Origin of the sequence: Geotalea sp. SG265, assembly GCF_022808985.1 — a bacterium.
Classification (GTDB): domain Bacteria; phylum Desulfobacterota; class Desulfuromonadia; order Geobacterales; family Geobacteraceae; genus Geotalea.
On record NZ_JAKZFT010000008.1, the window covers coordinates 1 to 56,609 of the forward strand.

Sequence of the window (56,609 nt, forward strand, 5' to 3'; positions counted from 1 at the left end):
AGTAAAATGGCTGTAGGACATGGTGGGTTCCTTTCCGTAGTGAGTGTTGGTCGCGCTTCACACACTACCAGAAAACCATCATGTCCTGCTTTTTTATCACGTGGTGCACTTACGAATAGAATCTACCTAGTACCGCAAAAAACAACCCAAAAATGAAATTATTGGTCTATGATCAGAAATGATTTTGACATCAACAATAGCACATCCTGGCGAACTTACTTTTATCAATCTAGAATTCCACATACCCCATATGGCTGGTACCATAAATGTGTGTAAATTCCGTAAGAAGTAGCCAAAGAATCCTGCGTCCGAAGTAAACGTATGCCCTAAAACCTTCGTCAAAGTTGTAAGCAAGAACAGTTCGAATAATACAACGATGCTGAGGATTAAGGAGCCATCTAATATAAATGCAGCAGAACGCCTAAGTACCAGTTGTAGCTTTTCTACAAACATATCTATCTTTGTCTTTCATAACTGTATACTATTAATATTAACAACAAAGAGAATACTACCAATAACTCTTTCCATGTTGTTGCAACAAACTTTTCAGTGCCAATAACGTATTGTGCTTCTTCTATTGTTGTTGTACCAGATCTTGATATTATCTTTGCAGCTAAGTTTGAATAAAAATTTCCATTCAGAATAATTTTTAAATAGCTATTTTGTTTTAACACAGGCAATTCATCTATTGTCAATATATCGTTATTGATCGCATATTTGAGGTTTGGTATCTTATAGACAGTATCCGTATCTTTTTCTAAATATCTAGCAAAGATTTTGCTATTTTTATCAACCCCGTTTATAACAATCCTTTCTGGTCTGATATTGTTATTTGAAGTGTTTTCTATTTTTAATTTTATGATAGCCGGAGTCCACATATCATCTGAAAACTTTGACTCTTCAGCATATGGTTTAAGCATTATATAATAAGAGGTGAATTCGCTAGTGAAATATCTGTTATAGAAATATGAGCATAAAATCAGGACCAACGAAGCAATAATGCTCAGTATCACAGCTTTAGTATCTAAATATTTACTCATCGCAGTTCCTTCCACAAAATTACCAACTTGTTCTCTTCTGAAATGGCTTCAAAGGCGTTAACCCTTTAGTGGTTAATTTTGTCTGTAATATCATTAGGTATTTAGCAATTCGAGTTGAGGTTGTCAATTTCTAAATCTCTTTAACTTTACTGCAATATTACATAAAACAGCCTCTTGTTCTGGAAAACAGGTCATTGCAAAAAATAAAAAAATTCATACGTATATCAATAATTTCGCATTCTTACCCTCAAAATCCCGTACGTATTGTAACAAGGAAATATAGGATCTGTAGAACATGCTGTGGGTGTATCATCTACAAGGGAAAAATATAGGCCGGTTGTATCGTAGGAGTTGCCGGCCTGTGTTTTTTTTTACGTGTTAGTTACCCGTGCTAAAGTTGTAGGATCACCGGTCCTCCTGTACTTGAGGTACCGTCGGCCCTGTTTATACATGTGGTATGGTATATTATTGATGATGTTGTATTGATAAGCACCGATACCCTTCTTATCAATCGGAATTACAATATCACCTGTATCGTTATTGTTAACGTCACATCCGGTGTAAAGGAACTCTGGTACTTCTGAAACATACTTTAGTTCAACATAATGCTTGATTACTCTGGTAAACGCCTTCTTCATAATATCTAGTAGCGGAGCATGGTCTATGTACGAGCAAATAAAGCTGTCGTGAACAGTTAATATCGGGATATTGCGCTGGGTGAAATAATCAACCACCTGCTCTGCGATCTGGGAGTCAATGTATTGAAGATTAACACCGTAACCTGACGCAATTCGATCCGCTATTAAGGGATGTTTAGCCTTTAAGGCTTCAAGGATTTCATATAAAGGCTCATGACTTCTCAAACCATATGTACGTAGTAGACGTTTACGCCGTAACTGCTGCCAAGTACCCTTAACGGCATCTAAAGCACCTTCCGCATTGATTGCAGTAAGCAACACTAGCTTGTTTAGCTTCCGATGTGGAAAACCCTCAAGCGTGTATGCGTCTTCACCGGTTTCAGCATAATTGATACCTATGAGTGCATACAAAAGCTGAATGTGGATACCAGAATAGTCCAACTCGGCTGTGGGGTCACCATTGATAACGATATATTTACGAAGCCTCTTTGGACACTCCATCCACCATGCCCGATAAAACCTTCCACCCTCAGTCCACTTGTTATTATTAAAGATCCGGTAAACTCTTTTCCTGGTTAGGTCAAGATCATAAGGCCGTATGTTCCGTCTTTCAATGGGTAATAGGTGCTCATTATCCACATCAATGTAGGTGCGACCTAAAAGATCGTTGTATTCTTCAAGTCTTTTTCGTGACGTCACGATGCGTTGTGGCTCTTTTTTAGGCTTTGGTGGGTGCCTTATTTTTATAGTTTTCTTACCTACTTTTACTTTTTCAACTTCGCCTCTCATGACAATTACATCATCGACTACGGATCTGCCAAACATGCTTGTCTTCACACGGTTTCTAACCAGTACCTTTAGTAATCGCTTAGTTAGCCTTATTCGTGACCTGTAGCCATAGACTTCATCTGTTTCCGTATCAATAGCGATGGCACTGCCGATAACATTTTCGATGTAGTCACGCTGCCATAACGCATCAACCGTGTTTATCATCACATCATAGCTAAATTTGTTGATATGGAACCGCCCAGCCTTTCCATACTCCTCCTCATCCCGCGAGTAGGAAACATATCTTGCAGGATCAGTTCTCCAGGCAAGGTAAAGTTCAGCAAGTAAAACCATAATACAGGCTTTGTATCTTTTATTTTTGAGGCCCAACTCCTTCTGTAAATCAGTAACTGCCCGTTCGCCGTTTTGGTTGTCACTCCACCGATGAACATCGAGGAGTCTTGAATTCATCAGTTCTCTTCTGGAAGGTCGTCTCGTCATATGCTGCTCCAATGAAAAAGAGGAGGATCGCTCCTCCCCCTTTGTCCTTAAACTAATTTTTACTACTAATGGCGTTTTGAATCGCTCCTACCCAATTAGTCGCCGCCTTAAGATTGTGTAGTAGTATGGGACTCTGCCCAATAAGGGTTATGGAATTACCATTCCGTTCAACTATTTTGACGGAATCCGCAACGATAGTATTGAAACCTGTTTTATCTTCAACCCCGGTGATAATTGCAAATGGACCTTTTATCTCCATTTTCAGACTCCTTTTTTCATGTAATGTAAATTTTGAGGGAAAGCATGCTAAGAAGCTTGTTTTAAGCCACTACCCACTCCAAAGCGGTTAGCAGCCTTCAGCTTTTCGTAATGCCGCCACTATTTCATCAACACGTTGGTTAATCTCTTCTTCTGTAACAGCTACAGGGTCAGTGCCGGTCTTAGCAGCTTCGGTATTACGTTGAGTGACCAACGCCTTCTTGACCTCCGCCACTTTCTTATTGGTATATCGCCTCCATACCTCGTCTTTAATCTGATCTTCAGTTGGCATAACCACCGGTTGATTTGTCCTCTGCGATTCTTTAGCAGCATCATTTACAAGATAATCATATGCATGGTCGTAAAACTTCTGTAACGACCTGTCGTCGAAAACAGGTATTGAGCAGCCACCAAGAAAATCATCAGGCCTCATCGGTTTAGCCCAAAACCGTGGGTTGAGGAGCATTGCACTTACCGTCTCAGTGATCTTTTGGGCTTTGGCCGGATCGTAATTAGCAGGTAGGTGTATTTCTGCAATGGGTTGTTCAGGGGTTTGCACTTCTGCTGTACTGCCAGATGAAATAAGCTCTCCATCATCCAGTGTGGCGATATCTGGTAATGGTGATGCTGTTAGTTGGGAGTTCTCCAACTCTGCAAGCTGCTGCCTAAGGTGGGTAATCTGGTCGGCGTGGGATTGGATGGATTGTGTTTCTACAGCGTGTAAATCTTTCATCTCAGTCTCCTTAATTTAAGTAGGTGGCTACGCATCGACAGCTGCCTAGGATGCTGTCTTTTGTTTCGCTCTGCCTCTACTAAATTAAGGCTACTTTTTTATGCTACCAAGAACTGTAGCAATTGAACTCAAAATTTCCAATCTGGCGAATTTTCTTTAGGTACGGTGTATGAGCAGGATACACCAGTTCTTAGGAAACGCCTAAGGTGAGATGATATCGGATGGTCATTATAATTATAGATGCCCTCCAACTCCTGGATTCTGGCAATAGTACGTTTTACCGCATTTAGGACCCTTTTTCTGTTTTTTTCAGTTTCGGGGTCTTTGGGTCCGTAGTTACTGCTTTGTAGCTCCTTGCTGATACAGGTGGCTTCGTACATCAAGGCGTCTATAGTCTGTTGATCCCCTCTTCTACGAGCCTCCTTTATTTCAGATTCAATCCTCTTCAGACGGTTCAGATATTGTCTTCGGGCCTCTGGGTCTAATAATTCCCATGCATTTCCACCTTCCCCATGTTTTATATCCTCATTATCTTCAAAAGGCTCATCATAAGGCTCTGCTTCTTGGTTGGTCTCATCGCCAGCTACAGCTCCTGCCTTCTCCAAATCTATCACGCTTATCAGCGTTTCAGGATTCTGAAGCAGCATCTTTATGTATGTCATCCCTACCGAGTGCTTAACTCCTGGTATGGCAGCATTTTCAAACTGGACATACCAGCCTTTGCCTTGCTTTTGGAAATAATAGTCTTGGGAATAAGTCTTGCCGTTTAAGCTAGTTGTACATGATTCACCTGTAGCTCCGATGTCAGTTCCCGGTTTCTTTAAACATCCTTCTTCACTTGGAGCATGTTTTTCTCCAGGTATCGTTTTAGAAAAAGTATCAGGCTTTTCTTCTCCAGATAACAATCGTTCTAATCGTTCAACATCTACTTTCGAACGTAAATCTTGTCTAAGGTGGCTAAAAAAATCATCTTTTTTGAACTTAGCCCTTTCCCAATTTATTGATCCATCAGGAACATTGTCGTCTGGCAATAGGCCCGGTGTGTACGTGATCTTACCTTTGAACAAGGCATTACGGAGAATAACCTCAAATTTCGAATATATAAAATCATAGGCTTTTTCTGCATCTTCCCGACTGAAATAGCCGCTCTTTTCCATTTCAAAGCTGGTTAGCAACAGTACAGCATTACGAGGTGACCAGAATTCCTCCCATCCCATCTTTTGGTAATCAAATTCGTCAAAGCGTGTCCCATAACTTATACTACTCAGACCTATTAAACGTTTCAGATCCATACCCCACCTATTATTGATGTAATAAGTTTTACCCCAACCCGGCAGCTAAACCGGGCGCACCATTAATATACCAGGCACGCTACATGACACTAATCACATACTCAACATACTGATATTCTGCGGTTTCAATGTCATTTGCACTAGGCAAGGGATTAGGCATCCCTTTTACTATGTTGTGTAATCAACAACTTATACCACGTTGACGGGAATATAAACGGGAAACAGCCTCAAGATTGGCTACTTTACTTCCGGTTTAAGGGTCTAATTGACCCGGACTTTGAATGATCATTTTAGGCTTCTTCAAAATGATCATGAGAAGCCGGACAAGGCGAAGCCTTGAGGAACAACTAACTCTGTTGAAGACAAAGACCATCATGCACATCAACAGCTTTTGCGATGCCGGACCTAAAGACAATCTGAACAATACAACGACAGGAAAGTGAAATCAAGGGCAGCGGGGTATTGAAAGCAGGCCCTCGAACCATTATAGTTGCGCCACGAATAGCCTTTGTACTTTGAACTGAGAGAGGAGATTACATGGCAAACATCCCAGAGACAGGATTTATGCGTTTATCAACAATTCTGGAGATCATTCCAGTATCAAAATCAACATGGTGGACCGGTGTAAAAACTGGACAGTTCCCAAAGGCCTATAAGCTAAGTGAGCGCATTACGGTATGGCATGCGGAAGATATAAGGGCATTGATTGAAAACGTGACGGAGGTTGAGAATAATGAGATGGGAAAGGGGTAGTAAATAGTTGTGATATCAACAGTACTGGCTCTGGTCGGTATGTCTGAACATCAAAGATAGCGAGTTGCATTTCTGTGCAGGTAAACCATCATACGATGAAATGATGCTGACCAGTGGTATATAAGAAAGGAGAAGAATACTTCCTTATTTTATGGACAGAAGCTGTGCCGTATATGCCCACATTTCATTAATGGCGGAATTGGGTAACGTAACCTTCAGGTTAGGTTGCGAGGCCTTTAGGTCTTGCTAGAACAAGGGACGTATGCCTAACCTTCCCGTCATATTCACGTTGTCCCGTCAATTTTCACGTTTACTATAGAAAGAGGAGCTACATCATTTGACATAGCTCCTCAATTCTATAACAGTTTCAACTAGTTAGTGGTGCCCGGAGCCGGAATCGAACCGGCACGGCCTTGCGACCGAGGGATTTTAAGTCCCTTGCGTCTACCAATTCCGCCATCCGGGCAGGCTGTGCCGGCAGAAGGTCAGGCGCAGTTTACCCTTTCCCGCAGCTCCTTACCGGTTTTGAAGAAGGGGGTTTTCTTGGAAGGGATCTTGACCAGTTCGCCGCTTTTCGGATTCCGTGCTTCACGGGCGTCGCGGGCCCGGATGGTGAAGCTGCCGAACCCTCTGATTTCGACCTTTTCACCGCTTTTCAGGGCGTCACTCATGGAATCGAAGACGATCGAGATGATTGCCTCCGACTCCTTGCGCGACAGTAATCCGTTTGCTTCTACCAGCTTATCGATCAATTCACTCTTTGTCATCTATACACCTCTTGCAGCAATTAAATTAACCATTGAATGTAAAGCCGGTTTATTCATCACCGTTTTTCTTCAGTCCTTCCTTGAGCAATTCGCCCAGATTGGAAGTAGCCTCACCCTGTGAGCCCATGTAGGAAGCCATTTCGTCCTTGTCGATTGCAGACTGCAGTGCCTTGATGGAAAGGGCGATTTTCTTTTCCACTTCATCGACACCAAGTACGACCGCTTCCAGCTCATCCCCCACCGAGGCAAAGTCTTTGGTGGAGGCGAGTTTTTCCTGGGAAAGCTCGGAGATGTGAACAAGGCCTTCGATCCCTTCCTCAATCTCCAGGAATATGCCGAAATCGGTGATGGAGGTCACTTTGCCTTTGATGCGGGTGCCGGCCTTATATTTGCTGGGTATCTCGCTCCAGGGATCAGGGGTCAGCTGCTTGATGCCCAGGGAAAGCCTTTCATTTTCGGCATCGATGTTGAGCACGACAGCCTGAACCGTCTGTCCCTTGCTGAAGATTTCACCGGGGTGCTTGACCCGTTTCGTCCAGGAAATGTCGGAAACATGGACGAGGCCATCGATACCATCTTCGATGCCGATGAAGACGCCAAAGTCGGTGATGTTCTTGATCTGCCCTTCGATCTTGGTCCCGACCGGGTAGCGGTCGCCGATTACGGTCCAGGGATTGACCTCGGTCTGCTTCAGGCCGAGGGAAATACGGCGGCTGGTCACGTCCACGCCGAGAACGACTGCCTCCACGTCCTGGCCTACGGTCAGAATTTCGGAAGGATGACGGACCCTTTTAGTCCAGGACATCTCGGAGATGTGGACCAGCCCTTCCACCCCTTCACCCAATGCAATGAAGGCACCGTATTCGGTGAGGCTGACAACCTTGCCTTGCACCCGGTCCCCCACGTTGAATTTGGATTCCACGTTGAGCCACGGATCGGGCATGGTCTGTTTAAGTCCCAGGGATATTTTGCCCTTTTCCCTGTCGTATTTAAGGACCTTCACCTTGACGGTATCGCCGACCTTTACCGCTTCGGAAGGATGGTTCAGCCTTCCCCAGGACATGTCGGTCACGTGCAGCAGCCCGTCAACGCCTCCCAGGTCCACGAATGCACCGTAATCAGCCAGATTCTTGACGACTCCTTCCAGCACATCCCCTTCGGCCAGGGTAGCCAGGGTGGTTGCCCGGGCCTTTTCCCGCTCCTCTTCCAGGAGCGCCCTGCGGGAAAGAACGATGTTGCCCCGTTTGCGGTTCATCTTCAGAATCCTGAACTTGCTGGTCTCGCCGATAAACCGGTCAAGGTTGCCACCCGGTCTGATATCCACTTGGGAAGCGGGCAGAAATGCCTCGACACCAACGTCGACGATCAGCCCCCCCTTGACCTTGCCCGTTATCTTTCCTTCGATGATGCCACCTTCTCCGCCAGCGGCGGCGATGGCTTCCCAGGCAACCTGGGAATCGGCTTTCTTCTTGGAAAGAACCATATGTCCGCGGATGTTTTCGCCCCGCTCGAAGAAGACATTTACCTCATCACCGATTTTAACGGTCAGCTCGCCGTTTTCATCGATGAACTCGTTGATGCGGATGCACCCTTCAGACTTGTAGCCCACATCCACCAGAACGCAGTCTGCCTCGATGCGGACCACTACGCCTTTGACGATCTCGCCGGCCTGTGGCTGGCGGAGGCTGTCCTGGTAAAGTTCGGCAAATTCGTCAAGTCCCTCGTGTCCCTGCTCCACATCCTCATCCGTATCATGCAACCGCCTGATCGGCATGTCTTTTTTCTTGAATGTTTTCTTTTCGTCTCCCATGTAAGAACTACCCCCTGAAATGATCTTCCTTTGTCAAAATCATGCTAACTTATCACATCCGCTACAAAATTCAATGGTTTTTATCCCTGGCGATGGTCTCAATCTGCTCTAGCACCTCGTCGATAATCCACTTGGGTGTGGAAGCCCCGGCGGTGATACCGACGCTGTCAACCCCCTGAAACCAAGCGGGATCCAGCTGTTGGGCCATCTCGATATGATAGGTCCGCGGCTGGATTTCGGCGCTCACCTCGGCGAGGCGCTTGGTATTGGCGCTGTTGTAGCCGCCGATGACCACCATGCAATCCACCTGGCTGGCCAGCTTCTTCGCTTCCTCCTGCCTGACGGCGGTAGCGTCGCAGATGGTGTGAAAGACCCGGATCTCCCCCCCCTTGACCAGGCAGGCATCCACCACGTGCCGCAGGTTCTCGAAGGATTGGGTCGTCTGGGCAACGACACCGATCTTGCCCATCTTCGGCAGCCTCATGGCCTCCTCGCCGGAGGCGACCACATAGACTTTGCCTGATGCATAGGAAACGATTCCCTGCACCTCCGGATGATCCGCATCCCCCACCACAACCACGTCATAACCCGAGTTGGAAAGATTCTTCACGTGCTCCTGGGCCTTTTTCACGAACGGGCAGGTTGCATCCAGAATATCCAGCTCCTTGCGGACCGCTTCTTCCAGTTCGTCGGAGGCGGCACCATGGGAGCGGATGATGATGGTCCCTCCATCGATTCCCGCCAGGTTCTCCAGCGCCTTTACCCCCATCTCTTCCAATTTCTGGACTACCTGGGGAGAGTGGATGATTGGCCCCAGGGTAAAGGTTTTTCCCGCCTTGCCGGCTGCTTCAAACGCTATCTGTGTCGCCCTTTTTACGCCGAAGCAGAACCCTGCCTGCTTCGCCAGAATGATCCTCATCTGCTGCGTATCTCCTTCCATGGGTCAGGCGGTCTTCCGCTCCAAAACCCGTTCCCGTACTACTTTTTCCATGGTTTCAAGCACTTCTTCGATGCTGAGCCTGGTGGAGTCGATGACGATGGCATCGTCGGCACAGCGTAGCGGTGCATGCTCCCGCTTTTCGTCATTTTCGTCCCGGGCGACCACTGCAGCAATGGTTTCCTCAAGGGTAATCGACTCCCCTTTTGCCGCCAGCTCCAGGTACCGGCGCCGTCCCCGCTCCTCGGCGGAAGCGGAGAGGAAAAACTTGACCTCGGCATCGGGAAAGACCACCGTCCCGATATCGCGCCCTTCCAGGATCACCCCTCCACTGGCACCCATGCGTCGCTGGAGTATGAGCAGGTTCTCGCGCACCGGCTTTCGAGCCGATATTTTCGAGGTCAGGGCACTGATTTCCGGCGTGCGAATCGCCTGGGAGACGTCTTCACCATTGAGCAGTACCGTGCAACAGCAATTACTTCGCTGCAGCACCACGTCCGTACGACTGCAAAGCTCGGTCAGCGCCGCATCATCATCGGGCCGGACTCCCGAACGGCTGGCACTCAGGGCGATGGCGCGAAACATGGCACCGGTATCGATATGAATATAGCCTAGCCGCTCGGCCAGAAGCTTGGTAATAGTGCTCTTGCCGGCACCTGACGGACCGTCTATGGCAATGACCAGACCGTTTTCACGGTTACCGGGACTGCTGCTGTTCATTGGACCGCCACCTCGTGCAGAAGAGTGGTGAAGTTGGGAAAGGAGGTGGCGATGCATTCGGTGTCATTGACGGAGATCTCTCCAGTGGCGGCCAGTCCGGCAATGAGCATGGACATGGCTATGCGGTGATCGCCGAAGCTGTCAATCGTACAGCCCTGCAGCTTTTCAGTGCCGGTAACCTCCATGCCGTTCTCTGTCTCCACCACATTGACTCCGGCCTTCTGCAGGCTGACCGCCATGGCCTTGATCCGGTCCGTCTCTTTTACCCGCAGTTCCTTCGCATCGCGGACCACTGTCTTCCCTTCGGCGACGGCAGCGGCAACACAGATGACCGGAAACTCATCGATGGCCCTCGGCACCAGGTCCCCACCGATTTCTATCCCTTTCAGCCGTGAAGATCTGACCAGGATGTCGGCCACCGGCTCGCCGGAATTTTCACGGCAGTTCTGCAGGGTGATGTCCCCCCCCATGGCCTTGAGGATATCGATGATGCCGGTTCTGGTGGGGTTCACCCCCACACCCCTGATAAGCAGTTCGGAACCGGGGACGATCAGGGCGGCAACCATGAAAAATGCAGCGGAAGAAATATCGCCGGGAACGATGATCTCCCGGCCATCCAATTCCCGCCCGCCGCGAATCTTCGTGCCGCCGGAAAAGGTTTCGATGTCGGCGCCGAAGTAGCGAAGAATCCGTTCCGAATGGTCCCTGGAAAGATGGGGCTCCGTCACTACCGTTTCGCCGTTTGCATAGAGGCCGGCCAGCAGTATGGCCGACTTCACTTGTGCGCTGGAAACGGGGGATTGGTAGGCAATGCCCGTGAGACCTGTCCCGACAATGGCCAGGGGAGCCTTATCGCCGCCGGCACGGCCGTAGATGGCCGCCCCCATCCGGCTGAGTGGCTCCAGAACGCGCTTCATGGGCCGCTTGCGCAGGTACTGGTCCCCGGTCAAGACGGAAAAAAACTGCTGGCCCGCAAGGAGACCGGTCATGAGGCGCATGGAGGTCCCAGAATTGCCGCAATCGATGACGTCGGAAGGCTCCGTGAGGCCACGGAGGCCTTTACCCTGAATTTTCAGGATTTCGCCGTCATCCTCAACGACGATGCCCATTGAACGGAAAGCGTTGAGGGTCGCCAGATTGTCTTCTCCCCGCAGAAAGCCCTTTACTGTGGTAACACCCCGGGCGATGGAGCCGAACATGATGGAGCGGTGGGAAATGGACTTGTCGCCGGGGACGACAATTTCGCCCCTGACCGCCTTTGCCGGTTTGCTGATGTGGGTTTGCAAGCTGCACTCCTGTCAATAATCACGGTTGCATGATCGACATGAAATTGAAAAGTGAAGGGAATCGCCGACAGCACCCCTTCACTCCATGAAATTCTACCATTTTTACCGCTAAAGGATAGCGTCCCGGTTCTGTTTGGAATTGTAAAAAAAATCATGGAGCCGCTCTCCATCACCGGCCTCCACCAATGCGCGAAGCCTGCCGAAGTATTCCTGGAAGATATCCATCATCTCCAGAACGGCTCCCCTATTCATCAAGGCTATATCGCGCCACATAGCGGGATCGGAGGAAGCAATGCGGGTGAAGTCCCTGAATCCTCCCGCCGAATATTTGAGAATACTCTCCGAAAAGCGGTCGTAGCTGCTCACGGCATTGACCAGGGAATAGGCCACCATATGGGGCAGATGGGAAATGGCGGCAACCACGTGGTCGTGTTTCTCCACATCCATTTCCACCACTTCGCTGCCGGCGATTTCCCACATGCGTGCCACCTTGGCCAGGGCCTCACTGTCGGTCCGGGATGTAGGGGTAAGAATGCAGCGCTTGCCCTGGTACAGGGTGGAGAAGGATGCCTCGACACCTGAATTTTCCGTGCCGGCAATGGGATGACCACCGACGAAATGGGTTCCGACAGGCATGATCCCCTCGCAGGAAGCGACGATCTCCCCTTTGACGCTGCCGCCATCGGTAACGATGGCACCGGGGGCAAGAGCAGGTGCGATCAGGGCCGCTATCCGGGCGATGGAGCAGACCGGTGTGGCGAGAAAGACCATATCCGCGCCGGCAACGCCGGCAAGGGGATCGAGGGAATAGGAATCCAGGACTCCCAGTTCCACCCCTTTGCGGAGATTGGCCTCTCCCCGACCGATGCCTATCACCTCTCCCACCTCCCCCTTTTCACGAAGGACGCGGGCCAGGGATCCGCCGATCAGACCGACACCGATTATGGCTAACCGCTGAATGAGCGGCATGGATGCTCCTGTTGCAGAGGGTATTGGTAACGCCGTTACTTTGCTTTTGGATATGAACCGAGGACTTTTACGAACTGGCAGCAGCCTTTGAGCTCCTGTACCGCATCGGCAATGTCCGGATCGGAAATGTGCCCCATGAGATCAAGGAAGAAGATGTATTCCCAGGCCTTCTTTTTCAGCGGACGGGATTCGATCTTGGAAAGGTTGATCCCCCGTTTGGCGAAGGGCTCCAGCATGTGATAAAGGATGCCCACCTCGTCCTTGACGGAAAACATAAGGGAGGTCTTGTCGTCGCCGCTTTTTTCGGCCATTTTTTTGCCGATGACGAGAAAGCGGGTGTAGTTGTTGACCTGGTCCTCGATCCGTTCCCGGACGATCTTCAGATCGTACATAGAGGCGGCAAGTTCGCTGGCGATGGCCGCGGCCGTATAATCCTCGCTGACGATCTGGGCGGCGACGGCCGTAGATGCCACGTCCACCACCGGCACGTTGGGCAGGTTTTCCGCCAGCCAGTTCCGGCACTGGGCAATTGGCTGCTGGTGGGAGCAGACCTTCTTGATGTCCTCAATGCGGCCGGTGCGGGACAGCAGGTAATGGTTTATTTCCAGCATGATCTCGGCATTTATTTTGAGATCACTGTCCATGAACATGTCCAGGGTGTGGGAAACCATCCCCTCGGTGGAATTCTCCACGGGTACCACACCGTACAGTGCCCTTCCCTTTTCCACTTCCTCGAAGACAGCAGGTATGGATTTCTGGGGCACAAGCTGCGCCGAAAGACCAAAATGCTGCATAGTGGCCATGTGGGTAAAGGTGGCCTTGGGGCCGAAAAACGCCACCTTCATGGGGGCTTCCAGGGCAAGGGATGCGGAGATTATCTCCCGGAAAACGCTTTTTATCGCTTCGTTGGGGAAGGGTCCACTGTTTTGGGCCTGAAGACGCTCGTAAATTTCCCGCTCGCGGCTCGGCACGTGAAAATCGCTCTTGGTGCCGGCCTTGAGTCGGCCCACTTCGATGACACGGGAAGCGCGCTCGTTGAGGAGTTCAAGCAGCCGGTCGTCAAAGGCATCGATTTCTTTTCTCAGTTCTGCCAGCGTTTTTTTCTTCAAGGCGAGTCACCCGGGGGAGGGAATAAAGGCGTTTTGGAGGGGCCAATGTATAGTAAAGCCTCTAAAAATGCAAATGATTTCTGGTCTAAGGAGGGGAATAAACAGCTGTTACAATATTTCCACCCGTGCCTCCGGGTCCAGGGGATTGGTCCTGACGGCAAGGGAAAACAGGTAAGGATAGTCCCGCTGCAGATGCTCCATATAGACCACCCACTCCCTGAGGAGGTGGTTGTAGGCCCGCTTGATATCGCCGGAGAGGTGCTCCAAATCGGTCTTGGGGAGACCGGTCAGTGAGCTGCGTGCCTCCAGCTCCTCAATGAGGTGAAAGACGGCCCAGAGCAGATCGGTGAACTCGTCGTGCTCCAGCAGGTTGGGATTCTCCAGGAGTCCGAGCATGAAGCCCTTTTTCTCCAGGAGAAACGACTTTAGGGAGATGAGATCGCCTTTGAAGCTATCCAGCTGGATTTCATGGCGAAGTAGAAAATCCCGCACCTGGGCAAAGTCCTTCCTGGTCCACTTGGTGGTAAAACGCACTCTCCGGGAGAGTTCATCCGGTTCCCTGATAAACGAAAAACAGTCGCTGATAAGTGCGGTGCCCACCTCGCTGAAAAAGACGCCGATGACCATATTCAGCTTCTGCCTGAGCGCTTCCCGTTCCCGCTCCCGGAGAACCCGTTCGATCATCAGAGTGACGAACAGCACGTAAATGGGCAGAAAGGCGAAGTTGCCAAGAAAGCCGAGATAGACATCCCGGAGATTGCCGGCAATGAAATAGTCGGCCCCATAGATGACTATGGATGCCGTCAGCATGAAAAGGGCAATGGTGCGGGAACGGATCTGGGACAGTTTCATGATCTACCTCTTTGTTTAGCTCGATCGCAAGGCATCGACGATGTTCATCCTTGCCGCGCGGAAAGCGGGAAGAACGCCGCCGACAAAGCCCATGACCAGGGAAAAAACCAGGGATTTCCAGGCAATGGCAAAGGTCATGGAAAAGGAGAAGGCCAGCTCGGCGAAGGATTGCCAGTTCATGGTGGAGATGGTGATCAGTTGCATAAAGGAGGCAAGGAACAGCCCGATCACCCCACCTAAAAGGCCAAGGAAGAGCGATTCGAGAATAAAGGCCCCCAGGATGCTACGCTTGTTGAAGCCCAAGGCGCGCAAGGTGCCGATTTCCACGATGCGATTGGCCACCGCCGCATACATGGTGATCATTGCGCCGATGATGGCCCCCAGGGAAAAAGTGACTGTCAGGGCAATCCCGAGAATGCTGAGGAATTTAGCCATGGCCTCCGACTGGTCCAGATAATATCTGGTTTCACGCTTGGCCTCAAGGGTCAGTCGTGGATCGCTCTCGATGCGCTGTTTCACGACGGTGAAGCTCCCAGGGTCCCGGAGCTTGAAAAGCACCGATGAATAGACGGGCCGGCGGAACGCCTGCATTAGCTGATCCGCATCCCCCCATATTTCCGATGAAAAGCCGGTGCTGCCGGCATCGAAGACGCCAACCACCGTCCAATTACGCATGCCGAAGTGCAAGGTCTCGCCGAGCCCCCCCCCTTTAAAGCGCTTGGCAATACTGGCGCCGGCAATGACCTCCGCAGAACCGGAGCGCGGCATCCGCCCCTCCTTCAGGCTCACCTGGGGCCTGAGTGCAAGGGAACTCGGGCCGATGCCGCGGATGATGACATTGGCAGGTTTGTCGCTCCCCCGCTTGGGGAGGTTGATGAGCACCATCATCTCCTTTGCCAGAAGCGGCCGACCGTCGGCACCGATTGCCACCTCGGGCTGGGTTTCTACGATAGCAGCCTGGAGCCGCTCCACCCCGCTCTGCACCTCGGAAACAGCTGATTTGCGGATGACGACGACGTTGTCCCAGGAGCCGGTCTCCACCAGGGTCCGGCGGAGGCCCTCGGCCAGCATCAGGGTGGCGGCAAAGACGAACACCACCAGCGCCATTCCGGAAGCGGTAAGGATGGTGGTAAGCCGACGGGTCCAGAGATTGCGAAAACTGTAGTAATATGGAATGCCCATTAGCCGATTCTCCGCAATCCATCGGCAATGGGGATAGTGGCGCCACGCCATGCGGGAAAGATCGATGCCGTGATGCCGACCCCCAATGAGGCCGCCAAATCCAGATAGACGGTCATGGAAGAGACATGGAAGACGGGAAAAAACTGGGAGAGTTGCTCTTGAATGCCATGGGCCGCGGGAAAGGTGAGGATGATGCCGATAACGCCGCCAATCAGAGCAATGACGACCGATTCGCCGAAGATCACCCCGGCGATGTGCCGGGCGCCGAAGCCGAGCGTCTTCATGGTGGCATACTCGGCAATGCGTTCCCTGGCGGTCATGGCCATGGTATTGGCCGCCACCACCATGATGATGACAATGACGACATAGGAAACGATTTCAATAGCGATCAAGATCGCCTCGGTCATGGAAACGAAACCGAGCTGAAAAGCCCGCTCCGTCTCGGTCAGGGTTTCCGCCAGAGAATTTTTGAAGGTGGCGTCAACGGCTTGGGCAACCTGCGCCGCCAGCTCCGGTTTTTGCACCCCGATCATATAGAAACCGGCTTGGTCTGCCCGGCGCGGTACAGTCCGTTTCATGGTCTCGTTCAGGTATTTCCAGTTGAAAAAGAACTGGGTCTCGTCAGTGTTTTTTTGTGCACCCCGGTAAATGCCCCTCAGGACAAAGGTCCACTGGCCGGGAAAGATGGTCCCTTTGAGGGTGATGGTGTCTCCCACCTTCCAGCCGTACTTTTCCGCCAATTTGCGCCCCGCCACCGCTCCGCGCTGGTCATGGATGAAGGCATTTTTCTGCTCGGGTGTGAGGACGAACTCGGGATACAGTTCCAGATAGCTTTGCGGTTCAACGGCAAAATTGGGGAAGAAGTTCTTCTCGTTGATGTAAATGCCGCCGAACCAGTTGCCGTAGGAGATCAGCTTGACCCCCTCGATCTGTCTGATCCGGTCTTTGTAGGAAATGGGAAGGGGAAACACCAGCGAGATAGCATTGCGCGTCACCAGCCTGGTGGCCGAAGACTGCTCCACCCCCAGGTACCAGAGCCCCACCAGGGTGCGCAAAAGCCCGAAGGCGAGGATGGCGATGGCCACCCCGAGAATGGTCAGTAGCGAGCGGAGCTTGTGACGGAAAGCATTGCGGATGATGAGCTTGAATAACATCAGTTCTATGTCTAAGTTCTAGGTTCTAAGTTCAGATTCATGCTCCTCACTCCTCACCCTTATTGAGAAAGGAATCCCTTCTCCAGATGCCGGATCAGATGGGCCTTTTCTGCAGCACGTGGGTCATGTGTGACCATGATGATCGTTTTGCCGAACTCGTGCACCAGGTTGTCCATAAGGGTGAGGACATCTTCAGCGGAAGCCCGATCCAAGTCTCCCGTGGGCTCGTCGGCAACGAGGATCTCCGGATCGGTAACAATGGCCCGAGCAATCGCGACTCGCTGCTGCTGCCCGCCGGAAAGCTGCGACGGGTAATGATCCATGCGGTCTGCCAGGCCGACCACGTTGAGCACCATCTCCACATGCTCCCGGCGCTCTTTTCTGCCAAGACCTGTCAAGAGCAGCGGCAGCTCAACATTTTCAAATGCGGTAAGTACAGGCATCAGGTTGTAGAATTGGAAGATAAAGCCCACATGGATGGCACGCCACGAAGCCAGTTCGGCCTCCGAGAGACTGGTGATGTCGGCACCTCCCACCAGGATACTCCCCGTGTCCACCTTGTCGATACCGGCAATGAGATTGAGCAGCGTGCTCTTCCCGGACCCGGAAGGGCCCATCAGTGCCAGGAATTCACCTTCGGCAATGGTGAAGGAAACATCCTGCAGCACGGGAATAATCTGGTTTCCCCGCCGGTAGGACTTTGACAGGCCTTCGATGGATACTATCACCGTCCTGCCTTCTGCCGCCTCACTCCTCACCCTTCACTCCTCACGCTATTGCTTTTCCGCAATCTTGATGCGCGCACCGTCCCGAAGCTTGTCCAGAGGTTTCAGAATAATCTTGTCCCCGACTTTAACGCCGCTCGTAACCTGTATCATGTCGCCAATCCGTGGCCCGGTGGTGACACGGGTTTTCACCGCCTTTTCTCCCCTGGCGACAAAAACGAATTTCGCTCCCTCCTTCTCCAGCACCGCCTGGGGATTGACGGCCGTCACCGGCTGCTGCTCGCCGGGCTTGACCGGCCTTTCCAAAAATGCCACCTTGGCGCTCATCTCAGGCAGTATGCGCCGGTCCTGATCGACAAACCTAACCTTGACCATTACCGTCGCCTTGGAACGGTCCGCAGTGGGAACGATGGTATGGGTAACGCCGCGAAAACGAAGATCCGGCAGGGCATCCAGGGTGATCTCACACGGCTGCCCCATCTTTATCTTCTCCAGGTTCGATTCGGAGACATCGGCCTCCACCTGCAATGAATCCATGTCGGCAATGGTGACCACCGCCGCTTTGGCATTGGCCGCAGCCCCCAGGGGGGTGACGATATCCCCCACATCAGCATCCTTGGTCAAGACCACTGCGTTGAAGGGAGCGCGGATAAGGGTGTAATCCAGCTGTGCCTCTGCGCCGAGCAGTGCCGACCTTAAGGAGACGATATTGGCTTCGGCAGCGGCAACGCCGGCCTTTGCCCGTTTGTAGCGGGCCTCGGCGGCATCATAGTCAGCTTTTGCCACAACCCCCTGAGCTAAAAGCTCCTTCTGCCGTTCAAAGCTGAGAGTGGCATCGCGCAGCTCCGCCTTTGCCTGCTCCAGCACGGCCCTGGCGTTGTTTAGATTGGCCGCAGCTTGCCCACGGACGGCAGCGGCATCCCGGTTCTCCAACCGCGCAATCACCTGTCCCTGTTGTACCCGGCTTCCCTCCTCAACCCCAAGCCATACCAACTGGGCAGTGGTTTTGGATGCAACGGCGGCCTTGCGCTGAGCGACCACATAACCGCTGGCATTAAGCAGGGTGAAGGCCTGGGAAGGGTATATCCGTGAAACGGAGGCTACCTCCACCTCGACCCGCGGCGTCAGCACCCCTGTTGCCGCAAGAATGGCAACAACCAATGCTATGACTGCCACTATCCTGGTCAGCTGCCGTTTGTGCCACGGTTTACCCGCTGCGGCCGCCGTTTTATCGATTTTCAACCGGTTCAGGTCCCTATCGGCCATTGATATCTCCATACAATGCAACTAGATGAAAAAATTAAATATCATCGTTCTGCAGCCTTGGAAAGGGGATTATTGAAATCCGGCCAGAAAATGCAAAAACAGGCGGAGCAAAACAGCTGCTTCGCCTGTACTAGTCGTGCTTTGTTCTGATTATCAGTCTACTCGATCACTTCCAGAAGACCTCGCATGCCCTTGTCACGATGGCTTTCCAGAAAGGGGAGTTTTTTGTCACAGAAGAACTGGTACTTCCCCACCTTGGTCGGCGTGAACCGAACTGTTTTCGGCTCGGTTGCCAACGCCACGGCAAAGTCGATCCCGGTATCCGGTGCCCTGAGGACGATGGAATGTGGCACCGCTCCAGGTTCTTTTTTCACCGTGAGCTCCACCGGTACCCCGACTTTCACCACCAGGTGGTTTGGAGAAAAGAAGTAGCTCCCTCCCACCACTTCCGCCCGCTGGACTCCATCCTGGCCGGGTACCGCCCGGAAAACCTTTTCTTCCCCATAGGCACCGCCGGCACTGAGAAGAAGGAGCAGGACTACGCTTACGAATGCGTTCTTTACCATGGAGGGGCTCCTCTGTTACATGATGTTACTGCAGTTTCTTCATCATCTCGCGCATGAATGCAGGAAGGTCGCCCGGTTCCCGGGAGGTCACCAGGTTACCGTCAACAACCACTTCCGTGTCCTCATAGCGAGCTCCGGACTCCTTGAGTTCGTCAACTACAGTATTGTAGCAGGTTGCCTTCCGCCCCCGAAGCAATCCCGCGGATATGAGGGTTTGGGGGCCGTGACAGATGGCAGCCACCGGCTTGTTCTGCTCGAAAAAATGACGCGCGATTTCCTGGGCCTTGGCTTCCTTTCGTACGGACTGGGGAGCCTTACCCCCAGGCAGAACCAGGATCGAATAGTCAGCGGGATTAACCTCGCCCAGGGACATATCCACCGGTACTTCATAGCCATGCTTGCCTTTGATGAGACCGGTTTTCATGGAGGCGAGCACCACATCCACCCCCGCCTCCTTGAGGCGATAGTAGGGAACCAACAACTCGGAGTCTTCAAAATTGTCTGCACTGATGAACAATGCCTTCATTGTGCCTCCTTTTGTTGCCGGCCATCCGGATTTATTTGAAGTTCAACCGGGAATTTCAGGAAAGAAAGCAGTCGCGCCGTCGTCCGTTCGCTCTGTCGCCACAGCTGCGGACCTTGCGGTGCCACCCGAATAATGCCGCATGATGCTTAAACAGGCAGATACTCCTCCGTTCTACATGCGGCGAGTGTCCGCTCGCCGCTGTGGCTCGTCGCTTACTCCCGGCGCCCCGACAGCCTTCCCCGGAAATGTCTGAAGAACTTTATCTGATCCGCTCCTCCGCTGCCTGCCAATTGATGTTCCTGAAAAATGCCTGGATATAATCCGCCCGCTTCAGCCCATAATCGAGCATGAAGGCATGTTCGAACACGTCCATGATAAGAATCGGAATGCCCCCAGCCGGGTGGGCCGTATCATGCTCGTTGATCCAGAAGTTGATGAGCTTGCCGCTTACCGGGTCCTGGTAGAGCACTGCCCAACCAACGCCGCGCATGGCGCCGGTCGCCCGGAAGTCCTTCTCCCAAAGTTCGATGCTGCCGAAGCTCTCGGTCACCTTCTGTCTGAGTTTGCTGCCCATTTCCCCCGAGGACCTGCCCAGGTTCTCAAAATAAAACTCATGCAGGCGCATGCCGTTGAATTCCCAGCCCAGGCGTCTCTTCACCTCGCCAAAAACCGGCGTTGCCCCCTTATCCTCCTTGATCATCTGATCCTGGAGCTCCAGTAGTTTGTTTGTGTTGGTGACATAGCCCTGGTAGAGGGAAAAGTGATTGTTGAGAAGGGCAGCGCTAAAACCTTCCATACCCACAAGTTTCGAATAATCTTTTGCCGTGTATGCCATTGTCATCTCCCGTTTTCAGCAGTGATTGGCAGCGTGCATCGATCCCGATGCACCGGCCTTTTCACCTAAAGGTATCATGGCCCATTGAAAATGCAATCGAGGGGGGATTATCGTTCTTCGATCTCCACCGCAGCAATTTCCAGGTCGGGACGTTCCTCGACCAGCCATGTTTCCAGGTGCTGGAGCAGACTTCTCGCCTGGATGCCGCTGGCCGCAACCGTTACGAAGGCCAGGACTGCGGTATCCTTCCGGTCATGATGCTCCACCTCGGCAGCAGCCACATTGAACCGGTTTCGGCTCCGTGCCAGAACGCTCTTGACGACTCCCCGCTTCTCCTTAAGGGATTGTGCCGTCAGGAACAGCTGAATCCGGCAGGCATACACGTACATGCAAGGCTCCTTCGGCTGAAAACGGCGAGGCCGCACGCATAAAAAAACCGCATCCGGTTCGGTTGCGGCTTTATAATCGATGGTGATTGTAACGACTAATTTTCCCCCAGGAGCGCCAGTGCTTCCCGGGATTGGGGCAACCCCTGCTCGGCTGCCTGGCGATACCACCTGATCGCTTCGCGGAGATTCCTCTCCACCCCTTTGCCATCCTCATAAAGAACGGCCAGGTTGTGTTGAGCGACGGCGTTTCCCTGCTCCGCTCCCTTGCGGAACCACTTCATTGCCTCCTTCAGATTCTGCTTTACCCCTTCGCTTCTCATGTACATGGAACCCAGGACACACTGGGCCTGGGGGTCTCCCTGGGCAGCCGCTTTCATGCACCATCGTGCCGCTTCGTATTTATCCTGCTCCACCCCCCAGCCGTTGTAATACATGCAGCTCAGATTGAACTGGGCGTCCACATCACCCTGTTCCGCGGCAAGGCGGAACCACCTGGCAGCTTCCCTGTCATCCTGATCGACCCCCTCGCCACTGGAATAGGCCAATCCCAACGCATTCTGCGCCTGTGCATGTCCCTGCCGGGCCGCCTTTACAAACCAGCGGATCGCTTCCGGCCTGTCTTTTTCCATGCCCCAGCCGGTAAAAAGTATGCACCCAAGTTCGTACTGGGCCTGGGCATCGCCTGCCCTGGCAGCCTTCTTTATCAAAGCGACATGATTTTGCCTTCCCGAAGGCGAAAGGCCTCTGTCGAAAAAGTCGGTACTGTTTCCCTCTGCGGCACCGCCCCTGATGGAGGTAATATTCCCCCCCTCATAGACCGCTGCCGTGCCCCGGTTTATTTCCGCCGGCGCCGCCCCACTCCATAAGACCGCACAGAATAGTATCACCACGGTAGAGAAGGTTTTCATCATTACCCCTTTACAAATGGATAGTCGCCTGAATTAACGAGAGGTCGTCTCCCCCGATTGCAACCTGTTTCTTCTTTCCCTGGCCTTGTATTCGCGCGTACCGCTCCGCAGGGGATCGCGGCCGATCTGCACCCATTCCATGGAGCGATGGAAACCGATGATCTTGTGCTCCGCTATCAGTTCATCCAGATGTTCATTGGCAACGATGTCGTAAATATTGTCCTTGAAAAGAACGAGAATGCCCATTGTCATGCCCCTGCTAATATTTAATGATTTATAATTATACTGAATTAATTCTTTTTGCAACTGATTTTTGTACTGGCATTGTTTTTTCGGTCCATATTCAGGCATGGCTGCCGCGGCTGCGGGAAAGAATGACAGAGCTGGTACTGCAAAGTGCGAAGTAATATGGGCAGGTTCTTGGAGAGAAATATGGAGAAGATCAACAGACTGGAAATTCGCCGCGGGCCAGGGCGAGGCAAAAATCACCCAGCTGGGACAGGCTGCGGTAGATGAGCTGCTCGATGCTCAATTTAAGCGTCTCGGTCAGGTCACCCTGCAGATGCAAGCGGACCGAAATCATCCTTGGCTGGTCAATGGGGGTGCCGATCCGGTTCAGGAGCAGGACCTGGACCTCCCGCACCTGTTCGGAAGATTCATAGATATCCCGGGCAAGACGATGGGCGAGAAAATTATAGATCTTGCCTACATGGCTCACCGGGTTTTTGCCGGCTGCAGCCTCTGTTCCCAGGGGCCTGTTCATGGAGATCAGACCGTTGACACGGTTGCCGCGCCCCACCTGCCCCGAATCGGCCTGCTCTGCCGAGGTTCCGAGCAGACTCAGATAGATTCCCCCCAGCCCCATGCCGGCCACATCCAGGCAGTTCAATGACACTGCAGTCTTCTGCGGAAAATCGCTCCGGGCGATAAATGACTCTATTGCCTTGAGGATGGAGGCTTTCCGTTGGAAATAATGATGTTCCGACTCGATGAATCGTGCCAAAAGCGGCATGGCCACGGTCAATTCAAGGGAGTCGTCCTTTCTCTGCCCCATGATCTTCACATCTTCGCCGGTGTCGGGGTAGTCTTCCTTGAAACCGGGTGAATTGAGGTATCGTTCCAGGTCAAAAACCAGGCGTTCCGTGGGACTCAAGGGATAGTAGCCGACGGCCGCGGAAGTATCGTTGGAAACCCGGGTACCACCGGACCGGGCAAAGATGCCGGTGAGCTCTTCCGACCCGGAGGTAAGAACGATCCGGCAATTCAGGTCTCTGTCAGGGTCCACATGGCGCAGATTGGCCCTGAACCAGCTCTTTGCCGCAGCAATGGCTATCTCGCCGACAGGCACCACTTCACCGAAAGCCGTAAAGGTGGCGCGGTCTCCGATGATCAGTTCCATGGGCTGCAGAACCCTGCCGCCGCCGAAGTGCAGTTCCACCCTGCCGGCAGCGAGCAGACTCTTGTCGATGTTGTGATGGAGAATGGTGCCGAAGCGGCGCAGGTACTCCTGGGATAGGGCAACGGACACTGCGTCCATGACTGCATCGCAGATATGATCCGGATGCCCGGTTCCTTTCCGTTCGACGATCTCCACCCGCTGCTGGGCAACCGGCTCGCCTTTGCAAGCCTCAATAATGATCATGATTCAATTATACCGACTCAGCCGACATGGGAAAGGGTTTGGCAATTGCATTTTATGCGCCTTTTCCCTATACTTCCCCTTTCAAAGCAGCGTTCGGGAAAGGTTGCAGATGGTACGATTACCTGCGGAATGGGAAGAACAGGATGGGGTGCTGGTGGCATGGCCCCATGAAAAGACCGACTGGCACCCCTATCTCAGTGCCGTAGAACCGATATTTATCCAAATAATCAAAGAAATCAGCCGCCGGGAACGGGTGGTAGTCGTTGTCCCGGAGACCGGACCGGCAGCACGAAAGCTCAGGGATGCCGCTGCGGTAATGGAACGGATCGTGCTCTGCACCCTGGAGACCAACGACACATGGTCCCGTGATTTCGGGCCCATCACCGTCCTGGATGGGGGAGAGCCGCTACTGCTCGATTTCGGCTTCAACGGCTGGGGACTCAAGTTTGCCGCTGACAAGGATAACCAGGTGAGCCGCAGGCTCCATGGAAAGGGGATCTTCGGCAGGAACAGGTTGAAAACTGAAGGCCTTGTCCTGGAAGGAGGCAGCATCGAGAGCGACGGCCACGGCACCATTCTCACCACTGCGGAATGCCTGCTGAACGCCAACCGCAACCCTCACCTGGCAAAGTGGGAGCTGGAAGCTGCCCTTGGCGGCCTTCTGGGAGCCGAACATTTTCTCTGGCTGGAAAACGGCTACCTTGCCGGTGACGACACCGACAGCCACGTCGATACCCTGGCCAGGATCTGCCCTGACGACACCATCGCCTATGTCAGGTGCGATGATCCCACTGACGAGCATTATCCGGCGCTGCAAGCCCTGGAAGAAGAGCTTACCCGCTTCAGGACAAGGGACGATCGGCCCTACCGACTGATTCCCCTCCCCTGGCCCGAGTCGAAGTTCGACGAAGAAGGGGAGCGTCTTCCAGCCACCTATGCCAATTTTCTCGTTATCAACCAGGCGGTGCTGGTCCCCACCTACGGTGACAAGAGCGATAACACCGCCCTGACAGCCATAAGCACGGCATTTCCCCGCCACGAGATCATCGGCATCGATTGTCTGCCCCTGATCCTGCAGCACGGTTCACTGCATTGCGTGACCATGCAGCTGCCCAAGGGAACCCTGAAACAGTACGGTAGCGGTGAATAGAGGTGAAACCATGAAAGATATCGTCGTCGGTCTAGTCCAGCAGAGCTGCAGCGCCGACAGGAAAAAAACGGTCGAAAAAACCATGGCCGGCATCAGGGAAGCTGCCGCCAAAGGTGCGGAGCTCGTGGTCCTGCAGGAACTGCACTGCGGCCCCTATTTCTGTCAAACGGAGGATACCGCCTGTTTCGATCTGGCGGAGACCATTCCCGGCCCCGCAACCGATGAATTCGGCTCCTTGGCCCGGGAATTGGGGGTGGTTATCGTCACATCACTCTTCGAGCGGCGCGCGCCGGGGCTCTACCACAACACCGCAGTGGTGCTGGAAAAGGATGGCTCCATCGCCGGAAAGTACCGAAAGATGCACATTCCCGACGATCCCGCCTTCTACGAGAAGTTCTACTTTACCCCCGGCGATCTGGGTTTCGAACCCATCGCCACGTCCATCGGCAAGCTGGGGGTGCTGGTCTGCTGGGACCAGTGGTACCCGGAAGCTGCGCGGCTCATGGCCCTGGCAGGGGCAGAGTTGCTCATCTACCCCACCGCCATCGGCTGGGACCCCAACGATGTAGATGCAGAAAAAAAGCGCCAGCTGGACGCCTGGATTACCATCCAGCGCAGCCATGGGGTAGGCAACGGCATTCCGGTCATAAGCGTCAACCGGGTCGGTTTCGAAGCACCACCCCAGGGGGATGGTGCCGGAATTCAATTCTGGGGCAACAGCTTTGTTGCCGGCCCCCAAGGGGAATTTCTGGCGCAGGGGAGTAATGACGAAGAAGAAGTGCTGGTGGTGAAAATCGATGGCGGTCGCAGTGAAAACGTCCGGCGCATCTGGCCCTTCCTGCGTGACCGGCGCATCGACGCCTATGGGGATCTGTTGAAGAGATACCGTGATTAAGTGGAAAGCATGATTTCCGGAGGAGGTGTTGCCATGGCCATACATGAGAAGGAGCTGTTGGAGGCCTTATCCAGCAGCAGGATTCTTGCCTCGATGATCACACCGGCGGTGCTGATTTCCGCCTGCGGCACCCTTATCTTTTCCACATCCGGCCGTTTGGGGCGGCTCTTCGACCGGGTCAATTCCATGAAAAGCGAAGTGGAGGGGATGCTGGAGGGAAAGTTCACCCTGCATGAAGAACGGCTGGGCCACATCCGCCGACAACTGGCCAGACAGCGCGTGAGATCGGTCCTCATCCAGCGATCCCTGGCCGCCCTCTATACCGCCACCGCCCTCTTCATCGCCTCAAGTCTGGCCATAGCCCTCAATGTGGCATTCGGCAGCCCGGAAACGAGCTGGATTCCCACTGCCATCGCCCTGCTGGGCGGGCTGTTTCTCTTTGCCGCCAGTGCGATTCTCCTCTATGAAAGCCGCTATAACCTCACCTTTATCAATAGTCATATCGACTTCATCGGCTTTCTGGAGAACAACTGCCGCAAAGGCACGGCATACCCGTCTACACCACCCGAATGACGAACTCGGGACAGGAGGCGGCGCAGTAACCGCAGAGAATGCATGCCTCTTCATCCACCGTGGCCTTGCCATCGACTATGGACAGCCCCCCGCTGGCGCAGGCATCGAGACAGTTGCCGCACCCCTTGCAGAAATTCCCCATGATCCTGAGACTGCGCCGCCTGCTTTCCAGCCCCTGCCATGTTTCTTCGTCGGCGACATTGTCGTGGAAAAGGGCCAGGTTGGCATCGATCTCCGCCTCAGAAAGCATGCCGATGGCGACGCCATCCACCCCGGCCACATTGAGGACGTAGCGGATCGCCTGCCGCGCCTGTGGTATGAGATTCCCCCCTGCCAGGGCTTTCATGGCGTAGATCCCCTTGCCGGCCGCCTTGCAGGCCCTGATGGCCGCCGCCATCTCGTCGGCGCTGCCATCGATGATCCCCATGCCGTTCATGTTGATGAGGGGGTGGATGACCTCGATCTCCGGATGATCTGCCGCCATGCGGATGGCGGATATGTAGTGGGATGACAGACCCACGTGGGCTATTTTCCCCTCTTCCTTCATCTTCAGCAGTTCTTCGATAACCCCTTGCCTTTCAGTAAAAGGGTCGGCTATCTTCGCCCCGTGCACATGGAGCACATCGAACTGCTCCAGCCCCAGTTCGCGCAGGCCCCGCTCCACATGCGCCCGTGCCAATGCCCCATCAGGCGCATGGGTCTTGCTGATGATATGGACTTTGCCCCTAAACCCGGCAAGACCGGCCTTGATGTGGGGATAGCTCTGGTAGAGCTCGGCCGTGTCAAGGACGTTGATCCCCTTTTCCAGCCCATGGCGGATCAGTCTCCCTCCTTCTTCGGGAGTCAGCCCCGCCTGCAACGGTCCGAGGGGCAATGTGCCGAAAACCAGGGGATTTATGGTGAGACCGGTAGTGCCCAGTGTCGTTTGTTTCATTGACAACCTCCTAATCAAGATGTTTCAGTAATGCGGTGGCGGTTCCTCTTCCGACGGCAGCCGGTTCAGGGAAGGGTCCAAGGCCTGCAGCTGCTCCTTGAGGGTCTGGACCTCCACCCGCAAGAGGTCTATCATCCGCTGCTGCTCCATCACCACGTCGTTCAGTTCCTGGATGGTATTCTCCTGGTGCATCACATGGATCTCCAGGTCGGTCAATCGCGATTCCATACTGTTTTCCTCTCCCACGCTTCGCCTCTTTCTTCCTTCACTCTTCACCCCTCACTGCAATAACGTACTTAAGATAACGTCCTTCGGCAAAGGTGACCGGATAGGGAAAATCGGCAGACTGCCCAAAAAGTCCCGCCACCCTCAGTTCACATCGGGCCTGCAGCGCCCCCCGGCGCAGTTCCTTCAGGTAATCGGCCACATCCACCTTCTGGTGGTTTGAACAGGTAATAAGGAGGCCGCCGGTTACCAGGAGCGGGAGCGCCGCGGCCACCAGATCGGAAGTGCCGCCGCGGGTGGTGAAGCGGCTTTTGGCAGTCGTGGAAAAGGAGGGTGGGTCCATAATGATGATATCATAGCTTTTTCCCTGCCGTTGCAGCTCCTGCAAAACATGGAAGCAATCGCCGACGATGAATTCATGGCGCTTGGGATTGAGCCGATTGGCACCGAAGTTCGTTTTTCCCCACTCCAGATAGGAGGCCGAGGCATCGACACTGGTAACGATATCAGCCCCGCCAGCGGCAGCGGCAACGGAAAAGGCGGCGGTGTAGGCAAAAAGGTTGAGGACCCGCTTCCCCTTCACCCGTCCCATGAGATAGCGGCGGTTCTGCCGCTGGTCGAGGAAGAGGCCGGTATTGAGCCCCAGTTCCAGGTTAACCAGGTAATTCAGGCCGTTTTCCTGCACCTGCAACGGCTGCGGTGCTTTTACGCCCCAGAGAAGCCGGCCGTAAACCTTGCTGTCGCTGGCTGCCTCCAACTCCCTGGTCTTTTGCGGCCGATCCTTTTCATATATCCCTGCCGGTGCGAGAATTTCCTGGAGAGCCTGGGTAATGAGCCTGAGATGGGGCCGCCAGCCGCTGCAGTATACCTGCACCATGAGATAGTCGCCGTAACGATCGACGGTAAGCCCAGGAAGCCCATCCCCTTCGCCATTGACCAATCGGTAGGCGGTGGAGTCAACAAGACCGGCATGGTCGCTCCGCAACTGGACAGCAGATCGGATTCTCTTCCCAAGCCACTCCTTGTCCAGTCGCAGCCGTTTATGTGACAGCACCCGCGCCGCAATGCGTTCGGCCGGATCAAGCAGGGCGGTTGCCAGAAAGCGCCCCTTCTCGTCGCAGAGTTCAACGAGATCCCCGGCTTTGCCTTTCGGCCATCTGCGGGTAAAAGCGTCGGCGATAACCCACGGATGCCCAAGCGCCAGCATGCGCACCGTTTCCGGGCCCACTGTATAGCGTCCCTCAATAGCCATTCCTTACTTCCTCCCGGTGCGATCTTAACCTGATCTTAGGCCACCACCAAGAGAAAAAAACTTCAAAAATGGCGGCTCTTTTGCTACCTTGCCCAGACCAAGTACCAGGAGAGAAAAATGAGCGAAGTGCCACAGACAAGCGGCGAACGCCACATCGAAAAGATCATGGAACAGCTGGACCCCCAATCGGAGCGATATCAGGTGCTGGATACGGCGAAACGGTTCAAATCGTCATGGGTGGAACTGGGGGACAAACTGCTGCAGGTGAGTTCCCGCGGCCATTTCCGGGAATGGGGTTACCAGAGCTTCGAGGATTACTGCGTCCATGAGATTCGCATCAAAAAAGGAACCGCAGAGAAATTGACCCTGGCCTACCGCTACATGGAAAAACAGGAACCGGAACTCTTAGCCCAGCACAATCCCCTGAAGCCCTTGCCCGATTTCCGCTCTGTCGATCTGCTGCGCCAGGCCAGGGAAGAAAAGGGGTTCAGCGAGGACGAATACGCCCAGTTGCGCAAGAGTGTGGTGGAGGAGGAGCGAAGCCACCCCACGGTCCTGAAACGGTTCAAGGAGGTGGCAGCCGCACACCAGCCGGAAGAGCCGGATCCGATCATGCCGGTCAAGGCGAGCCTCTCGGCGGCGAGACGGCTCGATACATCGCTCCAGGGGGTGCCCCAGGTGCCGGCCGAATTGCGGGATAACGTGGTCAACCTCATACTGCACCTGGAAGAGGTCCTGCAAGCCCTGGTACCACCTGCCGCCTCAGGCACCGATGCTGCTTCTTGACTTTGCTCCATCCAATGGCATAGTTAATCTCAGCTAATATTATATACCAAAGGAGAAGCCGCGATGAAAGGAACGACCCTGTCGGCAGCAGCCTTACTTGCACTTTCCATCACTGGTACTGCCTATGCGGTGGGAGCGGGCAAGGTGATCGAATTTACCGGAAGCCCGCAGGGGGTTGTGGTTTTCGACGGGCAGGCCCATAAGAATGCCGGCATCACCTGTGGCGACTGCCACAATCCCGCCGTATTCCCTTATATGAAAAAAGGGGGGGTGAAGATAACCATGAGCGACCTGTATGCCGGCAAATATTGCGGCAAGTGCCATGACGGCAAACAGGCGTTCAAGATCGCCGACAACTGCGTGCGTTGCCATAGGGACAAAAAGAAAGCAGTCGGTGCCAACGAGAAAAGCAAAACCGAATAAACCATGCGATCGGCAACTGAAATAAAAACGGCAGCGAACTGATTCGCTGCCGTTTTCTTTGCTAAATGGGCCGCCGCCGGTCGTTAGTGTTTCTCCACCGCTGCAGATTTGGACGGACCATTCATACGAATTGCGGTGGCAAATTCCATCCAGAAAACGAGATAGATGGAAACCATCAGCGAGAGGCCAATATTGGCGTTATCGGCACCAAGGGCCTTGGTGAGGATTGGTGAAGCGAAGCCAGCGCCCAGCGTGCCGGTAGCCCGCTCCAGGAGGTAGAAGACCGGCAGAGTCAATGCGGTTCCCACCAGCATGATGGCAATGCCGCGCCCCCGCTTCATCCAGTATTTGGGGGAGAAGCCATACATGCGCATGAAGATGACCACCCAGATGATCCACACCGAATAATCGACGGCGGCATCGGGCAGGGCCAGCTTGTTTTTTACCAGCACCACCTCAAGAACGGTAACGGCAGCCAGCAGGGTAAACATCCAGGAGAATTTCTCGTTGGCCTGGGTCTGCCAATTGCGGCTATCTGGCGCCGCAGCCTCCTGGGCGCTGTGGTTGTGGGTGCCCAGAGCAGAGAAGAGAATGGCGAACCAGATGCCGGCATTGTGGAAGAGCAGCGAAGCATGGTTGCCGGCCACATTGGCGATGCGGGCCATGGGATCACGGGCAAAGTCGGCGGCGATTCGCATCAGAAAGAGGTTGACCAGCACGGAACAAATGGTTACTGCTGCTAGAGTAAATATCCTTCTCGGCAAGAGATAGGGATCGACCCGGTCGGGAAAGCCGAGAATGAAGGCAAACCAGATCAGGTACATGATGAGCGGTATGCCGAAACAGATGCCGTAGACCGAGTTGCCTGCAAAATCACCGCTCTGGGCATAGATGATGTATTTTTCTTTGTTGTTGGGGTCGGTATTGGCTGCCTTGACAATATCTTTCGGCATTTTCTTCACGTGGGGCAGAAGTCCCATGGCGTACCAGCCATGATCTCCCTGGGTGGTATCCACAACCCAGTACTGGTCCCCCATCATCTCGTCGAGTCCCTGGAATATCCGCATGGAAAACGCCGCACAGAGCGTCACCACGACCAGCAGCAGGATTATGTTCGTTAATTTCATCGGCATGATTTATACCTCCAAAGGTTATTGACTTAGATAATGCATTTTGAAACGTTCAATTTTTCGCAAGATCAAGGCAGTCGAATGATTGCGCGGAGACGTACATCAGGTACGTCGCACAAGTAATCATGAAGACGAACGCCGATATTGCGGAAAAGTGGGCGTTTCTCGCCTTATTCTTTGTGGGTGGTCCAGAACATCGAAACCGCGTTCGCCGCAAACAGCCCGTAAAGCCACATGGTGTTCCACGCGGGACCGGACCAATGGCTGCCGCGGCCACCACCCACAACCCCGGAGGCAATGATAATGCCGAAGAAAGCAGTAAAGGAAACCATTGCCACAGCCCTGAGAATTGCACTGTTACGCCAGGTGTGCCGCTCCAGGTCCTCGATCCTTGCCAACAGTTCAAGCTCTCTTTCGCTCATCTTTTTTCTCCTTTATCAGTGAAATAAGTACAAAAACTCCTGCCAGGGTCATTGCTGCAGTCACATAGAAAGCGTTGAGATGCAGGCTCAGATTGTACAGCATGGTGGTACCTCCTTTGTAAGTCAGCATTTGGCTGGTTCAAAACTTTCCTTTGGCAGTCGGTCGGACAATTCCTGATACTTCAGGCAATCCTTGTAGCGACAGCTGCAGTACTTGATGATCTGATTCACATCATGGGGCGAAATATAACCGCACCCCACATCGCAGAAATCGTCGTTTTTTCCGTAGAAGGGACAGACCGTCTCAACCTTCATGGGTACCTCATGGTATATGAAAGCCCGCGGGCTTCACTGATAGCTGTACAGGATGACATCGGATCAGCCTCCCAACATCACCGATATCATCCCCTACAATGAAAGGAGCAACTGTAAACAGTAAAAGCAACCGCCGTACCAAAAAGATTTTTGAAGCAAGATTGCAATGATTTTGGGTGATTAGCTCAGCAATGGCAACCAGTGCCATAAAGACAAGGGGAATTTTTTTGCAAAAATGCAAAAGCGGATTACCGGGAGACAATGATGGTGACGGACTGGTAAGAATAATTCCGGCAAGTTATAGGATCAGGAATGATTAAGAGGCTCTTTTTTGCAGAAATGCAAAGGGGATGACCCTTTTTGCAAATGTGCAAAAGGGGCGGTGGGAGATTTCATCGGCCATCTCAGATGTAATCTTCTTTTCTGATGTTGTATTTCTTGATCTTGCGATAGATGGTGGCCATGTTCATGCCGGCCTCCCGGGCAGCGGCATCTATATTGCCGCCGTTTTTGCGCAGAAGCCCCTTAAGGTAATCGATCTCGAATCTGGAGAGCGCCCGGTTGTACTCCCCCTCTTCCAGCGACATCGAGGTTTCTTCATCGGCTGCCGGCAGCTCGATGAACTGGGATAGGACCGGCAGCCCTATGTAGTCGTCGCTCTCCATGGCAAGGCATGCCTCGATGACGTTCTTCAACTGTCGGATATTGCCCGACCACCCATAAGAAAGGGCCGCCTCCATTGCCTCGGATGAAAGGCCCTTGACGGTAGTGCCGAACTTCTTGTTCTGCAGGGCAATGAAATGGGCTGCCAAAAGGGGTATATCAGCTTTCCGTTCCCTGAGCGGCGGGAGATGGATGTTGACCACATTGAGACGGTAATAGAGGTCTTCCCGGAACCCGCCGTTTTTCACAGCCAATTTGAGATCCGCATTGGTGGCGGAGAGGATGCGCACATCAACCTTGGTGGGGATGGTATCGCCAATGCGGTGGAATTCCTGTTCCTGGAGAAACCTTAGGAGCGTTTTCTGCACATTCATGGGCAAGTTGCCGACCTCGTCAAGGAACAGGGTGCCCCCGTCAGCCGCTTCCAAAAGTCCCTGCCGGTTTTCCTTCGCCCCCGTAAAGGCCCCTTTTTTGTAACCGAAGAGCTCGCTTTCCAGCAATGATTCGGGCAGCGCACCACAGTTGATGGCGACGAACTTCCTTTCCTTGCGCAGGGAATTGTAGTGGATAGCCTGGGCGATGAGTTCCTTGCCCGTTCCCGATTCCCCGGTGATCAGCACCGATGTATCCCGGATCGCCACCTTTTCCACCCGTTCCAGTACCGCTTTCAGGGAATGGGAAGCGCCGATGATATTGTCGAAGCGGAACTTGCCGACCAGTTCTTCCCGCAGTTCCCGGTTTTCCGCAATGAGCTGGTTGTGCTTCAGGGCATTCTTCACCCGATAGAGGAGCTCCTCCGGTTCGAACGGCTTGGTCAGCATGTCATAGGCACCACGGCGCAGGGCCTGGATAGACATCTCCACTGTGGCATAGGCGGTCACCATGATCACCGGAATGGCAGGATCCTTAATCTTCAGCTTTTGCAGTACCTCAAGCCCGTCCATCACCGGCATCTTTATATCGGTCACCACGAGGTCCCACTGTCCCGCCGCGAACTCATCCACCGCCTCGAAGGACCTCAGGTACGACTTGGTGGTATAGCCGTTATCCAGCAGGACCGCCTCCATCATCCGGCAGAGACCTTCCTCGTTGTCGATCACCATTACCCGTTTTGCATCGCTCATCAGTTAATCCTTACGCTAGAACTCTTCCCGCTCCACGGGAAGTTTCACCATTACCGTCGTTCCCCGCCCCAGTTCGCTCTCGATGGTGATCACCCCCTGGTGCTGCTCGATGATCTGCCTGGTAATAGCCAGCCCCAGCCCCGTTCCTTTCGCCTTGGTGGTAAAAAAGGGCTCGAAGATTTTTTCCAGGTTTTCAGGAGAAATACCGGCACCATTGTCGGCAAAGGTCAGACAAATGAAGCTGTTTTCAAGCCTGCTGCCGACAACGAGGCAGCCGCCGCTCTGCATGGCAGCGCCGGAGTTGAGAATCAAGTTTATGGCTACCTGGCGCAATTGGTCGCCATCGGCCATGATGGTCGGCAGATCACCGGCAAATTCTTTCACCACCGTTACATGGTGCATATCCGTATGATTGGCGGCGAAATCGACGATCTGATCCAAAAGGGCGTTGATGTCGGTCAGCTCCAAGGTCGGTTTCGGCGTACGGGCATAGCTTAACAGGTCCTGGACGATCTTCTTGCAGCGTTTGCTTTCCCGCTTTATTTCGTGGACGAAGCGATAATTGGGGTCGTCCGGGGAGAGCTTTCCCTCCAGATACCCGGCATAGCCAAGAATCACTCCCAGTGGATTATTGATCTCATGGGCCACCCCCGAAGAGAGAACCCCGAGTGAGGCCATCTTACCCTGCTGGGCCAGGTTGGCGGCCATCTCCTTGTTACGTTTGATGATCCGCGTCATATGGTTGAAGGCTTTAGCCAACTCCCCCAATTCATCGTTGCTGTCCACATCCATCCGCTCGCTGAAACGTCCCTGTTTCACCTTGCGGATCACCTCGATCATGTGGTTGATGGGATCGGTCAGCACCTTGGAGGCAAGAAAGACCAGCGCCCCGGCAACGAGGCAGACCAGGATGGTGAGAACCACCATGCTCTCCACAATGCGCCGGTTGATGTCCTTCGCCTCCTGATAAAATTCATCCTCATATGAGCCGACCGCCACGATCCAGTCCCATGGCTGAAAATAGTCGTAGCGGACGATTTTCATCCGCGGCTCACTTTCTCCGGAATTTTTCCAGGGGTAACGGATCCAGCCGGTCTTGTTGGTGCACATCTCCCGGATGAACTGGTTGCCGTCGGAATCCTTTGCAGCGAGGAAATTCTGCCCTTCACCACCGGGATGCATGGTAAAGTTACCCTTGCTGTCCATGCAGAAGATGTAGCCGGTCTTGCCCACCTGTTTTGCCTTTATCTTCGCCTTGAGCTCGGCAAAGGCGCGCTTTTCGAAATTCACATCCTCGTAGGTCTCTTCCAGATAGCCGCCGGCAGCGACGATCCAATCCCACTCCTTGAAGTAGCGGTAGGCAACGACCTTTTTTCGCGGCGTCTTATCCCCCAGAATGGCGTTTCGCCAGGGATAGACGATGAAAAGGACCTCTCCCGGCCGCGATTTGAGCGCACGCCGGCACATCTCCCGAATAAAGTAACGGCCATTCTCGTCTTTCTCGTTATAGACATTCTCCCCTTCGCGGGCAATGTGGACCTTCAGGTCTCCTTTGCTGGACATGGCATAGATGTAGCCGGTCTCCCCCACATTGACCTTTTTCAGCGCTTTGCGCGCTTCCTGCTTGGCGGTCTCCTGATCGATCCTGCCGCTCTTCATCTGCCGGTGTTCGGCCTCGACCATGTTGTAGGCCAGGTTGGTCAACGTGGCGAGCTCCAGGTTGAAGCTGTGTTCCTTGTCCTGCTTGTAGACCTGAAACTGCTGGTGGTGGGACTTGAGGAGATCGATGGTAAAGCTGGCCATGTGCTCCAGGTCGGCCTTGCTGGTCTGGGTGATCCCGAGATAGGCTTGCTGGGTGGAAATATAGCCGATGACGCCGCCAACGAGGAAAATGGGGATGACCACCAGTGGCAGGACCACTACCAGCATTTTCCAGCGGAGTCTCAGATTATTCATGAATTTAAAAAAATATCGATGCATGCAGGTCCAAAACCGTGGGGCGATTCAGGGCATATTATGTATACAGGAAAAAAAAATCCAGCCATTTGTCGTACGGCAGCATGATGTTGGCCGAGGAACTACATGATGGAGAAATTCACATGGATTGTCTTCTGCAGTTCCTCGATGCGCAACAGGGCTTGGCGGATACGCTCCCGTTCTTCGGCCGGCAGTTGATAAGGGTTCAGGTGATAGGAATCCTTTTCGATCCCCTTGATTACCTTAATCTGGAGCAGAATGCGGTGTCTGGTCAGGATATGATATGCGTCCTTGAGGCCGACCGCCATGGCATGTGAGAGGCTCTTTTCCTTTTCAAGGAGGTCTATCCGCTGCAGGGTGCCCGTTGCAGGAATTGCCTGATTGATGGCCAAAATGCGCACATTCATCACCAGCGGCGCCCAGGCAAGCAGCTTCAGGTTGAATTCTCCCTTATGTTCGCCGGAACCCTCCGTCCAGAGCCTCTTCAGAAAGCTGAGGGCGAGTTTCATCTCTGTAGCAGCCTTGGCCATCCCCCAGAGGACCTGAAAGTAATCCTGCTCGAAGGCGCGGATAGTGCCGATCAGCTGGTCCGCCAGCCCCTGGTCCCCTGCCACATGACGGGCATCGGAAAGCACTATCAGGTCCATGAGGTTCTTGGCGTAATCGGCAAACTCATAGCGGACAATGGCAAGCAGCCGCCTTTTCCACTGGGACAATGAACCTCTCCAGGTAGGATTGGTGGGCATTATATCGCCGGTGCATTTCTTGAAGCCCACCTCGGCCAGTTTCTCCACGAGAAGGTCGGAAAAATCCCGGAAATAGGTATCCGCTTCATCCCCACCGCCGTCAGCATAGACGATAAGGTAATCCTGGTCGGTTATCAGGGTTTGCTCTTCCCGTCCATCGCTGCCCATGCTGATCAGGGCAAAGGGTACCGGAGGGAAGCCCCTGCCCAAGCGTTCCATTTCGGCCCCTGCAAGGTCCACCACCCGCCCCGCAAGGAGATCCCGGTAATCGGTGCAGTTCCGGTGCAGGGTCGGCACCGACAGGGTCTTGAGAAACCGCTCCAGTTCCAGCTCGTTCAGGGCGTCGTGTATTTCCTTCAATACGGCAAAGCTGGTCTCTTCGGCAACACGTCGGCGCAGTTCCAGTTCACGGCCCGAAAACTCTCTGATTCCGGCAATATCGCCACCGATGTCATCGGAAAGAAAGCGGAGCAGGCGTTCGCTCTCGTCCCTTTCCAACAAGGGAAGAAAACGCAGCACCATCTCCATGGCAGAGTGAATCACCGATGGGAAGGATTCTTCATTCATGACATTTTGTTGTGGGGGCATAGTGTCGACCATAAAAAATGGGGAAGGCTGAAGCCTTCCCCAATCTTATCACATGAACAATCATTTGCTTAGTGATCTATGGCCTTAGCCATACCGATACCGGTATTCTGACGGACATAGATCTCGTCGAACATCTCTTCCGAACGACGGCTGGGGAATGCCAGGGCCCCAAAGATAGCAGCTAAGAATCCCAGGGGAATCGAGATGATGCCCGGGTTTTTCAGGCTGATGAGCGGCTTGTCGAGGCCCATGATGGACTTGCCGCCACGGTTCTTGGCCTCTTCAGCCTTTTTCTCGGTAATGGTCTTCAGATCCTTGTCGGAAAGAACGGCACCTTCGGCCTGTTTCTTCTCAAGGGCTGTGTAGACCTTCTTGGCTTCATCGGCAACCTTGTTGGGATAGGTCATGTTGGGAGAAACCATGACCAGGGCGATGGAGGCGATGGTTCCGACGATCAGGCCGGAAATGACCCCGGCGGTGTTGAACTTGCGCCAGAACAGGGACATAACGACGACCGGCAGGTTTCCGGAAGCAGCAACGGCGAAGGCAAGAGCCACCAGGTGGGCAACGTTCTGTTTCTCAGCAGAGATACCGATGACGATACCGACGGCACCTACGCAGAGGGAGGTGATGCGGGCAGCCATGACCTGCTCGTGCTGATCGGCATGACCGTCCTTGATGACGTTGACATAGATGTCATGGGCGATGGCCGCAGATGCAGCCAGAACCAGACCGGAAACAACGGCCAGAATGGTGGCGAAGGCAACGGAGCAGAGGAAGGCCAGGAACAGGTCACCGACGATGGGAGAGATGTCGGCACCAAGCTGCTGGGCCAGCAGCAAGGTTGCCATGTTGCCACCCTTATCGACGGCACTTACACCCTGGGGAGTAACATGGATGGCGGCGCCGAAACCAAGCAGAGTGGTGAGCACATAGAAGAAGCCGATGATCCACATGGCGATGATAACTGATTTACGAGCCTCCTGGGCGGTAGGCACGGTGAAGAAGCGCATGAGGATGTGCGGCATGCCGGCGGTACCGAGCACCAGGGCCATACCCAGGGATATCTGATCAAGGGGAGCCTTCATGAACAGAGCAGGCTCCAGGAAGCGCTGTCCTGCATCGACACCGTTCAATACCACACCATCCTTGAGCACCAGCTTGCTCACATGGTCCTGGATGTTGGGGCTGTTGACGATATCGGCGAAGAACCCGAGGGGGTTGAAGCCCGATTTTGCCATAACCAGAATGGACAGGAGGAAAGCACCGGACATGAGCAGACCGGCCTTGATGATCTGAACCCAGGTGGTGGCGGTCATACCGCCGAAGACAACGTAGCCGATCATGAGGATGCCGACGCCGATGATGGAGGTCTTGTAGGGAATGCCCACAAGAAGGGCCATCAGTTTACCGGCACCGACCATCTGGGCGGTAAGGTAAAAGGTGGTAACGGCAACAGTCGAAAGGGCTGCCACGGCGCGAACCGGCTTTGGTTCGGTACGGAATGAAAGGATGTCACCCAGGGTGTACTTGCCGGCATTCCGGCATGGCTCTGCAACTATAAGCAGAACGGTGATGTAGGCAACCAGCCAGCCCACCGAATACATGAAGCCGTCATAGCCGTATAGGGAAATCATCCCGGAAATACCCAGGAAGGATGCGGCAGACATGTAATCGCCGGCAATGGCCCAACCATTCTGGGTACCGGTGATGCCGCCGCCTGCAGCATAGAAGTCGGCAGCAGTCTTCGTTTTCTTGGCAGCCCAGACGACAACGCTCATCGTTATGGCAATGATCACGGCAAACATGGAAATTGTAATGGTCCTGTTAGCCTTGATCTCTTTCTTCATGGGAGCTGCTGGTGCTGCTGCAGGAGCAGGAGCCTGTGCGGCCGGAGCTGCAACGGCCGCGGCGCCGGGAGCAGGCGCGGTTGCAGCAGTCTGGGCACCGGGGGCGGCGGGTGCTTTTGCCGGTTCAGCAGCGTAGGCAAATGAGCCCAGCGAGAGGGCTAATGTCAAAGCAGCAAATAATTTTCTCATGTCCTTAGTCCTCCTTATTTGAGTTCATCCACCAGTTCACGGGTGAGCCGGTCGAAGTCTTTGTTGGCCACATGGGCGTAATAGTGGGCCAGTCCCCAGGAAACGAAGAACTGGGAAAGGGCGAAAAGGTAGCCGAAGTTGACATTGCCGAGAATCTTGATCTTGAACAGACCAGGTGTGTACGCCGCGCCTATTGGGAGGAGGAAATAGAACACGGTGGAGAACACCCACCAACCGAAGAGAAAGACGGTCTTTTTGTGATGGAGTTCGATGAATTTTGGGTTTTTGGCAATTGCCGCCCAGTCGTACTGTTTTTCTGCCATGGTAGTTACTCCTTTCATTAGTAATTTAACCATTTGGAGGAAGCGAATCCGCTTCAGGCGATTCTTTAATCTCTTCGGCCCCCCTTTCATTGAGTTTGAGATTTCTAGTACATCCCGTTAAATTCGGGCATAGCCAAATTTCATGGAAAGCATTTCAGCCCCTTCACGCAATGAGGGGATAATTTCATTCTCCAGTCGTCCCGCCGCCATGCGAAATGAAGGACCTAGCATGGCAATGGCGCCGACGACCTTTCCGGCATAGTCCCTTACCGCGACGGCAACACTGACAATGCCATCACCAAGCCCGCCGATGTCCACGGCAACACCTTTTTCCCTGATCAGCTCAAGTTCCGATTCCAGTTCGGCCTGGCCGGCGACTTCCTTGCGGCGGTGATGAAAATATTTCTCCAGCATATCCTGTGATTCCATGGCCTTGATCGCCTTCCCCGCCGCGTTGGTGAAAAAGGGAAATCTTTTACCGGCAAAGGATTCAGCCTTGATCTGCTGATCGCAATCGACCATGTCGAGAAAAAGCACCTCGCTGCCACGCAGGACCGTCATATAGACCGCTTCATGGTGTTTTCTAGCTAGGGATTCCACCACCGGATGGGCATGCTTGATCAGGCTGATGTTGCGCAGGAAGCGCTGGGCCAGTTCCACCGTACTCACACCCAGGTGGTAGTTTCCGCTCCAGTCGTCCTTTTCCACCAACCCCCGCCCTTCCAAGGTCGCCAGAAGCCGGAAAGTTTTGTTCCTGCTTATGCCCAATTTACCGGCCAGAAAGGGCAACGTGCCATCATGAGTTTCGTCAGCCAGGGTCTCAAGTATGTCGAGTGCATTTTCAACACTCTGAACAGCATATGAACTTTTCTCGCGGTTCATAGATGCCCCGTCTACGCCGATTTAAAGGGATGTTTTAAATAAGTATAACTGATTTTGTAATTTTTTTTAGCACATTGTTTTATTACAGTCAACATTATTTTACTACAAACTAGTGCAAATTAGATGTAAAACCTTAAATATCATTATGTTAGACAATTCAACGGCAATTCGATTAAGGAGGTTAATATTTCATCTAAAGGCTAAAACATAGGTTTATAAATAAAAATTACCGGAGATAAACCATTAGCCGGCAGCCCTGAAGATAGAGTGGGCGTGATTTTATCAACTTTTAAAACGGGATGAAGGAGTAAAGGCGAGCAACGGGAAGAAGAGTGCTGGGGTTGGGGAAAATTGGGGTCAGCGGAAGCGTATGGCGATTCCCCTGGCGTTGAGGTTGGCCGAGGGGATTAGCAGGTAGGAAGCTGTTTCGAGGTTCACTTCGGGCAAGATGACCGCATCGGCACCTATCTTTGCCGCTTCCTGCCGCAATGCGTCGTAAGCCCATTCGTAATCGTCGCTTCTGAGCTCGGAGGACGTACCATATCGTTCGCGGCTTACCCGGACCACCGCCATTTTCGCATAGGGGCGTAAGACCTCGTCCTGGGCAAGCAAGGGAGGCAGGTCCCGGTCGGATCGGAAAGTGACACAACCGCCAAGCAGCACCGCACCGAACAGGAGGCCGATCAGACATCGTGAAGCGGCGGAGAGGGGCTTAGAAACATAGCGTTTCCCCCTTTGATAACACTGTTCTCCCCTACGGCCAATTTCACCGGAACGTTGCCTTGACATGGTAAATACCCTCCAAATCTCCGAAATCTGCACAACGGGGTCAATTTTACCCACATTTTCTCTCTTTACAACCCCAATTTCTCCATGATAGTATTCCACGTTTTTTTAACCGGATCACTCCCCATGAAAGGAATTGCAACATATGTCAGGACATAATAAGTGGAGTACCATCAAACACAAAAAAGGCGCTGCCGATGCCAAGCGCGGCAAGATATTCACCAAACTGATAAAAGAGATTACCGTCGCCGCCAAACTGGGTGGTGGCGACCCTGACGGCAACCCGAGATTGCGGACCGCCATCGACAAGGCCAAGGGCGAAAACATGCCCAAGGATAACATAGAACGCGCCATCAAAAAGGGTACGGGTGGCATGGACGGTGTCGTTTACGAGGAAACCACCTACGAGGGGTATGGCCCGGGCGGCGCTGCCGTACTCGTGGAGGTCATGACAGATAACCGCAACCGCACCGTCTCCGACGTACGCAGTATATTCACCAAGTGCAACGGCAACATGGGGGAAGCGGGCTGCGTCTCCTGGATGTTCGACAAGAAAGGCCTTATCGTCTTTCCCAAATCAGTTGATTTCGACAAGCTGTTTGAAGCTGCCATAGAAGCGGGCGCCGACGACGTCTCCGATGAAGATGAGCAGATAGAGGTAACAACCGACCCATCCAATTTCATGGAAGTGCGGGACGCCTTGGAAAAGGCAGGATTCAAACCTGAATCCGCAGAAGTTACCATGATCCCCCAGACCATGGTCAAACTGGAAGGGAAACAGGCCGAAAACATGCTCAAGCTCATGGATCGAATGGAGGATAATGACGACGTCCAGAACGTCTATTCAAACTTCGACATCTCTGAAGAAGAGATGGATAAAATGATGTAGGTTACCAGGGGCGGGTTTTGAACCCGCCCTTGAACGTTCGCCCGTCTCAATCGAAGGGGCCATGAGAATACTCGGCATTGATCCAGGTTCACGCATCACCGGCTACGGCGTCGTCACCAAAGAGGGAAACCGCCTTATCCATGTGGACAACGGCGCCATCTTCACCGACAGTGCAAAGGATTTCCCGTCCCGCCTCAAACGCATCTACGGCAGCCTGAGCGAAATCATCGAAACCTACCGCCCCGACGCTGTGGCCGTGGAAAACATCTTCTTCTCCAATAATGTCCAGAGTGCCCTCAAACTTGGCCAGGCCAGGGGCGCCGCCATCGTTGCCGGCGTCAATGCAGGGCTGGATGTCTTCGAATATACGGCCCTGCAGGTGAAACAGGCGGTGGTAGGCAACGGCAAGGCCGCCAAACAGCAGGTGCAGCAGATGATCAAGGTATTGCTCAACCTGCCCGAGATCGCCCAGGAAGATGCCTCCGACGCCCTTGCCGTGGCCATCTGCCATGCCCATTCCGTCACAGTCAAGCGCCTCACCAACACTATTCCAGCTACGAGCATCCCAAGAGGTCGCCGATGATAGCCCTTCTGACAGGAAAGCTTGCCCACAAATCCCCGGACTTTATCATCCTTGACGTCAACGGCGTCGGCTATCGGGTGCAGATCCCCTTTTCCACTTACTATGCCCTGCCCGAGGGGGGTAATACCGTCTCCCTTAATATATTCACCCACGTCAAGGAAGATGCCATCAACCTCTATGGTTTTAGGACCATGGAAGAGAAGGAAATGTTCCAGCTGCTCATTTCCGTATCGGGTATCGGCCCCAAGCTGGGGAACGGCATTCTCTCCAATATAGAAGCGGAGCACCTCTCCGACGCCCTGATCCGGGGTGACCTGGCGAGACTGGCCACCATTCCGGGGATCGGTAAGAAGACCGCGGAACGCCTGGTACTGGAGCTGCGGGAAAAAGTGAAGAAGCTCGGCCACGGACCGCTGCAGCAGGATGCCGCACCAGCGGGCACCAACAACAATGTGAGAGACGATGTGGTTTCAGCCTTGGTCAATCTGGGATACAAGGAAGCGGTCGTACAGAAGACGGTGGATGGGATAGACATTGCCGCCGACGACTCTGTTGAATCACTCCTCAAACAGGCATTGAAAAAGTTGATGAAATGACCCGTAACATCGCAAGATTTCGCCCACCTGTATAAATTCAGATTTGAATCCCCCCTGTTGCAGTTTCCATGGCGCCCAGCCTCGCCGAACCTCACCTGATACGTCTGGGATCTATTTGGCTATCAATCATTTGCCAGTTGCGCCTGATCGGCGGTAGGAAATTTTTATTGCCGACTGGTCGTCGGAGAAATCCGCCACAACTCTCGCGATGACTCGATCTACACCTACCTGATATTTTTTTGTCGACACTTTTTATTGAAAATAAAATTTTTATGATATATATACAGTAAAAATAAATTTTACCGTTGAAAGTGTCGACACATGAATACAATAAAGAATCGAAACCAGGAAGCCAGCCCATTAACAGACAGGATATTTGACCAGCTGCAAGATTCCATCATCAAGGGTGAAATTCCTGCAGGGAGCAAGATTTCCGAGCCGGAACTATCCAAAACATATGGCGTAAGCAGGGGAACTTTGCGCGAGGCCTTGAGCCGTCTGGAAGAACGTCATCTTGTCATCCGGGCGCCAAACCATGGTGCGAGGGTCATCTCGCTTTCCTATGAGGAGCTGATAGAAACATACCAGATTCGGGAAGTCCTAGGGGGTCTGGGATGCAGGCTCGCCGTCCGGAATATGACCGACAGTGAGATCGCTGAACTGCACAAGCTTCTGGATGAGCATGAGAAGAGCATTAAGGAAGATCAGGGGCTTTCCTACTACCAGCAGGAAGGGGAATTTGATTTCCATTACCGGATCTTGCAGGGAAGCCGCAACAAGATGCTCCTGGCTATTCTGGATGGCGGCCTCTACCAATTGATCAGGATGTATCGCTACCAGTTCAGCACCGACAGTCCCCGGCCGTTGTTGGCGCTCAAGGAACATCACCGCATTGTAGACGCCATAGAGGAGCGGGACGAGGATTTGGCGGAACTCCTCATGCGGCGCCACATACGAATTGCGCGCATCAGCGTCGAACAACGGCACAAAAAAGCCTTGGCAAAGGAGAAGGGTGATGTGTGAGCAGACTTCTGCCGGAAAACTTTTCCGCAAGGCCATCGACAGCGACAAGCCTCTTCAGATTGTGGGGACGGTCAACGCCTACTGCGCAATTCTGGCCGAAAAGGCCGGTCACAAGGCAATCTATCTTTCCGGAGCCGGAGTCGCCAATGCTTCATTCGGTCTTCCCGACCTTGGCATTACCTCCCGTAACGATGTTCTGGAAGATGTCCGGCGTATTACCGGTATTTCGACCCTGCCGTTGCTGGTCGACATCGACACCGGATGGGGTGAGGAATTGGGAATCGCCCGCACGGTCAAGGAGATGATACGCGCTGGGGCAGCGGCGGTACACCTTGAGGACCAAGTGGAGTCGAAGCGCTGCGGCCATCGCCCCAACAAATCCATAGTTTCAAAAAACAGAATGGCAGACCGGATCAAGGCGGCGATGGATGCCAAAAGCAATGACGATTTCATGATCATGGCCCGTACCGACGCCCTGGCTACCGAAGGGGTTGAAGCTGCCGTCGACAGGGCTGTGTTCTATGTGGAGGCAGGCGCGGAGAGCATCTTTGCTGAAGGTGTGACGGACCTGGCCATGTACCGTCGATTTGCCGACGCCATTGACGTGCCGCTCCTGGCAAACATGACCGAATTCGGGAGGACCCCTTGCTATAACAAGGAGCAGTTTGCTGCGCAGGGGGTTGCCATGGTGCTCTATCCGCTGAGCGCTTTCCGCGCCATGAGCAAAGCCGCACTGGATATATATGAAACCATCCTGCGCGTCGGGACGCAGGAGTCGGTTTTGGCAGCCATGCAGTCCAGGGAGGATCTCTATGACCTGCTCAATTATTACGACTATGAGCAGATGCTCGACCATCGGTCATCCCGCGATATTGCAGAAAGGCAAGAGGGAAAGGGTAAACGATGAGGGCGACTGCCGAAATGAATGTCCGTTCCGAACCGGATCAGGTGCTGGTCGACATAGCCGACTATGTCACGGGTTACATGGTCACCAGTTGCGAGGCCCGCAATACCGCCCGTCACAGTCTGCTGGATGCTCTCGGCTGCGGCATGCTGGCACTGACGTTTCCCGAATGCACCAAACTGCTCGGGCCGTTAGTTCCCGGCACCATCGTCCCCCACGGCGCCCGGGTTCCGGGGACCAGCTATGAGCTTGATCCAGTCAAAGCCGCCTTTGACATCGGCTGCATCATACGATGGCTCGACTTCAACGACACCTGGCTGGCCGCTGAATGGGGGCACCCGTCGGACAACCTGGGAGCGATCCTGGCGGTTGCTGATCACCTGAGCCGGCGCAATCTGGCCGAAGGGAAAGCCCCGGTGACCATGGGCGAGGTTTTGACCTGCATGGTCATGGCCCATGAGATCCAGGGGTGCCTGGCCCTGGAGAACAGCTTCAACCGGGTGGGTCTCGACCATGTCCTGTTGGTTAAAGTCGCCTCGACCGCCGTTGTCATGAGGCTGCTCGGGGGAACGAAAGAACAGATCATCGATGCCCTCTCCCAGGCGTGGGTCGACGGCCAGAGCCTGCGTACCTATCGCCATGCACCCAACACCGGCAGCCGCAAATCGTGGGCCGCAGGGGATGCCGCCAGTCGGGGGGTACAGTTGGCATTTATTACCCTCCAGGGGGAGAAGGGATACCCAAGTGCGCTCACCGCACCCACCTGGGGTTTCTACGATGTTTCGTTCAAGGGGGAACCATTCCGCTTCCAGCGCCGCTATGCCTCATACGTCATGGAAAACGTCCTCTTCAAGATCGCCTACCCTGCGGAATTCCATGCCCAGACGGCCGTCGAAGCCGCTGTGAGACTCCATCCCCAGGTGCGGGACCGACTTAACGACATCAAAAGGGTTGTCATCACTACCCATGAATCAGCCATCCGTATCATCAGCAAGACGGGGAAACTCCACAACCCGGCGGACCGGGACCACTGCCTCCAATATATGACCGCAATAGGTCTCCTTTTCGGCACTTTGACCGCCGAGCATTACGAGGAGAAAGTGGCGGCCGATCCGCGCATCGACACCCTGCGGGAACGGATGGAAGTGGTGGAAGAACCTCGCTTCAGCCGCGAATACCTTGAGCCGGACAAACGCTCCATTGCCAATGCCGTCCAGGTATTCTTCAGCGACGGCACCGGCACCGAGCGTGTCGAAGTGCAATACCCCTTGGGACATCGACGGCGGCGCGCCGAAGGAATTCCGCTTCTGCTTGCGAAATTCCGGGCAAACCTGGCCGTGCTTTTCCCTGAAGAACAGGTCCAACGGATAGTCGCTTCCTGCCAGGACCAACAACAGTTGGAGAAAACTCCGGTCCATGAATTCATGGAGCTGTTTCGCATCTGATTATCGCCGGAAGGAGGTTTTGCAGTCGATTCACTGAACTATTTTCGCACAACCACTACGAAAGGAGAGTAGTACCATGGCATTAAAAGAAACGCTTGCGCAGAAGATCGAGGAATTCCGTCCCCGCACCACCAGACTGGTCAAGGAGTTCGGCAAGGTCAAGGTTGACGAGGTCACCATCGAGCAGTGCATCGGCGGCGCCCGCGACATCCGCAGCCTGGTGACCGACATTTCCTACCTGGATCCCCAGGAGGGCATCCGGTTCCGCGGCAAGACCATTCCCGAGACCTTTGCCTCCCTCCCGAAGGCGGCTGGTTCGGATTATCCGACCGTCGAAGCATTCTGGTATTTCTTGCTGACCGGGAACGTTCCCACTCAGCCCCAGGTGGATGAAGTGCTGGCCGAATGGAAGGTCCGCCAGAAAGTCCCTCAATATGTCTTTGACACCATCCGCACCCTGCCCCGGGACAGCCACCCCATGGCGATGCTTTCGGTGGGCATTACCGCCATGCAGCGGGACTCCAAATTCGCTGCTCTTTACAATGCCGGCAGATTCAACAAACTGACCGCATGGGAAACCGTCTACGAGGACGCCTGCGACATCGTCGCCCGCATTCCGATTATCGCAGCATTCATCTATAACCTGAAGTACAAAGGAGACAAGCAGATCGCCATCGATCCCGCACTGGACATGGGAGCCAATTTCGCCCATATGATCGGCCAGAGTGAGGCATACAAGGATGTAGCACGGATGTACTTCATCCTCCACTCCGACCACGAATCCGGCAACGTCTCGGCCCACACCACTCACCTGGTGCATTCAGCCCTGTCAGACCCCTACTACGCCTATGCCGCCGGCTTGAACGGCCTGGCCGGACCGCTTCACGGACGTGCCAACCAGGAAGTGCTGGACTGGACCATTAAATTTCAGGAGAAGTACTGTAAAGATCAGGAACCGACCAAAGAGCTCATCACCAAGGCGCTGTGGGAAACGCTCAACTCTGGTCAGGTCATACCCGGTTACGGCCATGCTGTCTTGCGCAAAACCGATCCCCGTTACACTTCACAGCGCGAATTCTGCCAGAAGCACCTGCCGCAAGACCCGCTTTTCAAGCTGGTTTCCATGATCTTTGAGGTTGCGCCAGGCGTTCTCACCGAGCACGGCAAGACCAAGAATCCTTGGCCCAACGTCGACGCCCAATCCGGAGTTATCCAGTGGCATTACGGGGTCAAAGAGTGGGACTTCTACACCGTTCTGTTCGGTGTCGGCCGGGCTCTCGGCTGCATGGCCAACATCACCTGGGACCGCGGGCTTGGCTACGCAATCGAACGTCCGAAATCGGTGACCATCCCCATGCTTGAAAAGTGGGCGGAAAAAGGTGGCCGCCTGTAGTACCCGGCCTAAAAACATTTTCACTGTATACACCAAATACGAACAGGAGTTTACTATGTCAGAATACGGAACACTGCAAGAGCGAGTACGCTGCAAAACGCTGCTGAACAAAGTAATGAAGGCGGAAGAAACCATCCCGTTTTTCAAGGATGGCATGAACCTGGGGTGGTCCGGTTTCACCCCTGCCGGTTATCCCAAAGCGGTCCCCATTGCCCTGGCTGACCATGTGGAAAAGAACAATCTCCAGGGGAAACTTCGCTTCAGTATCTTCACCGGTGCATCGGTCGGCGCCGAAACGGAAGACCGCTGGGCGACCCTGAACATGATCGACCGCCGCTGGCCGTACCAGACCGGCAAGAACATCGCCGCTGGCATCAACGAAGGACGGATTCGCATGGGAGACAAGCACCTATCGCTGTTCGCCCAGGATCTCGGTTACGGCTTTTACACCAAGGACACCCCCAGTGGCAAGCTGGATTTGGCCATTATCGAGGTTTCAGCGATTACGGAAGACGGTGGTCTGATCCCCACATCCTCGGGCGGAGTCATCCCGGAAATACTCATGATGTGCGACCGGATCATCGTCGAAGTCAATATCGGCCAGCCCTCATTCGAGGGGATGCATGACAACATCATCTGCAACAACCCACCCAACAGGCAGGTCATGAATATCACCAGGGCCGATTCCCGCATCGGTACCACCTATGTTCCGTGCGATCCGGCCAAAATCATCGCCGTGGTCGAGTCAAAGTATCGCGACAACGGCCGGGCCTTTTCCGAACAGGATGAAACTTCCGAGGCCATCGCCAATCACATCATTGACTTCTTCAGCCATGAGGTGAAGGTTGGCCGGTTGCCGAAAAATCTCTTACCGCTCCAGTCGGGGGTAGGCTCCATTGCCAACGCCGTCATCGGCGGCCTGGCAAAAGGCCCGTTCAGCGACCTCAGCGTCTACACCGAAGTGTTGCAGGACACCATGCTTGACCTCATCGATTCCGGCAAGCTCAACTGTGCGTCGTCCTGCTCGCTCTCCCTTTCCAAGGATGAGGGGTTCCCGCGCTTTTTTGCCGACATGGAAAAGTATGCAGGCAAGATCCTGATCCGACCGCTTGCCATCTCCAACGCCCCTGAGCCCATCCGCCGCCTCGGTGTCATTGCCATGAACACCCCGGTGGAGATCGACATCTACGCCCACGCCAACTCAACACTGGTCGGCGGTACCAGGATGATCAACGGTATAGGTGGTTCCGGCGATTTCCTCCGCAATGGTTATCTCAAGATCATGCACACCCCATCGAGCCGTCCCACCAAAACCGACCCGACCGGCATTACCTGTGTCGTTCCACACTGCTCGCACATCGACCACACGGAACACGACCTCGACTGCGTGGTGACCGAGCAGGGACTGGCCGATCTGCGCGGTCTGGCGCCGAAGGAGCGCGCAAAACGCATTATCGAGAAATGCGCCCATCCCGACTACAAACCGATTCTTGCCGAATATCTGGAAATTGCGACCAGAGACTGCGTCGCACGGAAAGTGGGCCATGAGCCCCAGTTGTGGGACAGGGCGTTCAAGATGCAGCTGAACCTGGCCCAGAACGGCACCATGAAGATCAAGGACTGGAACATCAGGATAGATTTGTGCAACTGACAAAATAATGCATGAAGGAGTGTTACGATGACCCACAGCGAAGACAATGGTGCAACGAGGTTGGCACTCAACGATACCACAGCAAATCCGGCTCCCCTCGGTCTGCTCGGCTTCGGGATGACGACAGTTCTGCTCAACCTGCACAATGCTGGGATGTTTCCCCTGGATTCCATGATACTCAGCATGGGCATTTTCTATGGAGGGCTTGGACAGATCATCGTCGGAGTCATGGAGTGGAAGAAAAACAACACGTTCGGTGCAACGGCCTTCACTTCCTACGGTCTGTTCTGGCTTACCCTAGTGGCATTGATCATCTTGCCGAAAACCGGCCTAATCCAGGCTCCAGACAACTCTGCCATGACTGCCTACCTGGCAATGTGGGGGCTGTTTACCGGTGTTCTTTTCCTAGGCACTTTGAAGATGAACCGGGCATTGCAGGTCGTATTCGGATCGTTGACGGTCTTGTTTTTCCTCCTTGCGGCCGGCGATGTCACCGGAAACCAGATCATCAAGATCTTCGCAGGATATGAAGGGATTCTCTGCGGCCTGTCAGCTATTTACGCCGGGCTGGCCCAGGTTATTAATGAAGTTTATGGAAAGGCTATTGCACCGTTAGGAATTGTGCAGGCGGAGCACCTTTAAGAAAGGTACTCGCTGGCATCTGGCACATGAGGTCCCAGCAACAACCAGCAAAAAAGATGGCTGCCGGATGATCGGCAGCCATGTCTTTGCCTTGAGATGCAGTAAAAAGGATGAGATGCAAAACCGCAAGCTGACCTTTCTGTATCCATTCCGATCCCCCTCCCCGCTTGACCTTTCCCGGCAACTGGTATACCTTAAGCCGTTCCGAATACCGGCAAGGAATGACAGGATGACCCGGACCATCACCCCCGACATAACCGATGACGATGCACTCATCGAAGCAACCCTGCGCCCCAAGTCCCTGGACGATTATGTGGGCCAGGAAAAGACCAAGGGAAACCTGCGGGTCTTTATCGAGGCAGCCCGAGGCCGCGGCGAGGCGCTGGACCATGTGCTTCTCTATGGCCCCCCCGGACTGGGAAAAACGACTCTGGCCAATATTATCGCCTGCGAAATGGGGGTCAACATCAAGTCCACGTCGGGACCGGTCATCGAGCGACCGGGAGATCTGGCGGCCATTCTCACCAACCTTGAACCCCACGATGTGCTCTTCATCGACGAGATCCACCGCCTTTCCCATGTGGTGGAGGAAATCCTCTACCCGGCCATGGAAGATTTCCAGTTGGACATCATCATCGGTCAAGGACCCAGCGCCCGCACCATCAAGCTGGATCTGCCCAAATTCACCCTGGTGGGGGCCACGACCCGTGCAGGACTCCTGTCATCCCCCCTGCGTGATCGCTTCGGCGTCATCTCCCGCTTGGAGTTCTATACCATAGATGAGTTGGCCTTCATCATCACCCGCTCGGCACGCATCCTCGGCATGGAGATCAAGGCCGAAGGGGCAACAGAGCTTGCGCGCCGCAGCCGCGGCACCCCCAGAATCGCTAACCGCCTGCTGCGCCGGGTCCGGGACTTCGCCCAGGTCAAAGCAGACGGCATCATTACCATCGAGGTGGTCAAGGACGCCCTGGCGCTCCTGGAAATCGACCACATGGGCTTCGACTACATGGATCGCATGATCCTCTTGACCATCATCGACAAGTTCGGCGGCGGGCCGGTGGGTCTCGACACTATCGCTGCCGCCATCAGCGAGGAAAGCGACACCATAGAGGACGTCTACGAGCCGTTTCTTATCCAGAACGGCTTTTTGAATCGCACTCCTCGCGGCAGAGTCGCCACCAGGGCAGCCTACGAACATTTCGGGCGCATCATCCCTGAACCACCCCAGGGAAAACTCTTCCAGGACTAGGCCATGCAGCTTATCTTCGACTTTCCCGTCAACTCGAAATATGGTTTCGACAACTTCGTCGTCTGCGCCGGCAACAAAACCGCCTACCATTTTGCCCGGCAGCTGGCGGAAGGAGACGGCACGGAGAATCTGCTCTACCTGTACGGCGCCAGGGGGGCGGGCAAGACCCATCTCCTCACCGCCATTGCCAGAAGCATCGGCGCCCAGAACGGGCTTGACGCCCTTCCCTCCCTCTCCTTCAAGGACATCGACAAGATTTACCGAGGTAACTATCCTGCCGAGGAACTTTCCAAGCTTGCCGAGCAGTTCAAGGATTCTCCGGCCCTCCTTATGGACGACATTCACCTCATCCCGGACAACGACAACGTCCGTGTGGAGGTCTGGCAACTCTTCAACGACTTTTATTCCGCTGGCAAAAAAATAGCCATCAGCGGCCTTTGCCCGCCCAAGGAGCTTCCCAACCTGGACGGGCACCTGACCTCGCGCCTGTTGTGGGGCCTGGTATCGAAGCTGGACATCTCAGGGGACGACTCCCTGCGCATGATCCTGCAAAAACTGGCCGAAGACCGACAGATCGTGGTACCCGAAGAGGTTACCGCCTACCTCCTTGTCCATCTCCAGCGAGACATTCCCACCCTGCTCAATGCACTCCAACAGATCCACCGCCACGCCCTGGCCACCAAAAAGAAAATCAGCCTGCGGCAGGCAAAAGAAGCGCTAGGCCGGTAGCAGCCCCCCTTTTCGTTTTGTGGTAGTATTTATACAAAGGAGGAAGAGATGGCTCTGCCCCCTTCCCTGAAAAAGGTATCGGACACCATTTGGGAACTGCCTGTCTCGTACAAGCCGGGGATGCTAGTGCCGGCTCGAATCATCGCCACGGAGAAACTGGTGCGGGTCATGGATGCCGGCGTCTTTGACCAAGTGACCAATGTGGCCTGCCTGCCCGGCATCATCAATCACGCTTACTGCATGCCGGACGGTCACTGGGGCTACGGCTTTCCCATCGGCGGCGTTGCCGCCATGGATCCACAGCATGGGGTTATCTCGCCGGGTGGAATCGGCTTCGACATCAACTGTGGCATGCGTCTGGTCCTGACCAATCTGACCCTGGAAGAGGTCCAGCCGCACATCCACCGTCTGGTGGATGCACTTTTCTACCGGATTCCCACAGGCGTCGGCTGCACAGGCTTCGTACGCTGCTCCCAGAGCGAATTCGGTGATATCCTGGAACAGGGCTCCCTCTGGTGCCTTAGAAACGGCTACGCCTGGCCCGAGGATCTGGAGATGACCGAGGAGGGTGGCTGTTTCTCCGGTGCGGATGCAGCGAAAGTCAGTAACAAAGCCGTGGAACGGGGCTACGACCAGATCGGCACCCTGGGCTCCGGCAATCACTACTGCGAAATCCAGGTGGTGCGGCCGGAAAATATCGTCGATGAACGGCTGGGCCGCGCCTTCGGCCTGACTATCCCCAACCAGATCGTCATCATGTTTCACTGCGGCAGCCGGGGCTTCGGCCATCAGGTGGCCACCGATTACCTGCAGCTCTTCCTGAGCGTCATGGAGCGGAAATACGGGTTGAAAAAGCTGGATCGGGAGCTTTCGTGCGCACCGTTCAATTCGCCCGAGGGGCAGGACTACTTTGCCGCCATGAAATGTGCCGTCAATATGGCCTTCGCCAACCGTCAGGTGATCCTGCACCGGATACGCGAGGTTTTTTCGTCCATCTTCCACAAAAGCCCCGAAGAGCTGGGAATGAAGATGGTCTACGACGTGGCCCACAATACCGCCAAGATCGAACGGCACATGGTGCACGGCAAGAAAAAGGAGGTCCTGCTCCACCGGAAGGGTTCCACCCGCGCCTTCGGCCCTGGGATGGAGGGACTCCCCGCCTGCTACCGGGAGACTGGGCAGCCGGTCATCATCGGGGGCAGCATGGAGACGGGGTCATATCTCCTTGCCGGCATGGAGACCGGTGCAGAAACCTTCTATTCAACCGCCCATGGCAGCGGCCGCACAATGAGCCGCCATCAGGCAAAAAAGCTGGGCAGGGGGCAGAAACTCCAGCGGGATATGGAAGAGCGGGGCATTTACGTGCGGACCGACTCATGGGGAGGGCTGGCGGAAGAGGCGGGCGCTGCCTATAAGGACATCGATGAAGTGGTTGAAGCCACGGAACTGGCCGGGCTGAGCAAACGGGTGGCCCGGCTGGTCCCCATCGGCAATATCAAGGGATAGGGACATGCCATATCGCTATCTGGAAGAGATCGCCACCGCGGATACCGCTTTCGAAGCGACAGGATCGACGCTGGAAGAGGTATTCACCGCTGCCGCCGATGCGTTGCTCAACACTATGACCGCAGATGTTACCGGCATAGCACCTGAGGAAACCACCACCTTCGAAACGCACAATGCAGAATTGGATCTGCTGCTCTTTGACGTGCTGAACGAACTGGTTTTCCTCAAGGATGCAAAGCGTCTGCTGCTGCGCATCCAGTCGATTGCATTCAGCCATGACAAGGAAATGTACCGTGCAAAGATCACCGCCCGGGGCGAGCGGATCGACCCGGCCCGACACCGCCTGCTCGTGGATGTGAAGGCAGTGACCCTGCATCGCTTCTCACTGGAAGAGACTGAGCATGGCTGGAAGGCATGCGTGGTTCTCGATATCTGAAGTCCCGATTATGGTAAATTTGAATTGCTTTCTTTCAAGGGAGACGCTACCGTAGGCACCCATGAAAATACTATTCCACATCTGCTGCGCTCCATGCGCCATCTATCCCATCAAGGAAATGCGCTCCAACGGCATGGAGGTGACCGGCTATTTCTTCAATCACAATATCCATCCCTATCAGGAGTATCGAAGACGGCTGGAAACGGTCAGGCAGTACGCGGAAATGATCGATCTGGACGTCATCTACCGTGATGACTATCTCCTTGAAGATTTCCTTGCCTCCGTTGCCCCCCGCCCTGCCGACCGCTGCATCTACTGCTACGGTTCCCGCCTTGCTGCCGCAGCAGCTGTTGCAGCCGAAAGGGGGTTCGATGCCTATTCCTCCTCGCTCCTGTACAGCAGGTATCAGAAGCATGAGGAAATCAAGGAGCTGGGAGAAAAAATAGGGGAGCGGTACGGCATTCCCTTCCACTACAGCGATTACCGCCGGGGCTGGAAAGAGGGGATCGACATCTCCAAGAAAATGGGACTCTATCGCCAGCAGTATTGCGGCTGCATCTACAGCGAAAAAGACCGGTACCATCCCCACCCGGTTTCAGACAAGGAGCAGGCATGAACGGTATCGGCAAAGCCCTCATCTATATGGGTTTGATCATCGCCGCCATCGGCGTTGTCGTTACCTTTGCCGACAAGCTTCCCTGGTTGGGGCGACTGCCGGGAGATATCCACATCAAGCGGGAGAACTTTACTTTCTATTTTCCCCTGGCCACCAGCATCATCATTTCTGTGCTCCTTTCTCTTATTCTCTGGCTTTTCCGGAGATAATAGCGCGGAAATTCCTTCGCCTCTTGATATCTTCCCTTCTTCTGTTACTTTTTAACAGTAAAAATCCCGCTATGGAGGAGGTCACATGTTTGAACTTCTTGAAAAAGCTGTGTTGACGGGACTCGGCGCTGTTTCCATGACACAGAAAAAGGCTGAGGAGCTGTTGACGGAATTGAAGGAAAAGTACAAGCTGAGCGAGGATGAAGGAAAGGCCCTCCTTGACAAGATTCAGGCCATGGCCAAGGACAGCCGGGAACGGATCAACGAAATTGCAGAAAACGAAGTACGCAAGGCCATCGAGCGCATCGGCCTGGTCCCCCGGGAGGAGTTCGACCGTTTGCAGAAACGGGTGCAGGCCCTGGAAAACATGGTAAGCGACGAAGATCTAGGTCCTGAATGCTGAACCTTATCCAGTTAAGCCGCAATATCCGCAGCATCCGACGTTATCGGCAGATCGTGAAGGTTCTGGTCAAGTATGGACTGGAACACCTGCTGGAGTATTTCAACCTCTCCCATCTGGCTGCCATGAGCCGCAAGGTGCTGCGGCGAAAAGCCTCGACCATTGCCCAGTATTCACCGGCAGAACGCATGAGGCTTGCCTTTGAAGAACTCGGTCCGACCTTCATCAAGCTGGGCCAGCTTCTGTCTACCCGCCCCGACGTTATTCCCCGCAGCTTCGTGGAAGAATTCTCCAAACTTCAGGACGACGTTCCCTCCTTTCCTTTCGAGGAAGCCGAAACACAGATAGCCGAGGAGTTAGGAAAGCCGGTGGAAGACATCTTCTACCAGATCGACCCCATTCCCCTCGCCGCGGCATCCATCGCCCAGGTCCACCGGGCAAGGCTGAGAACAGGAGAAGATGTGGCAGTCAAGGTGCGCCGGCCGGGAATCGAAGCCCTTGTGGAGACGGATATCGACGTACTCATGGGCATTGCCCAGGTCATGGAACGCCACATGCCCGGCAGCGAGATCTACGACCCGGTCGGTCTGGTGAAGGAATTCGCCCGCACCATCCGCAGGGAAATGGACTTCTCCCGCGAAGGGCACACCATTGAGAAGATCCGCGACAATTTCCATGGAGATCGAACCCTCTATTTTCCCAAGGTCTTCTGGCCTCACACCGGCAAAAGTATCCTCACCATTGAGTACATTAATGGAATAAAGGTCAATGATCTTGCAGCGCTCGAGCGGACGGGACTTGACAGGAAACTCATTGCCAGACGGGGTGCCGACGCCTTCCTGAAAATGGTCCTCGACCATGGCTTTTTCCACGGCGATCCCCATCCGGGCAATGTACTGATACTGCCGGACAATGTCATCTGTCTGCTTGACTACGGCATCGTGGGACGCCTGGACCACCAGCTGAAACGGTACCTCACCGACATCATCCTCACCATCCTAAACCGGGATGTGGATGAACTTATCTCGCTCCTGGCCTATTCTGGTGAGATCGGCGAGAACCTCAACCGACGGGCACTGAAAAGGGACCTGTCGGAATTCATCGACAGTTACTACGAGATTCCGCTCCAGGAGATCGAAGTGGGACGGATGCTGGTGGAATTTATCGACATCGTCACCACCTTCCATATCAAGCTGCAACCCGACCTGATGCTCCTGGCAAAGTCCCTGGTGATCATCGAAGGCATGGGACGGGAACTGGACCCCGATTTCGACATGATCGAGCACTTGCGGCCTTTCATGGAGCAGGCAATCAAGGAAAAGATCACCCCCGGCACCTTTGCCAGGGACATGCGCACCATGTTCATGTCCTACCTGAACCTTGCCCGAAACCTGCCGCGGGATCTACGGGAAATACTCCACCGCCTCAACCACAACAAATTCAAGATCGACCTGGAACACCGGGGTCTGGACCGGT

Annotated in this window: 61 protein-coding genes and 1 tRNA gene (1 of these 62 running past the window's edge); 23 read left to right on the top strand and 39 right to left on the bottom strand. The window is 54.1% G+C overall.

From position 1 onward, the window contains the following. Window positions 1-455 precede the first annotated feature (455 nt). The 5 genes from ML541_RS10955 to ML541_RS10975 form a co-directional block, all read right to left on the bottom strand. Window positions 456-1,055: a hypothetical protein gene (locus tag ML541_RS10955; RefSeq protein ID WP_243372910.1), complete on the bottom strand. Its 600-nt coding sequence runs from the start codon at window positions 1,053-1,055 to the stop codon at window positions 456-458. Window positions 1,056-1,411: 356 nt separating this feature from the next. Next, on the bottom strand, window positions 1,412-2,947 hold the full coding sequence (locus ML541_RS10960; RefSeq protein WP_243372911.1) for a hypothetical protein: 1,536 nt from the start codon (window positions 2,945-2,947) through the stop codon (window positions 1,412-1,414). Between the two features lie 52 nt (window positions 2,948-2,999). After that, window positions 3,000-3,206, bottom strand: coding sequence for a hypothetical protein (locus tag ML541_RS10965; RefSeq protein WP_243372912.1), 207 nt, complete (start codon window positions 3,204-3,206; stop codon window positions 3,000-3,002). A gap of 87 nt (window positions 3,207-3,293) precedes the next feature. Beyond that, on the bottom strand, window positions 3,294-3,938 hold the full coding sequence (locus tag ML541_RS10970) for a hypothetical protein (RefSeq protein WP_243372913.1): 645 nt from the start codon (window positions 3,936-3,938) through the stop codon (window positions 3,294-3,296). 128 nt (window positions 3,939-4,066) lie between these two features. Next, the gene (locus ML541_RS10975) at window positions 4,067-5,230 is read right to left on the bottom strand and encodes a hypothetical protein (protein WP_243372914.1); all 1,164 of its coding nucleotides are present in this window, start codon (window positions 5,228-5,230) and stop codon (window positions 4,067-4,069) included. Between the two features lie 537 nt (window positions 5,231-5,767). Between ML541_RS10975 and ML541_RS10980 the strand changes: the two genes are divergently transcribed. Beyond that, window positions 5,768-5,983 (top strand): AlpA family phage regulatory protein, encoded by a 216-nt coding sequence (locus ML541_RS10980; protein ID WP_243372915.1) that lies wholly within the window; start codon window positions 5,768-5,770, stop codon window positions 5,981-5,983. A gap of 379 nt (window positions 5,984-6,362) precedes the next feature. Here ML541_RS10980 and ML541_RS10985 read toward each other — a convergent pair. The 20 genes from ML541_RS10985 to ML541_RS11080 form a co-directional block, all read right to left on the bottom strand. Then, a tRNA-Leu gene (locus ML541_RS10985) sits at window positions 6,363-6,449 on the bottom strand. Window positions 6,450-6,468: 19 nt separating this feature from the next. Then, window positions 6,469-6,750 (bottom strand): integration host factor subunit beta, encoded by a 282-nt coding sequence (locus tag ML541_RS10990; RefSeq protein WP_243372916.1) that lies wholly within the window; start codon window positions 6,748-6,750, stop codon window positions 6,469-6,471. Between the two features lie 49 nt (window positions 6,751-6,799). Next, window positions 6,800-8,560 carry a 30S ribosomal protein S1 gene (locus tag ML541_RS10995; protein ID WP_243372918.1) on the bottom strand — a complete coding sequence of 587 codons (1,761 nt, stop codon included), beginning with the start codon at window positions 8,558-8,560 and terminating at the stop codon, window positions 6,800-6,802. A 70-nt stretch (window positions 8,561-8,630) separates the two neighbouring features. Next, on the bottom strand, window positions 8,631-9,479 hold the full coding sequence (locus ML541_RS11000) for a 4-hydroxy-3-methylbut-2-enyl diphosphate reductase (protein ID WP_243372919.1): 849 nt from the start codon (window positions 9,477-9,479) through the stop codon (window positions 8,631-8,633). Between the two features lie 24 nt (window positions 9,480-9,503). Then, a complete protein-coding gene (gene cmk, locus ML541_RS11005) occupies window positions 9,504-10,217 on the bottom strand; it encodes a (d)CMP kinase (RefSeq protein ID WP_243372921.1) in 714 nt (237 codons plus the stop codon). After that, a complete protein-coding gene (aroA, locus tag ML541_RS11010; protein ID WP_243372923.1) occupies window positions 10,214-11,503 on the bottom strand; it encodes a 3-phosphoshikimate 1-carboxyvinyltransferase in 1,290 nt (429 codons plus the stop codon). Before aroA ends, cmk begins: the two co-directional genes overlap by 4 nt. A gap of 108 nt (window positions 11,504-11,611) precedes the next feature. Then, complete coding sequence (locus ML541_RS11015; RefSeq protein ID WP_243372925.1) at window positions 11,612-12,472, bottom strand: prephenate dehydrogenase/arogenate dehydrogenase family protein; 861 nt, start codon at window positions 12,470-12,472, stop codon at window positions 11,612-11,614. 35 nt (window positions 12,473-12,507) lie between these two features. After that, entirely contained in the window at window positions 12,508-13,581 is a 1,074-nt protein-coding gene (pheA, locus tag ML541_RS11020) for a prephenate dehydratase (protein WP_243372927.1), read from the bottom strand. A gap of 108 nt (window positions 13,582-13,689) precedes the next feature. After that, complete coding sequence (locus ML541_RS11025) at window positions 13,690-14,433, bottom strand: hypothetical protein (protein ID WP_243372929.1); 744 nt, start codon at window positions 14,431-14,433, stop codon at window positions 13,690-13,692. A 15-nt stretch (window positions 14,434-14,448) separates the two neighbouring features. After that, window positions 14,449-15,615: an ABC transporter permease gene (locus ML541_RS11030; protein ID WP_243372931.1), complete on the bottom strand. Its 1,167-nt coding sequence runs from the start codon at window positions 15,613-15,615 to the stop codon at window positions 14,449-14,451. After that, on the bottom strand, window positions 15,615-16,772 hold the full coding sequence (locus ML541_RS11035; RefSeq protein WP_243373127.1) for an FtsX-like permease family protein: 1,158 nt from the start codon (window positions 16,770-16,772) through the stop codon (window positions 15,615-15,617). The genes ML541_RS11030 and ML541_RS11035 overlap by 1 nt, the downstream gene beginning before the upstream one ends. A 56-nt stretch (window positions 16,773-16,828) precedes the next feature. Then, window positions 16,829-17,527 (bottom strand): ABC transporter ATP-binding protein, encoded by a 699-nt coding sequence (locus ML541_RS11040; RefSeq protein ID WP_243372933.1) that lies wholly within the window; start codon window positions 17,525-17,527, stop codon window positions 16,829-16,831. 15 nt (window positions 17,528-17,542) lie between these two features. After that, window positions 17,543-18,760 carry an efflux RND transporter periplasmic adaptor subunit gene (locus tag ML541_RS11045; RefSeq protein ID WP_243372935.1) on the bottom strand — a complete coding sequence of 406 codons (1,218 nt, stop codon included), beginning with the start codon at window positions 18,758-18,760 and terminating at the stop codon, window positions 17,543-17,545. A gap of 158 nt (window positions 18,761-18,918) precedes the next feature. Next, window positions 18,919-19,326: a cupredoxin domain-containing protein gene (locus ML541_RS11050; protein ID WP_243372937.1), complete on the bottom strand. Its 408-nt coding sequence runs from the start codon at window positions 19,324-19,326 to the stop codon at window positions 18,919-18,921. Between the two features lie 25 nt (window positions 19,327-19,351). Beyond that, window positions 19,352-19,852: a type 1 glutamine amidotransferase domain-containing protein gene (locus ML541_RS11055; protein WP_243372938.1), complete on the bottom strand. Its 501-nt coding sequence runs from the start codon at window positions 19,850-19,852 to the stop codon at window positions 19,352-19,354. Between the two features lie 259 nt (window positions 19,853-20,111). Then, window positions 20,112-20,687: a superoxide dismutase gene (locus tag ML541_RS11060; protein ID WP_243372940.1), complete on the bottom strand. Its 576-nt coding sequence runs from the start codon at window positions 20,685-20,687 to the stop codon at window positions 20,112-20,114. Window positions 20,688-20,794: 107 nt separating this feature from the next. Then, window positions 20,795-21,076, bottom strand: coding sequence for a DUF503 domain-containing protein (locus ML541_RS11065; RefSeq protein ID WP_243372941.1), 282 nt, complete (start codon window positions 21,074-21,076; stop codon window positions 20,795-20,797). 95 nt (window positions 21,077-21,171) lie between these two features. Next, a complete protein-coding gene (locus ML541_RS11070; protein WP_243372942.1) occupies window positions 21,172-21,984 on the bottom strand; it encodes a tetratricopeptide repeat protein in 813 nt (270 codons plus the stop codon). Window positions 21,985-22,017: 33 nt separating this feature from the next. Continuing rightward, window positions 22,018-22,230: a GSU3473 family protein gene (locus ML541_RS11075; protein ID WP_243372943.1), complete on the bottom strand. Its 213-nt coding sequence runs from the start codon at window positions 22,228-22,230 to the stop codon at window positions 22,018-22,020. A 196-nt stretch (window positions 22,231-22,426) separates the two neighbouring features. Continuing rightward, the gene (locus ML541_RS11080) at window positions 22,427-23,626 is read right to left on the bottom strand and encodes a methionine adenosyltransferase (protein WP_243372944.1); all 1,200 of its coding nucleotides are present in this window, start codon (window positions 23,624-23,626) and stop codon (window positions 22,427-22,429) included. A 109-nt stretch (window positions 23,627-23,735) separates the two neighbouring features. On the opposite strand from ML541_RS11080, the gene ML541_RS11085 reads away from it, so the two are divergent. Genes ML541_RS11085 through ML541_RS11095 form a run of 3 tightly spaced genes read left to right on the top strand, consistent with a single transcriptional unit; the run spans window position 23,736 to window position 26,244 of the window. Beyond that, the gene (locus tag ML541_RS11085) at window positions 23,736-24,776 is read left to right on the top strand and encodes an agmatine deiminase family protein (RefSeq protein ID WP_243372945.1); all 1,041 of its coding nucleotides are present in this window, start codon (window positions 23,736-23,738) and stop codon (window positions 24,774-24,776) included. 10 nt (window positions 24,777-24,786) lie between these two features. Next, window positions 24,787-25,671: a carbon-nitrogen hydrolase gene (locus ML541_RS11090; RefSeq protein WP_279342461.1), complete on the top strand. Its 885-nt coding sequence runs from the start codon at window positions 24,787-24,789 to the stop codon at window positions 25,669-25,671. A gap of 33 nt (window positions 25,672-25,704) precedes the next feature. After that, on the top strand, window positions 25,705-26,244 hold the full coding sequence (locus ML541_RS11095; RefSeq protein ID WP_243372946.1) for a DUF2721 domain-containing protein: 540 nt from the start codon (window positions 25,705-25,707) through the stop codon (window positions 26,242-26,244). Here the strand turns inward: ML541_RS11095 and ML541_RS11100 are convergent. From ML541_RS11100 to ML541_RS11110, 3 genes are read right to left on the bottom strand one after another with little or no spacing between them, the layout of a single operon-like run. Next, window positions 26,228-27,178, bottom strand: a complete 951-nt coding sequence (locus ML541_RS11100) for an aldo/keto reductase (RefSeq protein ID WP_243372947.1) — start codon at window positions 27,176-27,178, stop codon at window positions 26,228-26,230. The genes ML541_RS11095 and ML541_RS11100 overlap by 17 nt on opposite strands. A 24-nt stretch (window positions 27,179-27,202) precedes the next feature. Continuing rightward, window positions 27,203-27,406 carry a SlyX family protein gene (locus tag ML541_RS11105; RefSeq protein ID WP_243372949.1) on the bottom strand — a complete coding sequence of 68 codons (204 nt, stop codon included), beginning with the start codon at window positions 27,404-27,406 and terminating at the stop codon, window positions 27,203-27,205. A gap of 37 nt (window positions 27,407-27,443) precedes the next feature. Then, on the bottom strand, window positions 27,444-28,655 hold the full coding sequence (locus ML541_RS11110) for a class I SAM-dependent rRNA methyltransferase (protein WP_243372951.1): 1,212 nt from the start codon (window positions 28,653-28,655) through the stop codon (window positions 27,444-27,446). Between the two features lie 117 nt (window positions 28,656-28,772). On the opposite strand from ML541_RS11110, the gene ML541_RS11115 reads away from it, so the two are divergent. Both ML541_RS11115 and ML541_RS11120 read left to right on the top strand, forming a co-directional pair. After that, the gene (locus tag ML541_RS11115) at window positions 28,773-29,441 is read left to right on the top strand and encodes a hypothetical protein (protein WP_243372953.1); all 669 of its coding nucleotides are present in this window, start codon (window positions 28,773-28,775) and stop codon (window positions 29,439-29,441) included. Window positions 29,442-29,504: 63 nt separating this feature from the next. Then, window positions 29,505-29,864 (top strand): c(7)-type cytochrome triheme domain-containing protein, encoded by a 360-nt coding sequence (locus ML541_RS11120; RefSeq protein WP_243372955.1) that lies wholly within the window; start codon window positions 29,505-29,507, stop codon window positions 29,862-29,864. An 83-nt stretch (window positions 29,865-29,947) separates the two neighbouring features. Here ML541_RS11120 and ML541_RS11125 read toward each other — a convergent pair whose 3' ends face one another. The 11 genes from ML541_RS11125 to ML541_RS11170 all read right to left on the bottom strand — a co-directional run bounded on the left by ML541_RS11125 (window position 29,948) and on the right by ML541_RS11170 (window position 40,862). Further along, on the bottom strand, window positions 29,948-30,997 hold the full coding sequence (locus ML541_RS11125; RefSeq protein WP_243372957.1) for a hypothetical protein: 1,050 nt from the start codon (window positions 30,995-30,997) through the stop codon (window positions 29,948-29,950). 167 nt (window positions 30,998-31,164) lie between these two features. Next, entirely contained in the window at window positions 31,165-31,416 is a 252-nt protein-coding gene (locus ML541_RS11130) for a hypothetical protein (protein WP_243372959.1), read from the bottom strand. After that, the gene (locus ML541_RS18905) at window positions 31,397-31,519 is read right to left on the bottom strand and encodes a hypothetical protein (protein WP_279342462.1); all 123 of its coding nucleotides are present in this window, start codon (window positions 31,517-31,519) and stop codon (window positions 31,397-31,399) included. Before ML541_RS18905 ends, ML541_RS11130 begins: the two co-directional genes overlap by 20 nt. A gap of 20 nt (window positions 31,520-31,539) precedes the next feature. Then, window positions 31,540-31,731 carry a hypothetical protein gene (locus ML541_RS11135; protein WP_243372961.1) on the bottom strand — a complete coding sequence of 64 codons (192 nt, stop codon included), beginning with the start codon at window positions 31,729-31,731 and terminating at the stop codon, window positions 31,540-31,542. Window positions 31,732-32,135: 404 nt separating this feature from the next. Then, window positions 32,136-33,518, bottom strand: coding sequence for a sigma-54 dependent transcriptional regulator (locus ML541_RS11140; protein ID WP_243372963.1), 1,383 nt, complete (start codon window positions 33,516-33,518; stop codon window positions 32,136-32,138). Window positions 33,519-33,533: 15 nt separating this feature from the next. Then, window positions 33,534-35,498 carry a cache domain-containing protein gene (locus ML541_RS11145; RefSeq protein ID WP_243372965.1) on the bottom strand — a complete coding sequence of 655 codons (1,965 nt, stop codon included), beginning with the start codon at window positions 35,496-35,498 and terminating at the stop codon, window positions 33,534-33,536. 98 nt (window positions 35,499-35,596) lie between these two features. Continuing rightward, window positions 35,597-36,808, bottom strand: a complete 1,212-nt coding sequence (locus tag ML541_RS11150) for a putative nucleotidyltransferase substrate binding domain-containing protein (RefSeq protein ID WP_243372966.1) — start codon at window positions 36,806-36,808, stop codon at window positions 35,597-35,599. 89 nt (window positions 36,809-36,897) lie between these two features. Next, window positions 36,898-38,868 (bottom strand): cation acetate symporter, encoded by a 1,971-nt coding sequence (locus tag ML541_RS11155; protein WP_243372967.1) that lies wholly within the window; start codon window positions 38,866-38,868, stop codon window positions 36,898-36,900. A gap of 14 nt (window positions 38,869-38,882) precedes the next feature. Beyond that, window positions 38,883-39,191 carry a DUF485 domain-containing protein gene (locus tag ML541_RS11160; RefSeq protein WP_243372968.1) on the bottom strand — a complete coding sequence of 103 codons (309 nt, stop codon included), beginning with the start codon at window positions 39,189-39,191 and terminating at the stop codon, window positions 38,883-38,885. 117 nt (window positions 39,192-39,308) lie between these two features. Continuing rightward, window positions 39,309-40,073: an IclR family transcriptional regulator gene (locus ML541_RS11165; RefSeq protein WP_243372969.1), complete on the bottom strand. Its 765-nt coding sequence runs from the start codon at window positions 40,071-40,073 to the stop codon at window positions 39,309-39,311. A 357-nt stretch (window positions 40,074-40,430) separates the two neighbouring features. Next, on the bottom strand, window positions 40,431-40,862 hold the full coding sequence (locus tag ML541_RS11170; RefSeq protein ID WP_243372970.1) for a hypothetical protein: 432 nt from the start codon (window positions 40,860-40,862) through the stop codon (window positions 40,431-40,433). A 142-nt stretch (window positions 40,863-41,004) separates the two neighbouring features. On the opposite strand from ML541_RS11170, the gene ML541_RS11175 reads away from it, so the two are divergent. The 17 genes from ML541_RS11175 to ubiB all read left to right on the top strand — a co-directional run. Further along, window positions 41,005-41,748, top strand: coding sequence for a YebC/PmpR family DNA-binding transcriptional regulator (locus tag ML541_RS11175; RefSeq protein WP_243372971.1), 744 nt, complete (start codon window positions 41,005-41,007; stop codon window positions 41,746-41,748). A 61-nt stretch (window positions 41,749-41,809) separates the two neighbouring features. Continuing rightward, window positions 41,810-42,331, top strand: coding sequence for a crossover junction endodeoxyribonuclease RuvC (gene ruvC, locus ML541_RS11180; RefSeq protein ID WP_243372972.1), 522 nt, complete (start codon window positions 41,810-41,812; stop codon window positions 42,329-42,331). Next, window positions 42,328-42,927, top strand: a complete 600-nt coding sequence (gene ruvA / locus ML541_RS11185; protein ID WP_243372973.1) for a Holliday junction branch migration protein RuvA — start codon at window positions 42,328-42,330, stop codon at window positions 42,925-42,927. Before ruvC ends, ruvA begins: the two co-directional genes overlap by 4 nt. Window positions 42,928-43,248: 321 nt before the next feature. After that, window positions 43,249-43,950 carry a GntR family transcriptional regulator gene (locus tag ML541_RS11190; RefSeq protein WP_243372976.1) on the top strand — a complete coding sequence of 234 codons (702 nt, stop codon included), beginning with the start codon at window positions 43,249-43,251 and terminating at the stop codon, window positions 43,948-43,950. After that, entirely contained in the window at window positions 43,943-44,857 is a 915-nt protein-coding gene (gene prpB / locus ML541_RS11195) for a methylisocitrate lyase (RefSeq protein WP_243372978.1), read from the top strand. Before ML541_RS11190 ends, prpB begins: the two co-directional genes overlap by 8 nt. After that, window positions 44,854-46,299: a bifunctional 2-methylcitrate dehydratase/aconitate hydratase gene (locus ML541_RS11200; protein WP_243372980.1), complete on the top strand. Its 1,446-nt coding sequence runs from the start codon at window positions 44,854-44,856 to the stop codon at window positions 46,297-46,299. Before prpB ends, ML541_RS11200 begins: the two co-directional genes overlap by 4 nt. 76 nt (window positions 46,300-46,375) lie before the next feature. Further along, entirely contained in the window at window positions 46,376-47,692 is a 1,317-nt protein-coding gene (locus ML541_RS11205; RefSeq protein WP_243372983.1) for a citrate (Si)-synthase, read from the top strand. A 55-nt stretch (window positions 47,693-47,747) separates the two neighbouring features. Beyond that, window positions 47,748-49,343, top strand: a complete 1,596-nt coding sequence (locus ML541_RS11210; RefSeq protein WP_243372985.1) for an acetyl-CoA hydrolase/transferase C-terminal domain-containing protein — start codon at window positions 47,748-47,750, stop codon at window positions 49,341-49,343. Between the two features lie 27 nt (window positions 49,344-49,370). After that, complete coding sequence (locus ML541_RS11215; RefSeq protein ID WP_243372987.1) at window positions 49,371-49,985, top strand: acetate uptake transporter; 615 nt, start codon at window positions 49,371-49,373, stop codon at window positions 49,983-49,985. A 229-nt stretch (window positions 49,986-50,214) separates the two neighbouring features. Further along, a complete protein-coding gene (gene ruvB / locus ML541_RS11220; protein WP_243372989.1) occupies window positions 50,215-51,237 on the top strand; it encodes a Holliday junction branch migration DNA helicase RuvB in 1,023 nt (340 codons plus the stop codon). Between the two features lie 3 nt (window positions 51,238-51,240). Beyond that, window positions 51,241-51,966, top strand: coding sequence for a DnaA/Hda family protein (locus tag ML541_RS11225; RefSeq protein ID WP_243372991.1), 726 nt, complete (start codon window positions 51,241-51,243; stop codon window positions 51,964-51,966). Between the two features lie 48 nt (window positions 51,967-52,014). Continuing rightward, the gene (locus ML541_RS11230; protein ID WP_243372993.1) at window positions 52,015-53,472 is read left to right on the top strand and encodes an RtcB family protein; all 1,458 of its coding nucleotides are present in this window, start codon (window positions 52,015-52,017) and stop codon (window positions 53,470-53,472) included. A gap of 4 nt (window positions 53,473-53,476) precedes the next feature. Next, window positions 53,477-53,908, top strand: a complete 432-nt coding sequence (locus ML541_RS11235) for an archease (RefSeq protein WP_243372995.1) — start codon at window positions 53,477-53,479, stop codon at window positions 53,906-53,908. A gap of 61 nt (window positions 53,909-53,969) precedes the next feature. Further along, the gene (locus tag ML541_RS11240) at window positions 53,970-54,524 is read left to right on the top strand and encodes an epoxyqueuosine reductase QueH (RefSeq protein WP_243372997.1); all 555 of its coding nucleotides are present in this window, start codon (window positions 53,970-53,972) and stop codon (window positions 54,522-54,524) included. Then, window positions 54,521-54,733 (top strand): DUF2905 domain-containing protein, encoded by a 213-nt coding sequence (locus ML541_RS11245; RefSeq protein ID WP_243372999.1) that lies wholly within the window; start codon window positions 54,521-54,523, stop codon window positions 54,731-54,733. The genes ML541_RS11240 and ML541_RS11245 overlap by 4 nt, the downstream gene beginning before the upstream one ends. Before the next feature lie 85 nt (window positions 54,734-54,818). Continuing rightward, window positions 54,819-55,136 carry a phasin family protein gene (locus tag ML541_RS11250; RefSeq protein WP_243373001.1) on the top strand — a complete coding sequence of 106 codons (318 nt, stop codon included), beginning with the start codon at window positions 54,819-54,821 and terminating at the stop codon, window positions 55,134-55,136. Further along, window positions 55,130-56,609, top strand: partial view of a 2-polyprenylphenol 6-hydroxylase gene (gene ubiB, locus ML541_RS11255; RefSeq protein ID WP_243373003.1) — the 5' portion only. It continues 206 nt past the right edge of the window; 1,480 of the gene's 1,686 nt are visible here — the first part of the coding sequence; the start codon lies at window positions 55,130-55,132; the stop codon falls past the right edge of the window. The genes ML541_RS11250 and ubiB overlap by 7 nt, the downstream gene beginning before the upstream one ends.

Coding starts and splice junctions, on each gene's coding strand:
- ML541_RS11155 (WP_243372967.1), bottom strand. CDS start 38,868: ATGAGAAAATTATTTGCTGCTTTGACATTAGCCCTCTCGCTGGGCTCA.
- ML541_RS10960 (WP_243372911.1), bottom strand. CDS start 2,947: ATGACGAGACGACCTTCCAGAAGAGAACTGATGAATTCAAGACTCCTC.
- ML541_RS10990 (WP_243372916.1), bottom strand. CDS start 6,750: ATGACAAAGAGTGAATTGATCGATAAGCTGGTAGAAGCAAACGGATTA.
- ML541_RS11025 (WP_243372929.1), bottom strand. CDS start 14,433: ATGAAACTGTCCCAGATCCGTTCCCGCACCATTGCCCTTTTCATGCTG.
- ML541_RS11225 (WP_243372991.1), top strand. CDS start 51,241: ATGCAGCTTATCTTCGACTTTCCCGTCAACTCGAAATATGGTTTCGAC.
- ML541_RS11170 (WP_243372970.1), bottom strand. CDS start 40,862: ATGTCAAGGCAACGTTCCGGTGAAATTGGCCGTAGGGGAGAACAGTGT.
- ML541_RS10965 (WP_243372912.1), bottom strand. CDS start 3,206: ATGGAGATAAAAGGTCCATTTGCAATTATCACCGGGGTTGAAGATAAA.
- prpB (WP_243372978.1), top strand. CDS start 43,943: ATGTGTGAGCAGACTTCTGCCGGAAAACTTTTCCGCAAGGCCATCGAC.
- ML541_RS11130 (WP_243372959.1), bottom strand. CDS start 31,416: ATGAGCGAAAGAGAGCTTGAACTGTTGGCAAGGATCGAGGACCTGGAG.
- ML541_RS11095 (WP_243372946.1), top strand. CDS start 25,705: ATGGCCATACATGAGAAGGAGCTGTTGGAGGCCTTATCCAGCAGCAGG.
- ML541_RS10975 (WP_243372914.1), bottom strand. CDS start 5,230: ATGGATCTGAAACGTTTAATAGGTCTGAGTAGTATAAGTTATGGGACA.
- ML541_RS11075 (WP_243372943.1), bottom strand. CDS start 22,230: ATGGGCATTCTCGTTCTTTTCAAGGACAATATTTACGACATCGTTGCC.
- ML541_RS11245 (WP_243372999.1), top strand. CDS start 54,521: ATGAACGGTATCGGCAAAGCCCTCATCTATATGGGTTTGATCATCGCC.
- ML541_RS11150 (WP_243372966.1), bottom strand. CDS start 36,808: ATGAATGAAGAATCCTTCCCATCGGTGATTCACTCTGCCATGGAGATG.
- ML541_RS11015 (WP_243372925.1), bottom strand. CDS start 12,472: ATGCCGCTCATTCAGCGGTTAGCCATAATCGGTGTCGGTCTGATCGGC.
- ML541_RS11045 (WP_243372935.1), bottom strand. CDS start 18,760: ATGGCCGATAGGGACCTGAACCGGTTGAAAATCGATAAAACGGCGGCC.
- ML541_RS11210 (WP_243372985.1), top strand. CDS start 47,748: ATGTCAGAATACGGAACACTGCAAGAGCGAGTACGCTGCAAAACGCTG.
- ruvB (WP_243372989.1), top strand. CDS start 50,215: ATGACCCGGACCATCACCCCCGACATAACCGATGACGATGCACTCATC.
- ML541_RS11100 (WP_243372947.1), bottom strand. CDS start 27,178: ATGAAACAAACGACACTGGGCACTACCGGTCTCACCATAAATCCCCTG.
- ML541_RS10995 (WP_243372918.1), bottom strand. CDS start 8,560: ATGGGAGACGAAAAGAAAACATTCAAGAAAAAAGACATGCCGATCAGG.
- ML541_RS11030 (WP_243372931.1), bottom strand. CDS start 15,615: ATGGGCATTCCATATTACTACAGTTTTCGCAATCTCTGGACCCGTCGG.
- ML541_RS11065 (WP_243372941.1), bottom strand. CDS start 21,076: ATGTACGTGTATGCCTGCCGGATTCAGCTGTTCCTGACGGCACAATCC.
- ML541_RS11055 (WP_243372938.1), bottom strand. CDS start 19,852: ATGAAGGCATTGTTCATCAGTGCAGACAATTTTGAAGACTCCGAGTTG.
- ML541_RS11105 (WP_243372949.1), bottom strand. CDS start 27,406: ATGGAATCGCGATTGACCGACCTGGAGATCCATGTGATGCACCAGGAG.
- ML541_RS11175 (WP_243372971.1), top strand. CDS start 41,005: ATGTCAGGACATAATAAGTGGAGTACCATCAAACACAAAAAAGGCGCT.
- ML541_RS11120 (WP_243372955.1), top strand. CDS start 29,505: ATGAAAGGAACGACCCTGTCGGCAGCAGCCTTACTTGCACTTTCCATC.
- ML541_RS11200 (WP_243372980.1), top strand. CDS start 44,854: ATGAGGGCGACTGCCGAAATGAATGTCCGTTCCGAACCGGATCAGGTG.
- ML541_RS11090 (WP_279342461.1), top strand. CDS start 24,787: ATGAAAGATATCGTCGTCGGTCTAGTCCAGCAGAGCTGCAGCGCCGAC.
- ML541_RS11135 (WP_243372961.1), bottom strand. CDS start 31,731: ATGAAGGTTGAGACGGTCTGTCCCTTCTACGGAAAAAACGACGATTTC.
- ML541_RS11000 (WP_243372919.1), bottom strand. CDS start 9,479: ATGAGGATCATTCTGGCGAAGCAGGCAGGGTTCTGCTTCGGCGTAAAA.
- ML541_RS11165 (WP_243372969.1), bottom strand. CDS start 40,073: ATGAACCGCGAGAAAAGTTCATATGCTGTTCAGAGTGTTGAAAATGCA.
- ML541_RS11050 (WP_243372937.1), bottom strand. CDS start 19,326: ATGGTAAAGAACGCATTCGTAAGCGTAGTCCTGCTCCTTCTTCTCAGT.
- cmk (WP_243372921.1), bottom strand. CDS start 10,217: ATGAACAGCAGCAGTCCCGGTAACCGTGAAAACGGTCTGGTCATTGCC.
- ML541_RS10980 (WP_243372915.1), top strand. CDS start 5,768: ATGGCAAACATCCCAGAGACAGGATTTATGCGTTTATCAACAATTCTG.
- ML541_RS11190 (WP_243372976.1), top strand. CDS start 43,249: ATGAATACAATAAAGAATCGAAACCAGGAAGCCAGCCCATTAACAGAC.
- ML541_RS11160 (WP_243372968.1), bottom strand. CDS start 39,191: ATGGCAGAAAAACAGTACGACTGGGCGGCAATTGCCAAAAACCCAAAA.
- ML541_RS11115 (WP_243372953.1), top strand. CDS start 28,773: ATGAGCGAAGTGCCACAGACAAGCGGCGAACGCCACATCGAAAAGATC.
- ML541_RS11230 (WP_243372993.1), top strand. CDS start 52,015: ATGGCTCTGCCCCCTTCCCTGAAAAAGGTATCGGACACCATTTGGGAA.
- ML541_RS11110 (WP_243372951.1), bottom strand. CDS start 28,655: ATGGCTATTGAGGGACGCTATACAGTGGGCCCGGAAACGGTGCGCATG.
- ML541_RS11235 (WP_243372995.1), top strand. CDS start 53,477: ATGCCATATCGCTATCTGGAAGAGATCGCCACCGCGGATACCGCTTTC.
- ML541_RS18905 (WP_279342462.1), bottom strand. CDS start 31,519: ATGCTGTACAATCTGAGCCTGCATCTCAACGCTTTCTATGTGACTGCA.
- ML541_RS11250 (WP_243373001.1), top strand. CDS start 54,819: ATGTTTGAACTTCTTGAAAAAGCTGTGTTGACGGGACTCGGCGCTGTT.
- ruvA (WP_243372973.1), top strand. CDS start 42,328: ATGATAGCCCTTCTGACAGGAAAGCTTGCCCACAAATCCCCGGACTTT.
- ML541_RS11085 (WP_243372945.1), top strand. CDS start 23,736: ATGGTACGATTACCTGCGGAATGGGAAGAACAGGATGGGGTGCTGGTG.
- ML541_RS11140 (WP_243372963.1), bottom strand. CDS start 33,518: ATGAGCGATGCAAAACGGGTAATGGTGATCGACAACGAGGAAGGTCTC.
- ML541_RS11145 (WP_243372965.1), bottom strand. CDS start 35,498: ATGCATCGATATTTTTTTAAATTCATGAATAATCTGAGACTCCGCTGG.
- ML541_RS11240 (WP_243372997.1), top strand. CDS start 53,970: ATGAAAATACTATTCCACATCTGCTGCGCTCCATGCGCCATCTATCCC.
- ML541_RS11125 (WP_243372957.1), bottom strand. CDS start 30,997: ATGCCGATGAAATTAACGAACATAATCCTGCTGCTGGTCGTGGTGACG.
- ML541_RS11215 (WP_243372987.1), top strand. CDS start 49,371: ATGACCCACAGCGAAGACAATGGTGCAACGAGGTTGGCACTCAACGAT.
- ML541_RS10970 (WP_243372913.1), bottom strand. CDS start 3,938: ATGAAAGATTTACACGCTGTAGAAACACAATCCATCCAATCCCACGCC.
- ML541_RS11060 (WP_243372940.1), bottom strand. CDS start 20,687: ATGGCATACACGGCAAAAGATTATTCGAAACTTGTGGGTATGGAAGGT.
- ML541_RS11205 (WP_243372983.1), top strand. CDS start 46,376: ATGGCATTAAAAGAAACGCTTGCGCAGAAGATCGAGGAATTCCGTCCC.
- ruvC (WP_243372972.1), top strand. CDS start 41,810: ATGAGAATACTCGGCATTGATCCAGGTTCACGCATCACCGGCTACGGC.
- ML541_RS11070 (WP_243372942.1), bottom strand. CDS start 21,984: ATGAAAACCTTCTCTACCGTGGTGATACTATTCTGTGCGGTCTTATGG.
- ML541_RS11080 (WP_243372944.1), bottom strand. CDS start 23,626: ATGATCATTATTGAGGCTTGCAAAGGCGAGCCGGTTGCCCAGCAGCGG.